We start from the raw sequence: 57,229 nt of genomic DNA, 5'->3' as shown, positions 1-57,229 counted from the left end.
TTGGAGCTGCAGCGGCAGTTATAAAAGTTTCGGGGCATGGCCCCGACCGAACGATCGCATTTACTGGTGATATCGGCCGCGAAAACTACCCTACTTTAACTGATCCTTCCCTGCTTCCACCCGTCGATTACCTGGTATGTGAATCTACATACGGCGGACGCAAGCATAACAAAACGCAGAATGTTGAACAAGTGCTGGTAGGAACCATTAACGAGTCCTGTGTTAAAAATCCGGGACGATTGATTATTCCGGCCTTCAGTATCGGTCGTACCCAGGCTTTGATCTATAGCTTAAACAAAATTTTCGACCAGGGTTTGCTGCCGCCGGTAAAGGTGTTTGTTGATAGTCCGCTGGCCAATTACGCGACCGAAGTGTATCGTAAATATCAAAGCCTGTTAAGCCAGGATTCACAAAAATTCTATCGTGAGAAAGGTGATGAGTTTGAGTTTGAGAATCTCACGTATGTACATAACCTGAAAGAGAGTAAAGAGATTTCGAACTACTTCGAGCCATGTATAATAATCTCCTCGGCCGGTATGCTGGAAGGCGGGCGCATTCAGGACCATTTGTACTATAACATTCAGAATTATTACTGTACTATTTTATTCATCGGCTATTGTGCCAAGGGAACGTTAGGCAATCGGCTGTTGCGCGGCGACCCGATCGTCAGGCTGCGAAACCGTGATCTTTCGGTGTATGCCACTATTAAACAAACCGATACATTAAGCGGACATGCCGATCATGACGATTTGATGCAATTCGTGTCCTCGCAGCAAGCTGGCAATCTTAAAAGGATATTCCTGGTGCATGGCGAAATGAACAGTTTGAAGTCCTTTTCAGATGCGCTGCAGGCCGAAGGCTTTAATACGACGATTGCAGAAAAGGGTGTGAGTTATGAATTATAGCGTATGATCCGGTCGACGGTATCTTTGGCGCTGCTTAAAGCGGCCTCTACTGTTCCTGTCGCCTGGCCTTTGTACAGGGCCTCACCGGAAAAGTAAATTTTCTCTTCTACCGGTTCGGATAGGACATCGATGTATCCGTCATTTCCCACCGTTGGGTAGCTGTAAGAGCCGAGTATGAACGGATCAGCTGTCCAGTTTGCGACTTTCCAGGCGATGAGACCGCTTTCAATCTCATTAACAGGAATCGAAAAGATCGCCGATAAGGATTGGATCGATTTGATTAGAATTTCTTTATCGGAGTCATCTTTTAACTTGTCGGCAGGTGGCCCGCCAAGCCAGCCGGTTAACACATTTGATCGCTCAGGAGCCTGTGTCCACCAGGTAGGAATAACTTCGGAAGAAAAGATAAAGCCAGCATCTTTTGCAATACCTCCTTGTACCGTTTCCCAAAATGGCTGTTTAAATTTAAGTAACACTTTGATAATTGCACCAAAACCCATCTGCTGGATTGCCTCCTGATGCAGTGAGGCAGTATCAGGAAATTTTATAGCGCCCGACTTAAGAACACCGATTGATACGGTAAGAATCGCTTTACCCGCCCAAAATTCCCCTGTTGAAGTAGCTACTCTAGCCCCATAATTTTCAGTTTTTATCCATACAACTTTTTGATTTAACAATAAGCGAACGCCATGCTTTTCCAGTTTTTCTTCCAGGAAACTCAATAATCTGATATATCCGCCATCAACACGATATTGCTCTTCCTCTTCGTGCAGCCATTCATTTTTCAGGGAAAGCATGCTGGCATCGCTAGTATCGGCCGTGTCAAAACCCGAAGCATATCGCTTTACTGATTGCCGGAGGTCATTGAATTGCTCAGCAGAAAACTCCTGTTCAAGAAAGTCGTTTACGGTTATGTCAAGGTCCAGGTTTTCAAGTTTCTCTTCGAACAAGTGCCAATCCTTAATAAAACCTCCACCTTTTTTCAGCAGCCCGTTTTCAGACGATACTCCTTTAAATACCATTTTTCGATAGCCAATTCCCGCTTCATTCAGTAGCGAAAGCGTAACCGGTAAATTGCCATGAACAAATTCTGCACCGAGTTCTACCGCGTCCTTAAAGTCTTGATCGATGTAAGTACGAATTCGCCCGCCGATTCGGTTCGAAGCTTCCAGTATGGTTACAGCGTAGCCTTTTTCGGCAAGCAAGGCAGCGGCATATAAACCGCTTACGCCTGCGCCAATAACAAGTACGGTATTATTCATAGGTTGTAATTGCCTAATGATTCAAGTTATAATATGGAATTTCTCAGCAGCTGACCACCGCATAGCAACCTTTAAATACCAACAGGGCTGATTTTGTTTGTGGAAGCACGGCACACTCATGATTTTACAACGTTCCCTTGTGATATCCGCCTAAAATGAATGTTGGAAACGTTCCGTTTCTGCTACTATTTCGGCAAGTCCGGCAATCCGATGTAATTCCTCGCACCATGCGTTAGCCATTCTTTCGCTGCGGGATTTTCCTGCTGTCGGGTTAAAACACAAGGCTTATACGGAAGGAACTTTTAACCAGAAGCATATCAGAACTTCGATAGACGCGGGCGAAGCGGATACCTGCGATGTGGCTAAGGCCTGCGCAATATGAACAAAGCGCGAGAGTGCAATTGATTGAAATACAGGTTGAGCTTTTCTGAAAACTTACATTAAATGCTAACTGGTACTAATCGCGGTGATCATGATAGTTTATAAAATCATCGGATCCTGCCGGTTATCCCAAAAGAAAAGAAGATAAACTGATGTATCAGTTATTTTATAAAACATTGATGTTTGTTTAGTAATTAAAGCCACACGAACATCATCATTAAAAATGCTCGCCTTAAACATTTGCGGTTGTTCAGCGATTAACTCAATAACTTTTCCGGTCTTAGCTAAAAACTTATCAGCAGCCCTTTTTCCGAATTTACCGTTGATAAAATCATAAACCAATCTTAATGTCTCCTGCGAACGAGGAGTATAAAAAACTTGATAACTCATTTAGAGTTCAACATATCGTCGATACCTTTATAGGAGGTTAAATAACCCTTTTCAGCTTCTTTTAGTGAGAAATTGACTCCTTCAATAACAACAGAAGGATACGCCTGTCTTTTTTGCTCAAAGGAAATCTTCATTGCATTCATAACGGCCTTCACTGCTTCAAGCTGTTCCTTATTTTCAGGGTAAACTATGATGGCATCCATTAAACAAATATAACGAATGGTTTATGATTTAACACTCTTGTACTTATACATTTGCACATGCTTTATCCCGAAATTCTTACCCATATCGCCCGATACGTTCAACTAACAACTGGGGAACAGCATTTACTTTGCGGTTCAATTGAGACGATAAAACTGAAGAAGAAAGAGTTCCTGCTTGAACCCGGCAAGCATTGTAAAGGCAGTTATTTCATAATCAAGGGCTGTACCCGGCAGTACTTCGTCAACAAAAAGCTTAATGAACAGATCATCCAGTTCGGTTTGGAAAATTGGTGGATCGCCGACCAGGATAGCCTGCTGAACAAACAACCATCCAGTTGCTATATCCAGGCTATTGAAGATTGTGAGCTGCTTTTGATCAATGAAAAAGATAAAGACACGCTCTTCAAGCAAATTCCCACTCTCGAAAGCTATTTCAGAATCATGATGCAGAAGTCGTACGTGGCGGCACAGCGCCGTATCGGCTTTATTTTTACCCAAAGCGATGAGGAACGTTACCGGCAGTTTACAAGCTTGTACCCGGATTTTGTTCAACGGGTTCCCCAGTACATGCTTGCCAGCTACCTGGGATTCACACCGCAATTTCTAAGCAGGCTTCGGGCGAAAAAAGCCTGATTTCTTAAACTCAGTTCATTTTTCCGGGCATTGTTTCTTCCGAGATTTGTTTCAGCAAATAACAAGTAGATATGAAAACAAGAATCAAATTGAACGAGGCGGAACCTGCAGCATACAACGCTATGCTTGCTTTAGAGAAATATATTGCCGGCACATCACTCACGGCGAAACATAAAGAGCTGATTAAAATCAGGGCTTCTCAGGTAAATGGCTGTGCGTACTGCCTTGATATGCACACGAAAGATGCAAGAAAACTCGGAGAAACTGAACAACGAATTTATACCTTAAGTGCATGGCGCGACACCTCTTTTTTCGACGAACAAGAGCAGGCTATTTTAGCGCTGACCGAATCCGTTACATTAATCAATAACCACGTTTCTGACGAGGTGTATGAACAAGCAGCTAAAGTATTTGATGAAAAGTATCTATCGCAAATATTGATGGCTATCATCGTTATCAACGGCTGGAACCGCATTGCCATCACCACGAAGCTCGAGCCAGAACTATCCTGATATAAAACAAGAAAGGCTGCCCGAAAGCAGCCTTTTAATATTAGTTTTTGAAATGATCGATAATCAGGTTCGCTAACTCAACCCCGATACGCTCCTGCGCCTCGTTAGTTGCCGCACCGATATGCGGTGTTAATGAGATACGCGGATGAGTCAGGATTTCTTGACGTGGAGTAGGCTCATTGTCGAATACATCCAGTCCGGCAAATGCTACTTTACCAGAGTTCAAAGCTTCGATTAATGCTAATTCATCAATTACGCCGCCGCGTGAACAGTTAACAACACCAACGCCTTTCTTCATCAGGTCAAATTCTTCCTTACCTAAAATCGGGTGATCAACAAAAGGAATATGTAAGCTGATAAAATCCGATTCAGTGATAAGTTCGTTTAAAGTAACCGACTTAACAGGGATATTTACCTTTGTGTTTCCGGCAAATTCAAGCTCAAGCTGGGCAGGAACCGGGTGTAAATCAAAAGCAAGAACATCCATTCCAAGTCCTAAAGCTACTCTTGCCGTCTCGCGACCAATGCGACCAAACCCAATAATACCTATTTTCTTACCGCGAAGTTCAATTCCCTTTGCGTAGGCTTTTTTCAAGTCATTGAATTTTGTAGCGCCTTCTACAGGCATCTTGCGGTTCGAATCATACAAAAAGCGAATACCTGAAAACAGATGTGCGAATACAAGCTCTCCTACAGATAAAGATGAAGAAGCCGGCGTGTTAACTACAGCCAGACCTTTAGAAATGGCGTAATCAACATCTATATTGTCCATACCAACACCGCCACGACCAATTAATTTGAGGTTGGGAACAGCATCAATCAGGTCTTTGCGGACCTTTGTCGCACTGCGGACAGTAATTGCATCGTATTCATTCAGGCGGTTTATCAGCTGATCTTGCGGTATATTGTCGGTGTCAACAGTAAATCCTGCTTGCTCCAACAAAAGTTTTCCTACTGGGTCTATCCCATCATTGGCTAAAATCTTTGCCATTTTATCTTTTATATGCCGGCGAGCGCCGGGGGAATTAAAAATCTGTTTATTATTTATGTTTTTCAGCAAAATCCTGCATCGCGTCAATCAGTGTGTGAACACTTGTAATCGGCAATGCATTATACATTGACGCTCTGAAACCACCTACACTTCTGTGGCCCTTAATACCAATGATGTCCCGATCTTCGGCAAACTTCAGGAATGGTTTTTCCAGTTCCGGATTTTCCATAACGAAGCAAACATTCATACGTGAGCGGTCCTCAACTTTGCAGGTTCCTTTAAATAAAGGGTTGCGGTCAATTTCCTCATACAATGCACGGGCTTTCGCGATGTTCTCTTTTTCTATATCCGCAACTCCACCTTTAGATTTTAACCAGCGAAGGTTAAGCATCGATACATAAATTGAAAACACGGGAGGCGTATTATACATAGAGCCGCCGTCAACCTGAACTTTGTAATCAAGCATTGAAGGCAATTTACGCCCAGATTTGTCAAGCAGTTCGTCTTTAACGATAACAAGCGTTGCTCCTGCAGGACCAATATTTTTTTGCGCACCGGCATAGATCAATCCAAAATCAGCTACATTAATCACACGGCTGAAAATATCGGATGACATGTCGCAAACCAATGGCACGGAAGTTTTCGGAAACTCATACATCTCAGTACCGTAAATCGTATTGTTTGAGGTGGTATGGAAGTAAGCAGAATCTGCCGGCACCTCAAAATCTTTTGGTATAAAAGTATAGTTTGCTTCTTTGGAAGACGCTACAACATTTACGTTACCAATAATTTTAGCTTCTTTTAGCGCCTTGCTAGCCCAAACGCCGGTATCAAGATAAGCAGCCGATTTACCATCAGGCAGCAGGTTCATAGGAACCATTGAAAACTGCAAACTAGCCCCCCCCTGAAGGAAAATAATAGAATACCCTTCAGGAACATTTAGCAGTTCCTTTACCAGGCGCACCGATTCATCAACAACAGATTCAAACTCAGGTGTACGGTGTGATATTTCAAGAATGGATAATCCGGTATCATTAAAGTTTAAAACAGCCTGTGATGCCTGTTTAAAAACTTCCTGCGGTAAGATACATGGCCCGGGGCCAAAATTGTGCTTCATAAAATGATCTAATTGGTACTGTCAAATTTAATAGAATAATATTGATCTTGTGATTAATTTTTAAAATTTGCAATAATTCTGAAACTTATCTGACGAGATGTTAAATAATTTGGCACTGCATATTGATTATTGTTCATATCGGCAATCCACAGATATGATACGGTATTTTTAATGTTTAACAGGTTCAACACTTCCAGGTAAATAGCAAGCGTATTGAAATTTCGTTTAAGAAAGGCAGGTGTTTTCCTGGATTCTTTGTCAATCAGGTCTTTTGAGAAGCCGATATCAACCCTTTTATAAGACGGAATTTCAAAATTATCGGTATAACGCGGCGTTTGAGGCGGTCCGACTGGTAAAGACGAGCCATACAGCATATTTAAATGCACTTTATACGTAGGATCACTCAGAAATTTATCCTGGAAAAAAACAGAAAAATTAAGTCGTTGATCCGTTGGCCTCTTTAAATAGCCAGGTTCGATCTTAACTGTATTACCGGAGCCGTCTTTAGTGTAATAATAATCTCCCTGGATATCTTCTGCCGTCTTCATTAAAGATAACCGGAAAGCCGACCGTAAACCGCTGACAAACTCACCATTGACCGCGAAATCAGCGCCCATCGCGTATCCTTTTGATTTCTGATCGGTAAGGTAATTGATAGTAAGATTATCAATTTTATAAGGAATCTGGTCGCGGAGAAGCTTGTAATATACTTCTGATGAAAAATTCAGAGTTTCACCAAGCGCATGAAACGAATGGTTAACGCCTCCAATGAAATGGACGGATTTTTGAGATTTTATACTCGTATTTAATGCTCCGGTTTTGTTTTTTAACTCCATATAAAATGGCGGCTGATTATAAATACCAATTGAAAATTTATAATTAACCGTTGGATGAGCTGCAGGAAAATAGGCAATACCCGCCCTCGGACTAAACAATGTTTCATTATTTACAGAATTATAATTCATCCGAAATCCTGCATTAATGTTAAGTTCCCTAGAAATTTTACCGGCCGTTTGCAGATAAAACATCAACCTGTTGGCTATTAACCTATTATTATAATTTACAGAATCGGCGACAGAATCAATCTCAGTTACGGTATGTTCATTGTTATAGAACCGGTTCCTTTCATATTTCAGACCACTTTCCCAAAGGAAATCTTTATGCTTTAGGTAAGACTTAACTTCTGAATTGATTATTCTCGTTCTCAACTTATTAAATCCCAATTGCGATTGATAACCATAAATAGTTACGGGCTTTATACTGTCGGGACCGTTGCTATAGTCGTTCGTACCATCGAAACTATAAGCGCCGTACAAATCGTACGTTTTATCTTCATTAATGATAAATGCCGATATAATCGATTTGAATGTAAGATTTTTTGATGGCTTCCATGTAAAGTTCATGGCTCCCATCCAGCTCTGAAATGTATCTTCCTCCTCACCTGCGTAATTCACAGCCAAATCCAAAATCTGGTTTTGGGCACCGAAAACTGTTTCCCGGTTTTGAGGCGCCAGTTTGAACCCGCTAAAATTATAAATACTCATAACCGACCCGGTAAATTTCGGCGACAGATCCGACTGTGCTAAAAGTTGAAAATCATAAAAATCAGGCTGATAACTGCCTTTGACCGGCTGATCATTCAAAATGCTCTTATTAGTCTTTGCACGAAATCCTGCGAGAATGAAACTGTTGTTAAAAAGGCCTTTATAAGATGCGGATAGGCCTAACAATCCAACAGAAGCAGTCATCGATGTGCAGTCAGGCTTGTTATAACGCACGTTTAACACCGAGCTCATTTTATCACCGTAACGGGATTCAAAACCTCCCGCCGAAAAACCGACAGAACCCGCAAGCTCGGCGTTTACCAGGCTTAAACCCTCCTGCTGTCCATTGCTGATCAGCGATGGTTTAAATAATTCCACATCGTTAATGTAAACGAGATTCTCATTGTAACTTCCACCACGAACCTGGTACTGGTAGCTAAGTTCGTTATTAACAGATACACCCGGCTGCGTTTTTAAAAAAGACTCAAAATTGCCTGAGGCCGCCGGATAGCTCTTAAGTTCAGTTAGATCTATACTTGCCGAGTTGAGGCGCCTGCCATTTTCATTGGTTACGGTGACCTCATCGAGCGATAAAACTTGCGCAGTTAATATGACGTCTTTAACGTTGTTTTCACCGGGTTGTAAAACAATAGTTTGCTGCTGATATCCCAATAAAGAGAATTGTAATATAACCTCACCGCTGTGGGCTTTTATTGTATAAAATCCGTTCAGGTCTGTTTTGGTAACAGTAGCGGCGACCCGGCATTTCACAATCACACCTTCAAGAGAGATGCCCTTCTCCGATTTTACAGTACCCTTTATTAACCGCGCATTTTGTGCAAAGCTGCCGGCACAACAAAAGATCAGGTATACCGCAAACAGCAATCTCATGAGCTATCAGGCACGCATAACTTCAGGCGAACTATTTTTAAGCTTCCTGATCATTTCACCTGGATTCTCTGAAGCAAACACAGCGTTACCAGCGACTAACACATTAGCGCCTGCCTGGATAAGTGAAGCGGTATTATTGATTCCGACTCCTCCGTCTACTTCAATGTACAGGGATGGATTCCGGTTTGCCGCAAGATTTTTCAGCTGACGAATTTTGTCGTAGGTGCGAGAAATAAATTTTTGACCGCCAAATCCAGGATTAACCGACATAATAAGGACTAAATCAAGATCCTGAATGATATCCTCCAAAACACTAACCGGTGTATGCGGATTTAACGCCACGCCGGCCTTACAGCCAAGTTCTTTGATCGCCGAGATCGTGCGATGAAGGTGCACACACGCTTCAAAATGCACGGTAATTCCGTCTGCTCCGGCCTTTTTAAAATTTTCGAGATACCTGTCGGGTTCAACAATCATCAGGTGAACATCCAACGGCTTTTTTGCATAACGTTTAATTGCTTCAACAACCGGGATCCCAAATGAAATATTAGGCACAAATTCGCCGTCCATAATATCTACATGGATCCAGTCGGCTTCACTTACATTGAGCATTTCAACATCACGGCCAAGATTCGCAAAATCAGCCGCTAAAACGGACGGAGCAATTAAATGATTCATCAATCAAAGATACTTAAGCGGTACAAATTAATGAAAAACAAAAAACCCCGGCGAAAAAATCACCGGGGTTTCAATATCGTAATGCTAAACTTATGCTTCAACAGCTTCGCCTTCAGAAGCTGCAGCAGTATCTGCTACGGGAGCTTCTTCAACTTTAGCTGCCTTTTTTGCAGGAGCTTTTTTTACAGGTTCCGCTACCTCAGCTTTAGGAGCTTTAGCTGCTTTCTTTTCTTCTTTAACCGGAGCTTCAACAGCTACTGCTACTGCAGGGCTTACAGAAACGTATGATTTGTTATCAGATTTCTTTTTGAAAACTACTGTTCCGTCGATCAATGCGAACAACGTATGGTCTTTTCCAATACCTACGTTCTTATCAGGATGATGCTGAGTTCCACGCTGACGAACGATGATGTTACCAGCGATTGCAGCCTGACCACCGAAAATTTTGATACCTAAGCGCTTGCTATGTGATTCACGACCGTTTTTGGAACTACCGGCCCCTTTTTTGTGTGCCATTTCTTATCTTTTTAATGCTAAGCTTCCAGCTTTCGCTTTCTGCTATACGCTTGTTATAAACTTATACCTGTTATCTCAATCTTCGTGAACTGCTGACGGTGACCGTTTTTCTTTTTGTAACCTTTACGGCGTTTCTTTTTGAAAACGATTACTTTATCACCTTTTAAATGAGACACGATCTTAGCTGAAACTTTAGCTCCTTTAAGTGCATCAGCACCTACTTTAAAATTGCTACCATCTGCAGCTAACAACACATTGTCAAATTCAATACTAGCGCCCTCATCTCCTTGTAAGCGATGTACAAAGATGTACTGGTCTTTTGCAACTTTGAATTGCTGTCCGGCTATATTTACTATTGCGTACATTGTTAGTTAATTATTTTTTAATGAGGCGCAAATATAGAAGTAATAATTCAAAAATGGAAGCGGGCACGTAAATTTTTAAAACTCAGCTACACTATTTTACAAGCCCACGGTCGGCAGCATCTGTTATCGTCTTCTGAACAAGTTTAATTAACTGCTCAGCAGCCTCACGTAATTTAGGTTTTTGATTATAGCTCACATCAAAAAGCATCGTTTTACTTTTCTCCTTGTATTTAAACTCCAGATAAAAGTGTGGCGCTTTCTTACTGGCCAAGGTATCATTACCTATAATCTGCTTCGGGAAATCCCAAAAGCCAAGCTCCACGGCCTTGTGGTGTAAATAAAGAAGATCATCCTTTGTCAGTTTAACATTGGTTTTTACCAGCGAATCACGTGTATTCACATACTGGTAATTGCCGGTTTTCGAGTCAAACTGATTGATCAAACTATCGCCTATTCCATATTTCAAAACAACGGACTCCATATCTTTAAAACGGTAAGGAGCATTTTTGATCATAATACCGTAGTAGTAGATACAGTAGACTAAAAATGGGATGATGATGCTGAGTGCCAGGAATATTTTTTTTCCTCTGTCGGACATGTATATTGTAATTTATTATTTAATTATTTTTCAAAAGTCCTTCAAAAATAGCAGAAAAGGACATTCTTAAACCCGGGCGAAGCGGATACCGGCCAGGAGGATAAGGCCTGTGTAGTATAAGCAAAGCACGGGATTGACTTTAAAATAGATGACGAAATCTGCTTTCCACGCTATTTTTTGCAATTATAGCTTAAACCTTTTATAATTATTAACTCGCCGCTCATTAATATCTAATATGAGATTTAAGTGATTTTTTTAAAAATGAACGCTTGAAATACTATCGGTAAACAGCCCCGTCTTCAACTACAAATCCTCGTTCGTACCTCACTGCGGGTTTTTCGTTACAACCGGGTTTATATTGAAAGTTTGTACAAGTACAACACGTGCTATTACTCTTTTAATTCCCCCTCCCACTTGCTCACTACCGCTGTAGCCATGGCATTACCGATTACATTGGTTGCCGAACGGCCCATATCAAGCAAAGGATCGATACCGATAATCAGCGCCAAGCCAGCTTCAGGGATATTGAAAGAAGCGATTGTTCCGGCAATTACTACCAGCGAAGCACGTGGCACGCCGGCAATCCCTTTACTGGTAAGCATCAGGATCAGCAACATGGAAATCTGCTGCTCAAAAGATAAATGAATGCTATAAGCCTGCGCGATAAACAAAGATGCAAAAGTCATGTACATCATCGATCCATCGAGGTTGAAGGAATAGCCAAGGGGTAATACAAAACTCACGATTTTGTCTTTACAGCCAAAGCGCTCCAGTTCAAGCATGGTGCGTGGATAAGCCGCTTCGCTGCTCGCCGTACTAAATGCAAGCAAAACTGCATCTTTTAAACCGTTGATCAGGTTAAGAGCGCGTTTACCGAGAATTATAAAGCCGATTAAAATCAGAACCAGCCATAAAACCAGTAATCCAAAATAGAATTCGCCGATAAAGATGGCGTACGTAGACAGTATACTCAGTCCCTGCTTTGCCACAATTGCAGTCATTGCGCCGAAAACTGCGAAAGGCGCGAAATTCATTACATAACCGGTAAGCTTCAAAATGACGTGTGCAACAGCATCCATAAATTTGATAACGATCTCCCCTTTTTCGCCAATAGCTGCTGTAGAAACCCCGAAAAACAAGGCGAAAACTACAATCTGGAGTATTTCATTATTAGCCATTGATTCAACAATACTCTTCGGAAATACATGTGCAATAAAATCCTTCAAGGAAAGTGCCGTTTTTTGAATTTCCGACCCCAGATGAGTGTCCGGAAGAGCTAAGTGCATAGTTTTACCGGGTTCAAACAAGTTAACCAGGATCATTCCCAGCACCAGCGACATCAGCGATGCGGAAATAAACCACAACATCGTTTTGCCGCCAATTCGGCCGACTGCTTTGATATCGCCAACCTTTGCAACTCCGACAACCAGTGTTGTAAATACTAACGGAGCGACGATCATCTTGATCAAGCGAAGAAATATATCACTCAGCAGTGTAAAATATTGCAGTTTTTCTTCCCTGATTGCCGTTGCTTCCTTACGGATTTTAGCCTGATCAGCTTTTTGTGTTTTTAATTCGCGGTATTGGGCAACGGTTGTATCCGGAAGGTTTACTATTTGTGTTTGAACGCTTTCAATTTTCGCGTCGGCGCTTGCTATCGTTTCATTGTAAGTATCCAGGTATCGGATATTATAAATATAGCCAAACAAAATTCCGGCTACCAGCGCGATGAATATAAAGAGTGTAAGTTTGTTTTTGTTCATTCAAAATACTTGAGCAGCTAAAACTACAACAATTTACTATTTTGGCGAAAAGTTGTTTTCCGGCCCTGAACAAAGAACGATTTACGATGCAGCACACTTTACAGGAGATAAAAAAAGAGTTAAAACATTTAAACGCTACCGATCTGGCAGAAATATGCCTCCGGATGTCGAAATATAAAAAGGAAAACAAGGAACTGATTAGCTATCTGTTATTTGACGCCTCTGATCCTATGCAGTTTGCAGAAACGGTTAAGAGCGAGCTGAAAGTAGAATTTGAAAATATCAATAAGCATTATTATTATAGCGTAAAGTCCCTTCGTAAAATTTTAAGATTGTTGAATCGCTACGCAAAATATACCGCTGATAAACAAGTTGAAACAGAACTCCTATTATGGTTTGCCGGCAACTTTTTAATTTATACCGACACACGCTCGAGCCATAAACCGCTCAGGCTAATCTTTACCAGGCAATTGGAAAAAATCAAAAAAGTGATAGCGAAGCTGCCTGAGGACTTACAATTTGACTATTCTCAAGAGTACGAACTTCTGCTAGACAATGCTCAAAACAACCTGAAGAGTTTTTATAAAAAAGATTTCATGTTGTAACATTTTTTTGGCATAATCATCTAACAGGCACATTAGCGTTAAATGGATCATAAAGAAGAATCTTTCAGGAAAATTTTCAGGGAAAACTCCCGAAAGATTTACCATTTATGCTATGGTTATACAGGAGATGAGGATTCGGCCAATGATTTAATGCAGGAAACTTTTTTGAAAGTTTGGCAAAACCTTGATAAGTTTCGCAACCAGGCCATGATCTCGACATGGATTTATCGCATCGCAGTAAATACCTGTCTTTCCTGGCTGCGGGTTGAAAAACGGCAGCAAAAGGATGAATTAACCGACAAGATCATCGAAAATAAAGCCGAAGAATATTCGGAGATGAATGAGAAGGTGGCACTGCTTTACAAATGCATTTCACAGCTCGAAGAAAATGAGCGTATCATAATCACTATGGTTTTAGATGAGCTTCCGTACCCAGAAATTGCCCAGATTTCCGGTATATCCGAAGGAAATTTGCGGGTTAAAATTCATCGTATAAAACAGAAACTGACTGAAATATACAACCGTTATGAAAGATTTTGATGCACTGAGAGATATATGGCACGGTCAGACGGCACTACCTAAACTGGGGCCGGAAGAGATATTGAAAAACATACGTTCAACCAAACAAAAGTTTTCCAACAAATTATTATTCCAGGTTTTCAGCATTTCAATAGCTATTGTCACCTTTATTTACCTGTTTTTAAAGGCTGATTTCAGATATGGCACTTCTCAAATCGCGATGTTAATCGCTATTTTATGCCTGTTTTACTACCTGTTTGTTCAGTTGCGCGACTACAGGAAGATAAACAATAGCGAGCAACTAGCGCAGCAGCCCGGCGAATACATTGAATATCTAAAGAACTACAAACATCAGCGCTATATTTTAAACACCAGGATTTATACGGTTTACATGTTTTTTATCGCTCTTGTTATTGGGCTTATTTATATCGAAGCATTTGTTTACATGCCTCTTTGGGAGGTAGTTCTGATTGTTGCCGGAACTATTGCCTGGTTCGCGATGTGTTATTTCGTCTTCATGAAAACTTATATACGGAAAGAGGAAAGCCGTATCAACTTCATGATCGAAAATTTGGAAAGACTGCAAAAACAGTTCAACGATACACCTGACACCGCAAATTAGTTCTTTTTATTGCCGTCCTGGTCACTTTCTATTTCGTGAATATCAAATTCATTTCCGCGGAGATCGTACTCGACAACCTTTTTACCCCCGCCAGGTTTGTTATCAGCGTCGCCTTCATTGTATAGCGGAAATTCACGGCGCAGCTTACCATCCTTTACATAAACCGAATCATGACCGCGATATAACTTCTTAGTTTTATCGGTGAGCTTTGGAAAGTTTATTTTTCTCGGGTCGCCACTGTTATTAAATTCATAAACATACATTTTAAGAGTTTGATCTTTTTCGGCCGACTGGATAAAGATCTCCGGACTGCCGTCACTATCCATATCCATATTCCAGGCATCAGTGATTTTTCCATCCAGTTCACTTTCTGTTGAACTGTACCTGGCATGAGTTGAATCGGATCTAAAGATCGTAAAGGCGCCAACACTGTCAGCTCCGCCGCGTCCCCAGCTTAGCACATCAAACGTTAAACCGGGAGCAACTTCAATTGCTTTTTGAAAACGAAACGGTTGCGGCAACTTTTCAACGATTTTCTCCTGTGGTTTTACAACAGAATTATCTGATGAATTACAGGCGACAAAACTTACGGACGCTAAAGCTAGCAACAGATGAAAATATTCCCTTTTCATTTATTTTGATAATACTTTGAAATGTGATATTTCAAATCTAAAAAAATAAATCAAAGCTGCTATTCAATCTTATTTGAAAACAATACCAACTTTCTTACCTGAAATATTTTCGAGTAAAGGCCTAAAAATTAAAGCGGCGTTTTCTTTCGTTTTGCCAAGAATATCCATATCGGCGGCATTTTGAAGAATTCTTTTTTCGGCGACCTTATAAATATCCTCCATCATTCCTTGCGTATCGCCGGGAAACCAGTCGCCTGAGATATCATAAACTTTAGATTTTTGATGATCAATTTTTGCATAGCAGATTTCAGGCTTTGGCAAATGGACTGTCACTGAGTCGTCGGATATTGAAATATCGCTTTTTGAGACTTTCGTCAGATCAATGCAGCCTGTAACTTCACCAACAGCGACAAACAATATTCGCTTGTCGGGCAGAATATGGCGTATCTCTTTTTTTTCAAGAACATCCTTCATGGAATATTTAACCAGTTCAAGCTTACCCATGCTGGTGATTTTTTCAACCATTACATCTTCATTAAGCTCTGTTTTTTTCGAAAAAAGCTGGCTCTTAAAATAGAAAAACACAAAAACCAGGAAAAGAACTGTTACAACTGTCGTGATCAGTATGATCGTTGTACGAATGCGCATTGAATTATTTGCCATCATTAAAGTTAATTAATAAGAGCTCCAATAACAGCTTTCATAAGATAACAGTTTGCTAACGTGCAATTAATACCAGCAGGATAGCTTTGTAAAAGTCAACAAATCGTGGATTCGCTACACTTCCCGATCGATATTCGAAATCCTGTGAAAAACGAAAAGGCGTCCAGATTGGACGCCTTTCCCTATTTACCAGCCTCGGTTTCAGTAGCCGGCTTTTTCTTGTCATGTGGCCTTTTCTTGCCAAATGATCCGTTTGTAATTTTTCCTTTTTTTGATTTGATATCGCCTTTTCCCATGATAGAATTATTTAGGAAATAACTCATCGACCATGGAATTGTTTCAGGAAATTACCGGATCGTGTTCCTTAGCCGCCAGGTAGCGTTCAGCTTCAAGCGCCGCCATACAGCCAGTGCCTGCCGCTGTAATTGCCTGGCGCCATAACTTATCCTGGGCATCGCCGCAAGCAAATACTCCTTCAATATTCGTTTGCGTACTATCCGGCTGTGTTATCAGGTAACCGGTGTCATCCATATCAAGCCAGCCCTTGAAAATATCAGTATTCGGGTGATGGCCTATAGCAACGAAAAATCCGGAAACGGGAATAGCCGATTCTTCGTTCGTTTTATTGTTTAAAACCTTCACTGCCGTTACGTTTAGTCCGTCGCCGACAATTTCCTTGGTTTCGGTATTATAGTGAATCTCAATGTTTGGAGTGTTTTTCACGCGGTTAATCATCGCTTTTGAGGCGCGGAATTCATCGCGGCGGACAAGCATATGAACCTTGTTGCAAAGCTTGGCAAGGTAAGTGGCTTCTTCAGCAGCTGTATCTCCTGCTCCTACAATGGCGACATCCTGACCTTTAAAGAAAAACCCGTCGCAAACGGCACAAGCGGAAACGCCAAAGCCATTATATTTTTGTTCACTTTCAAGGCCCAGCCATTTCGCCGTTGCACCTGTGGCAATGATCACCGAATCAGCGGTAACAGTTTTTATATCGTCGACTACAATTTTATGTGGTGCCTGCGAAAAATCCACAGAAGTTATGTATCCAAAACGGATATCGGTACCGAAACGCTCTGCCTGTTTCCGAAAATCCTCCATCATTTCCGGACCCATAACCCCTTTAGGATAGCCCGGGAAATTTTCAACATCCGTAGTTTGGGTCAACTGTCCGCCGGGAACAATGCCGGTGTACATAACTGGTTTCAGATCAGCGCGGGCAGCATAAATCGCTGCGGTATAACCGGCAGGCCCCGATCCTATAATTAAACATTGAACGTGTTCTGTTTCTTGTGACATGAAAATAAATTGAAAAGCAAAAGTAATGTTTAACCTTGTTCATCCAAATATGTGCCAGTCAGTTAAATGCAAGGAATGGTTGCCAATATGGCGGGGTGTGAGATATTTTGGGTCAAATTATTGGAGGTTGTTATAATAACAAATTCTTAATGAAAGCAATTGTTGGTCGGTATATATATGGCCATTTAATAAATTGACAAGTAGAAATGTTTTTCAAAAACGAACGCAAGCAGTCCTTGGCATTTGCAGTCCCGCTGTCTGTTACAAGTTTTTTGTGAACGGATTTGCTTTTTGAAAGCTTGCATACAAAAAAGCTTTCTACGACCATCGGGTTTATTTTTCAGGAACAGTGTTTCAATCAACGGAAGGGTAGCGACGTGGTTGCCCGTCACTGCGAGGCACGGATCAATTTTAGTAGTTTAAAGGATCAAATGTCCTCTGGCGCTGCATAGCAGATGGCATTACAATTTATTTTTTAATTCTTCTTCCGGTATGGTTCCCTCAAATACAATTGCAGAGTCCTTTCCATTATAAATCAAACTACCCCATCTATTTGCGAGATCGATTGTATCGATAGTTTGAAGCTTTCCGTTTTTGAGTTTAAAATACCAAAACCGTTTTAATGGTATTTTAATTTCTTTATAACCCTGCTTATTTAAATATTCTTGTGTTTGATTTCTATAATATTCATTGTCACTTACAATCTCGCTCCATTCGTCCTCCGGAGTTATTCTTTGAATACTATCGAGATATTTAGCTGATGGTAGAATCGGCAAAAATATTTTCTCATTTTGGAAAGTATCGGCGCTGGAGATTTTTTGATCTGGTATTAACTTCGCTTTTTGTTTAAAATTCGAACTACTTCCTTTTGCAGAATCTTGATTCCCCAAGTTACCATTGCAAGAGAACAACGCCATGGTCAAAAGCAAAAAATAATATTTTTTCATACTTAGCCCAAGATTGCAAACGGCATTCAATTACTAATTTCAAAAACTTTTAATAATTCGTATTTGTAACAGGGACATCTGAAATTCATGATTTTATCGTTACAACCGCGACGATTGATGTGTTCACTAGAATTAAAAATAGTCATTTTCAATAAGCTTGAATTAGCACATCGGTTGGAATATTCCATCGGTCATGCAGCAATCGGATCATATCAAGCGAAAGCTTCCTTTTGCGATTAAGAATCTCGCTGGCCCGGCTTTTAAGTCCGATGATATCTGCCAAATCAGATTGTTTGTAACCTGATTGCTCCATGCGGAATTTGATTGCTTCAACAGGATCTGGCAAGCCAATAGGAAAGTTTTTATTTTCGTATTGATCAACAAGAATTCCGAGCATTTCAAGTTCATCTCCTTCAACAGAACCTTTTCTGGCATCAAAAAGCAATTCAAGCCTTTCAAGTGCTTCTTCATAATCTTTCTCAGTTTTAATGAGTTTAATATTCATAGCTTAGATTTCGTTTGCATTAATTTTGTCGTATTCAGCGTGAGTTCCAATAAATCGTATCCAAAGCATTTGGTAGTCATAATTAATCTTGACAATTAATCTGTAACTATTTCCTTTTATATTAAATACAATCCTATTGTGTGCAAGGATGCTAACGCTCGGATAATCCAATTTTGACAGCTAGTTGAGATTAAATCTTTTTCATTAAAAATTCACCCAATCCTACTTTTAATATTAATTCAGTTTTAGTTAGTCTAAGAACTGTGAATTCATAATCTTCGTTCTCTGTATTTAACAATATGACTTTTGAATCTTTAGAAAGCACCCATGTTCCCTTCATATTTTGGCTAAGGATAAAAGCTCTAAATTCACCGTTACTTTTAAATTCAAAAGTCATTTTATTTATCACCTCTGACTTCAAACTCCTTTTACCCAAATTATCAATTCCTTTATTTAATGCTTTTTTAAAAATCCACTTTCCATTTAAAAGTTCAGATTTTGGAACGTTTACGATTATACCCGCTACAAAAAAGATAAATACTGTAATTACTTTAATCATATAATTTTTACTAATTGCGTATAGCTTCATCACAAACGAGACGCTTGACGAAGCTCGGAGCGGTAGATAACTGATTATTTCGTTTCACGCTTTATCCAATCAGTCATTATTCCCAAGGCCGCCGGGTAGAACGTTTGCTCGATCCTGGTATATTCCGCAATGGCCCCTGTTTCACATTTCTGGAATAAGTGATTTAAAGACGAAATTTTTACCGTTGTCACATCCTTGTTTCCAGCTTTCTTAAGCGCCTGTTCGATGGCGCTTAGATTTTGATCCGCGTCCACCTGCATATCCTTTTCACCATTCAACGCCAGTACCGGGCACTTCACATGAGCCAGCGCCAACGAAGGATCGTATCGCAGGAAATACAACATCCACGGACTGGTCGTTTGTGCTACAAGAGTGGCAACTGAGTTACTGTCTACATCTGGCATGCTCTGTTTTAAATAACTGGTTAACCCGGCTTTCAACTTTTGGTCATCCTTAGATGCAACGACCATATCGAACAATTTGGCGTTCATCTGAATCGATTTATCAATTGCATTTTGTGGAGTTCCGGCAGCTTTAGCAATTACTTCCTGCTGACGCAGCAATACCTTATCACCTCGCAATCCCGGACCCGCTAACAGTACGATAAATTTCACATCCCGGGATTTTGCAGCTACCATCGGTGCGATCAGGCCGCCCTCGCTGTGTCCTACCAGACCGATGTTATTCAGGTCTGCCTCCTTTCTCGTTTTTAAATAAGCTATTGCGCTTTCCGCATCAGCCGCAAAGTCGGCAGAGGTAGCCGCCTGGAAATTCCCAGTGGACTGCCCGACTCCCCTGTCATCATACCTCAAAACCCCTATACCATTTCGTGTGAGATAATCGGAAATAACAAGAAAAGGCTTATGCCCCATCAGCTCCTCGTTCCTGTTTTGCGGACCGCTTCCACTTATCAGGATCACGACCGGAAATTTCCCGTCTTTTTTCGGCAAAGACAGCGTCCCGGCCATTGTAATCTTACCCTTCTCACTTGGAAAGCTCACATCTTCGGTATAATACGGATAAGGCTTCACCGGTTCCTGCGGACGTAATAAAGCTTTTTTTTCTGTTTCAGTTTTTGTGAGGTTCAGCGGAAGCGTTAATCCCCCTTGCCGGAATATGCCTGTAAGTTTGTTCTCTTTCAATTCGGCTTCGTACTCTATTCCGGCGTTCTTTACCGCGATTTTCAATCTTGAATTTTCAAAAACCGTTGAAGTAGCAGGAATACCAGTTACTCCCTGGTCGGGACTATCCATAGTGGTGGCGTAACCGTTTTCAGCGGCTGAAATATTAAACACGACGGTCAGTTTTGTATTCTGCACTTCGAGAATGCCGCTCCAGCGACCGGAGATGTCTTGCGCTGATGCCGTAACCGATGCCAGGATGAACACGGAGAGAAAGGTGATGAAGGTTTTCATGGTCTAAAATTTTTTTAAGGTAAAAAATTTTATTGTTGTGAACAACCTATCGTGCGTTAAGAGATTGAATAGTTCGATTTGAGGAATATATCTTTCTGAATTAGTAATTATCAGGCTTTGTCTGTCAGCATTTACTTTGATATAAAAATCGATCCAGTTGATACTGCAAACCTGACAAAGCATAACTGATCTTGCTCGCGAAATTTAAATCACGAGCGGCACGCTCGCGCCAGCAAGGGTGCGTGATGAAGGCATCCGGAACCATTTCACAAACATCCGGACACTCGCCGATCACATCCCGATACCACCAGAGGCATTTGCAACCATTCCGTGAGCATCCGGATACTAACCGGGGGCATCTGGGACCATTCCGTAAGCATTTGGATTATACTGTTCGTGATGTTGAGTGACCCTTCGAAATACCCCCCACAGAACATACCTAAAACGCGCTGGACCGTGGTAAGTGGCAACGCCGACTACACCTGAAATCAGCACCGAACCTCCGCGTTAGGGATTGAAGTGGAAATCCTTTTCCGTCCGCAGGGCGGAAAAGATTGCAACGGAAAGCCCGGCCGCAGGCAACGCCCAAAAAACCGCACATCAGCCATAAAGCTTCAGCCATTGACTATTGACCATCAACTATAAACTATTAACCATGGACTACGAACTATACCTATCAACCTGCGCCATCCGGAAAAATGCCTAACTTCGGGCCAGAAAAAATATGACAGAGTTTAACCCGGAACTACGCACCGTTAACGTTACTCGCTACGTCACCCCCTTGCGTGAAGGCGGGTCGCTGCCGGCAATTGCCGAAGCAGACGACGGATTTTTATATGTACTGAAATTCCGCGGCGCCGGACAAGGGGTTAAATCCTTAATCGCTGAACTGATTGGTGGCGAAATAGCAAGATCACTGGGTTTCAAAATTCCTGAAATTGTATTCGCGAATCTCGACACGGCATTTGGACGCACCGAAGCCGACGAAGAGATCCAGGATTTACTTAAAGCAAGCGTTGGCCTGAACCTCGCCATGCATTTTTTATCCGGAGCTATCACATTCGACCCGGCTGTTACCATTCTGAACGAAAAGCTGGCCTCCCAGATCGTATGGCTCGACTGTTTACTGATGAACGTAGACAGAACCGCGCGGAATGCCAATATGCTGATCTGGCATAAAGAGTTATGGCTGATCGACCATGGGGCGTCTTTCTATTTCCACCACTCCTGGCAAAACTGGGAAGATTACGCTAAAAAGCCATTTGTCCAGGTAAAAGACCATGTTTTATTGCCGAACGCCAACAGGCTGAATGAAGTCGACCAGGAATACCGTACGGTACTGACGAGTGAAAAAATCTGGGCAATCGTATCATTGATTCCCGATGCGTGGCTTAACGAAGAAGTTTTCGATATTCCGGCCGATGAAGCAAGGAGAATTTACGCCAGTTTCCTGGAAACACGTTTAGCAAGTACCGATATTTTTATAAAAGAAGCACAACATGCAAGAGAAACACGTATTTGAGTACGCCGTTATCCGCGTTGTGCCGAGGGTTGAACGCGAAGAGTTTATAAACGCGGGAGTGATACTTTATTGCCGCCAGCAACGCTTTTTAAAGGCTATGATCCGGCTGAACGAAGGCCGTTATCATTGCTTTTCACCAGAAATCGGAGCAGAAGAAATTAAGAGGTATTTAAAAACTTTTGAGGACATCAGCGAAGGAAACAGGGACGGCGGGCCAATCGCCGAACTGGATATCGCCTCACGTTTTCGCTGGTTGACCGCAATGCGAAGCACCATGGTGCAATCGTCGCGCGTTCATCCCGGCCTTTGCTCCGATGCGGAAGCCGCGCTTAAAAAGCTTTTTGAGCAGTTAGTACTTTGATGCGGTCAGCGGAATTAATTGGTCCGCATTTTCGTCATCGGGCGATGGCTCAGGTCTTTTTGCGAGGGGCTTATACCCGTCTCTTACAAGACGGTATCCTATCACCGCAAATAATCCAAAAACCAGGTGAGCAGGCAAAAGCTGGCCGAAAAATCTTTTTTCGTCAATTGCCGGTGTGTTGGGATGCAGCTTTAAGGTCAGGTTCCATACTGTGACGCCAAATACGCCGCTCAAACCGCCTAAAATCAAGCCATTTATTAGGGTCGGCTTTAACTTTGTCTTCTCCCACAACTCGCTATAAATCAAGACAAACACTAAACCCACCAAGTAGTGAGCGCTCCAGCCGCTTAGCCTACAAGAAGCATTGTCCATGCCAGGAAACAGGCGTTTTATTAATTTGGCCAGTATTTCGGGCTCCCTGAAGTCCTTGCCTTTTTTTGCCGAAAGCAGGTAACTGTACATCGTCATTAAGGTGGTAGCAGTTATTGTGGACGATGCGACTTTTAATGTTTTCATAGTGTAGAGATAGGTTTATACTCAACCGAATTAGCCGGTTATAGTTTATTAAATCAACTTTTTTCTGCGCATTTGAATTGTGAAAGAAATCATACGGTGCGGATATATCTATTGTTGTTAGATTGACTAATTTTTGAGCCGATTTTTTAATACTTAATAGTTTAAGCCGCTTTTGGAAAGCAGGGTTCGGCAATATATTTTCGGATAGCCCCGTTATTCGCTATTACTCCTCCTCTGCCGCACGAGCTTCCGCTTCGGTGCGGGGTAACCGCTTCTACCGGGTTTAAAACCGTCGGGACATACTTTCATCGGGCAGAACATGGCGCCAAATCTATAGTAGAAACATTCAGTATAAACGCGATTGCAGCGGATACCGGCCAAGTGGTTAAGGCCTGCGCAGTATGAGTGAAAAGCGCGGCTGCTTACTGATCATGGCAGAAACCGTTCATTTCCAAATCATAATATTTCCCCGTTAACTTAACTGCAATATCTATGGTTCAAATAGCCATTTTTTTAAGGCAAACCGATTGACATATCGCCCTAGTTCAGATTTTTGAAAAGCAAGGTTCGGCAACTATATTTCCGGATAGCCCCGTTATTAGCTATTACTCCTACTCTGCCGCACGAGCTTCCGCTTCGGTGCGGGGTAACCGCTTATACCGGGTTTAAAACCGCCGGAACATACTTTCATCGGACAGAACACGGTGCCAAATTTTGCAGGGAATATTTAATATAAACGCGATTTCAGCGGATACCGGCCAAGTGGTTAAGGCCTGCGCAGTATGAGCAAAAAGCGCGGCTGCTTACTGATCATGGCAGAAACCGTTCGTTTCCAAAATCCTGACACGCTAAAATACCGGCAGAACCTTCATGATCCATTAATAATAATCAAAAACACTATCTATTCATTTGATAACTCACCCTGAAACACAACAATCGATAGGAAGTTATTGTAAATAAACGCCATGAAAGCATTAACAGTAATTATAGAAACACCAAAAGGCAGCACACAAAAATTCGATTACGAACCTGATTTAAAGTGCTTTAAGCTGAAGAAAATATTGCCGGCCGGCCTGGCATTCCCGTTTGATTTCGGCTTTATCACCAATACTAAAGGCGAGGACGGCGATCCGCTGGACGTAATCGTCATCTCCGAAATAAAAACGTTTACCGGATGCTGCATGGACTGCAGGATTATAGGCTCTATCAAAGCTCTTCAAACCGAACGCGACGGCCAGAGTATGCGGAACGACCGGTTTCTAGCAATACCGGAGGTTTCAACGCTCTTCGTAAATGTTAAGGACATTGACGATCTCCCCCATGGAATTATCGATGAACTTGAGCGTTTTTTCGAAAATTATAACGAACAGGCAGGCAAAAAATTCGAGGTGTTGGAACGGCTAAGCAGTGAAGACGCTTACAAATTGATAAACCTCTGAAACTGACAGAACCCCTGGCTTACTGTTCCTGTTGCAAGAGTCGTTTGCCAAACGCAGGAAAATATTTTTAATAAATAAAACGCTTAAAAGTTACGATGAAAACGATTTTACTTTTTAATAAACATCCTCAAAAATAGCTTGTTAACCAATAACATCTAACTACTATTTCATGGGATTTGTGAGACCGAGGATTTTTACCTGGCATATTCATGGCAGCTATCTCTATTATTTATCAAAAGGAAATTATGACATTTATATTCCAGTAAAAGAAGAAAAAAGCGAGGGCTATTACGGCCGTGGCGAAACCTTTCCGTTTGGCGATAACGTACATGAAGTGCCGGTTGAAAAGATTAACGACCTGGACTTCGACTGTATCCTTTTCCAATCCAAAAAAAATTACCTCCACGACCAGCACGAAATTTTAAGCGAGGAAAAACGGCAGCTTCCGAAAATTTACCTGGAACATGATCCGCCATGGCAGCACCCTACCGATGCCAGACACGTTGTAGATGACCCCGAAGTTTTGATTGTTCATGTAACGCACTTTAACAGTTTGATGTGGGACAACAATAATTCGCCCTTTAAGGTGATTGAGCACGGCGTTACAGAACCGCAAGCGAAATATACAGGCGAGCTGGAAAAAGGTATCGTGGTAATCAACAATCTGCCAACCAGGGGGCGGCTGCTTGGCCTCGATATCTTCCTCGAAGTCAGGAAGCATATTCCGCTTGATCTTGTCGGTATGGGAACCGAAGATTTAGGACTTGGTGAGGTACTGCATCCGCAATTGCCGGATTTTATTAGCAAATACCGATTTTTCTTTAACCCGATTCGCTATACCAGTCACGGACTGGCCGTATGCGAAGCCTTGATGCTTGGCATACCTGTTATTGGTATGGCAACTACCGAGATGCCTATGGTGATCAGCAACGATATCAACGGATATGTTCATACCGACATTCAGAAGTTGGTACAAAAAATGAAAGAGCTGCTTCAATCGCGGCAAATGGCAACCGAATTGGGTGCCGGCGGAAGAAAAACCGCCCTGGAACGTTTCAATATTCAACGTTTCGCAAACGACTGGGAAGAAACCATTAAACACGTTATAGCCACCTTCAGGCCTATGCTTTTCTCAAATTGATTCATCGGAATAATAACTATGACACCTATCAACTATGAAAAACAGAATAGCATTTATAAGCGAGCATGCTTCGCCCCTGGCCGCGCTTGGCGGCGTCGATAGCGGCGGACAAAATGTATATGTGGCGGAACTGGCCAGACAGCTAAGTTATATTGGATACCAGATTGACATTTTCACGCGCAGAGATGACAAAATTTTGCCGGACTTAGTACAGTGGGAACCCGGAATCCGAGTAATTCATGTTTATGCAGGTCCAGCCGAAATCATCCCCAAAGAACAGCTATTTGATTACATGCCGGAGTTTACCGGGAATATGCTGAAGTTCATAACCGATCAAAATATAAGGTATGAATTAATTCATGCAAATTTCTGGATGTCCGGTATCGTAGCCTGTGAACTAAAGGCGATCCTGAATATTCCGTTTGTAATTACATTTCATGCCCTGGGCCACGTACGAAGAATTCATCAGAAGGAAGCCGATAAATTTCCTGAGTCGCGTATGTTTTTTGAAGAAGAGGCAGTAAAAAAAGCCGACCGAGTGATTGCCGAGTGTCCGCAGGACCTGGAAGACCTGGTACAGTTATATCATGCCGATCCAGCTAAAGTCAACGTTATACCTTGCGGATTTAGCGATAAGGAATTTTATCCTGTTAATAAAACCCAGGCAAGAAAAATCGCCGGACTGCCCGCCAACGACCGTATCCTATTACAATTAGGAAGAATGGTTCCGCGAAAAGGCGTTGACAACGTAATAAAAGCGCTGGGCGAATTGAAGCGAAAATCGGTTGAAGCCAAGCTTGTAATCGTTGGCGGTGAAACAGGCAGTTCCAATCCTGAATTATGTCCTGAACTGGTTCGGTTAATGGACATAGCAAGGGAACACGACGTGGCAGATTTAGTAATTTTTGCGGGGCGCAAGAACAGGGATATGCTGAAATATTATTATTCGGCAGCCGACATTTTCATTACAACACCCTGGTATGAACCGTTTGGCATCACGCCGCTGGAAGCAATGGCTTGTGGAACGCCCGTTATTGGCGCCGATGTTGGCGGCATTAAATACAGCGTTGCCGATAATCTGACTGGCTTTTTAGTTCCGGCAAACGATCCGAAAGCGCTGGCTGAAAAGGCGGCTGTACTGCTCACCAACCAGGAACTTTTGCAAACAATGAAAAAGAATGCTATTGAACGTGTAAACAATGAATTTACCTGGAGCAAGGTTGGCAAAATGATCGATCATGTTTATAAAGAAATTCAAACATCGGTTAGGCAAACAGTTAATATCAAAGAGAACGCCGATCTGTCAAATTTGCTGAGATCTGCTTAATGATGAATAAAGCCATATTCCTGGATAAGGACGGGACGCTGATTCCTGATATCCCTTACAACGTTAATCCGGAGCTGATCCGGCTTGAAAAAAACGTTGTGGACGGGCTTCGTAAGCTTGAAAGTGAAGGTTATTTATTAGTGATCATCAGCAATCAAGCCGGCGTGGCTAAAGGATATTTTCCAGAAAAAGCATTATTACAGGTTGAGACGCGTCTCAACAGCCTCCTGAAATCAGAGGACATTAAACTGAGCGGCTTTTATTATTGTCCTCATTATCCTGGTGGCGGCTCGACAAAATACCAGTCAAGTTGTGACTGCCGAAAACCGAAACCAGGTTTACTGTTTCGCGCTGCACATGAATTAAACATTGATTTAAGTCGTTCATGGATGATCGGCGACATTTTAAACGATGTTGAGGCAGGCCACCTTGCGGGATGCCGGTCGATCCTGATTGACAACGGCAATGAAACAGAATGGATAATGACGGTCGACCGAGTGCCTGATCACAAGGTATCCTCAGTCAATGAAGCGGCTGAAAAAATCCTCAATACTTTCGAAATACCAAAATATGAACAGCGGCTGGAGCAGTTGTAAGGAAATTCTTATCATTCGGGCTGATAATATGGGTGACCTGATCATGTCATCACCTGCAATCCGTGCGGTTAAAGAAACATCTCAGAGCAGAATAACCGTACTTACCTCATCAATGGCGGCCGGAATCGCCAAACAGATTCCTGAAATAGATGATGTTCTCGTTTACAGCCTGCCCTGGGTCCAGGCCAAGGAATCCGCCAGGCCGGAGAGTTTTTTTGAACTCGTTCAAACGTTGAAAAGCCGAAAATTTGACGGCGCCATAGTTTTTTCCGTTTATAGCCAAAACTCCCAACCGGCGGCCATGCTTGCGTACCTTGCCGAAATTCCGCTTCGCCTGGGCTATTCCAGGGAAAACCCTTATGAGCTGCTCACTCACTGGGTACCCGATCCGGAACCGTTTTCCGTTATCAAACACCAGGTCCGCAGAGACCTTGATCTGGTTGCACAAATTGGAGCGTTCACCGGCAATGAATCGTTTGTTCTCGAACACTACGACGAAAAAGCATGGAAACTAACAAGTCTCAAATTAAGAAAGATGGGTGTTGACACAATCAAACCCTTAATCGTTTTACATGCCGGGGTAAGTGAACGAAAGCGGGAATATCCTTTTGCTTCATGGGTCAAATTTTCTAAATCTATTCTGGCAACCACAGACTGCCAATTGCTTTTTACAGGTATCGGGTCGGAAAAAACTTTAACGGACAAACTTGCATTTGCAGCCGGCGAAAACTCATTCTCTGTAGCAGGTGCCCTGACCCTAGAAGAATTTACAGAACTAATCAGGCACTCCGCCCTCGTTGTCTCGGTAAATACAGCGACGGTCCATATTGCAGCCGCTGTTAAAACTCCGGTGATGGTTCTTTATGCGCTAACAAATCCACAACACAGCCCATGGAAGGCCTTTGGAAAACTGTTTCCTTTCCCTGTTCCGCAGGAGATTCAAAGTAAGAATCGCATCGTCCAATATGTCAATGAGAGATATTTCGGTGATTTTTCGCGGATCGTTGAGCCGGAAGAATTAGTGGAAGCCACCCTTAAAATTCTTAATAATGAATTGGAGGAAATTCCTGAATTAATTATGATTCAGGAAACCACTGCCTGACTTTGGAGAAAATTTTCCAGGGTATTGCTTATTATACCGAAATCTTGATTGCGGGTCCAGTCAAACACCTTATGGACTTCCCTGTTAAGCGGCGCCCATCTTTCCGGTTCTCCATCCATGCTGATCACAATACTTGGAGTGGAAAAAGCTGCCGCCATATGCGACACCCCGGTACAATTTGAAATAAGTAAAGCGGCATTTTTTATTAAAACGCCGACAGCGCCTAAACTGGTTTTGCCGGCCGCAATAACGGGATCGTACGTCATCAGTTCCGCTACTTTCAATACGATATGCATTTCATCCTTCGTTCCGGTAATAACAGGAACATATCCCTTTGCCGCACACTGATCAGCGAGACTTGCAAAAAATTCTACCGGCCATTGCCGCCACGCTCCGCGTGAACCCGGATGCACACAGACATATTTTTGCGGTTCGAGGGAAAAATCCAGCGTTTTATAATCAGATTCGTCCTGAGCAGTTAACGGAAACTCCAGCTCCGTTCCCAGCAACTGTATTCCGAGGTGCTCCATCAAAAGAAGATGCCGCTCGATTTCTGAACCATAACCAGGATATTCGATAAACAGTTCTTTATCCGGCCAATAATCATTTTGTGTACTGAAACCGGCTGTGTAACGAGCGTTGAACAATTCAATCATCGGATTCACCAGCGAACCGTTGCCCTGCATCTGTAAAGCGAGATCGAAGCGTTGAGCCTGTACTTCTGCTAAAAACCCGGTGAACTGAATGGGATCCAATGGTTGCTCAGGCAGCCCCGGATATCCAGGAAAGTGAATAAAGCGGTCAAAATAATCAGGAAATCTGTTCAACAAGGATTCCATCCAGCGCAAACCTGTTATAGTGATCTCAGCATCTGGATATGAATTTCTCAAAGCCCTGAGGGCCGGTATGGAACATAGCAAGTCACCAAGTTGTAATGCCCTGAATACAATAATTTTCTTTATTGACCCTGACGGAAGTTTCATATTCAAATAAATAACACCCGATACTTTACTGCTCCATAAAACTGCCAGTATACCGAAACGAATGGTATAACGGCCGACGTAACCGCCATTTCAGCGATATGGACCAGCGAATGATTTGCTCTGCGCTGCCTCCGGATAAAAAACTCTAGAACAAGCAATAGCCATATAGAAAACGATAATCCAGCTAATGGCTCAACTTTGAAGAATAAGCAGACCAGGAAGCAAAAAAAGGTTAGAACCATTAAATAGTAATTCAACGGCACTTTATTTCCAATCCTATTTTTATAGAGCTTAGGATATTTTTTGTAGAGAAGCGCGTTGAACATACCTTTCTTTTGCTCTTTAATGCTGACGCCCCATTTTGCGGTTCTTACCGGATGAACCACTTCTGCTTCCGGTATCTTTTTAATGGTAATATTATTGGCAAGCAGCTTAAAATGCAGATCGCTGTCTTCCCGCCATGCCATAAAAAAACGTTCGTCAAATCCCCCGGTTTTTATAAGTGCTGCTTTGGTACATATACAATTTGCGGTGATAAATTCGGCCGTTTCCAGGTTAGCCGTGTTCAACTCATAATCGCTCGGATTCTCAGATAAGGGAACGGTCAGCTTTCCTGAACAGGCTATTTCTTCGTTTCCGTTCCAGCAATGAAGTATCGTTTGCAGCCAGGTTGATTTTGGCAAACAATCATCATCAGTAAAAGCAATCAATTTAGCTTTCGCACTAAGCCAGCCCATATTACGCGCCGCCGCCGGCCCCTTTTTATCCGGAAGATAAATGTATGTGAGATTTGCAAAACCAGCTTCTTTCCATGTCCTGACGACTTCCTTCGTTTGGCTATCGAAGCCATCGCCAACAATGACCAGCTCATACAACTGATGATCCAGCGTTTGGATAAACAGGGATTCGATGCACCGTTTCAGTAATTCGGGGCGTTTGTAAGTAGGTATAACAACTGAGACAAGAACTTCCATCACTTTTCGATTAAAAAAGATCCTATCACCAAAGCGTCAAATGCCGATGTCCAGAAACACTCGATCGCGTCTCTCGGCGAACAAACAATAGGTTTACCAAGCGTATTAAACGACGTATTTACTAAAATCGGGACGCCCGTTTTTTCCTTAAATGCTTTTAGTAAACTGTAATATTCGGGATGTTGTTCACGGTTAATTGTTTGGATCCGGGCTGTTCCATCCGTGTGCGTTACAGCTGGAATGAGTTGTTTTTTGTCTTTTTTAACATCATAAACAAACAGCATAAAAGGCGAATACTCAGCCCCATCGAACCATTCATGTGCATCTTCCTGCAGAACTACTGGGGCTACCGGCCTGAAGTCTTCACGGTCTTTCACGTCATTTAAGCGAGCCTGCATTTTTGGGCTTATCGGCGAAGCTAAAATTGACCGGCTGCCAAGCGAGCGCGGACCAAATTCCATTCTTCCCTGGTACCAGCCGATAATTTTATCTTCTGCAAGGATATCCGCTGTTTCATTGGCAATATCATTTAATTTTCGATAAGGAACCTTCGCCCATTTAATGAAGCGCTCAATTGCCTCATCGTCGTAATCAGGTCCCAGATAGACATCGTTCATCACGTAATCCTTTTGCTGGCTTGCGCGCACTTGAACATCAATCCATTGCGCCGCACCGAGAGCTGTACCGGAATCGCCGGCCGCGGGTTGAACCCATATATTTTTGAAAGGGCCTTTATCACGAATGCGGGCATTCATTACACAATTTAAAGCAACGCCTCCAGCCATGCATAAATTATCACTTTTCGTTTCGTTGTGTAACCAATTGACGATTTCAAGCGCTGTTTCTTCTAAAACCATTTGTAAAGAGTGCGCTATATTAAAGTGATGAGCCGTAAATTCTTCATGACGCAAGCGCATCGGCCCAAAGCGATTTTCGAGATTTTCACCGCAAATGGTATACTGGCCTTTTTGCCCGAGCCTGATCATATCCCTGAATTCGTTTACAAATTCCGGCTTACCATAAGATGCAAGAGCCATCACTTTATATTCATCAGATGAATGCAGGAAGCCGAGATGAGTTGTAATTTGCTCGTATAAAAGGCCGAGCGAATGAGGCATATTTACCTGCCCTATCCGGTTCATGTTATTTCCGGCGCCAATGTTGTATGTAGTGGTTGCCAGCTCTCCTCTCCCGTCAAGAGTTAAAATAGCCGCATCCTGAAATGGCGAAGGCAGAAAACAACTCGCGGCATGAGAAATATGATGCTCCACAAAATGCCAGGTAAAATCATCCACACTGGTTCCTCTGAAACGTTTTTGCAAATGATGAGGATACCCGTCTACAAGCTGCGCAGGCGCATTTACGATTGAAGACAGAAAGAGCGGATCCCAGGGCGACAGCCATTTACCATGTGGCTCAGCTCCCAGGGCAAGCGGTATTTCGATAGCACTCTTGTCGCTGTATTCACCGCCAAGTAATAAATATGGATCAAACGAATACGCTACGTGGTCAACTTCGCTCAAATTTATGCCTGCAACACCGAGGCAATAGTCTATAGCATGAAAAGGTAATTCCCAGGTAGCAAACGGAACCGGCCGTTTTCCATGTTTAATATGTGTAAAACGTTCGTCTTCGGCCGCAGCAAGTAAAACTCCGTCACGAAACAGGCAAGCCGCCGAATCGTGGAAGGCGGCATTAATTCCTAATACGTACATATGGCAGCCAGATAGATGTTAGTTTCTAACTTTTAAACAAGAAAAAGGTTTGCCTTGCGATGAACGATTCTTTTCTTTTTTACAATTTCTTTAAAACGCAAAACTTCGTCTTCAATTTTTATGTTACCACTGTATCTACCAGAAAACAAATGAATTACAAATTACTTTCTAAAGCGATTGTACTAATCGCCCCGCTTCTTTATGCGGAAAAAATCGTTGCGCAAAAAGGTCTGCCGCCGGGAAAAGATGTTTCAGCATCTGTCAATACTTCTTTTCCGGAACACATTGATTTTAGCGAATCGCTTTTAAAAAATCTTAAAGTGCCACAGGGATTTAAGGTTGCGATAGCTGCTACCTCCTTAGGCAAACCAAGGATGATGGCCATATCTGATGACGGAACTTTGTATGTTACCCGTCGGGATGCCGGTGATATCCTTATGCTGAAAGACCTGGATAATGATGGACGTTACGAAACATTAAAAACTGCATGGGGTAATTTCGCTGACGTACACGGTATCGCGATACATGACGGAATGCTTTATGGCTGTTCGAGTACGCATTTAAAAAGGGCTAAAATAAATCCCGATGGATCGCTGACAGACACGGTGACCTTGCTTAAAGATTTGCCAGAGGGTGCTCAGCATAACAACCGCGTAATTGCATTTGGCGCCGATGGCAAATTGTATATGACAGTTGGCAGCAGCTGTAATGATTGCGGTGAAACAAATCCGGAACATGCTACCATGTTGGTAATGAATGCTAATGGTAGCGACCGGCGGATTTTCGCCCGCGGGCTTCGAAATACAATCGGCTTTGACTGGCAACCTCAAACCAAGCAGATATGGGGTTGTGATAACGGCACAGACTGGCGCGGCGACGAAATACCGCCAGAAGAACTGAACCAGATAAGTGAGGGAAAGAATTATGGCTGGCCGCAGGTATTTGGCAAACAACAACCTGACTACACCAGAGAAGAACCCCCGGGACAATCTCTGGCAGAGTTCGCCAAAACAACGGAGCCCTCAGTAATGGAATTTCCTGCGCACTCGGCGCCGATTGACTTTAGATTTATGACAGCAGCTAAAACCTTTCCGAAAGACTACCAGGATGATGCCTTGGTTTGCTGGCACGGCTCATGGAACCGTAAGAATCCGGAAGGCTATAAAGTGCAGCGGATAATTTTTGAAAACGGCCGCCCGACGAAAGTCGAAGACTTTTTCTCAGGCTTTTTAAGCGCTGACGGCAAGTCAAGGTTTGGAAGGCCGGCAGGTTTGGTGTTCGCCAAGAACGGTACTTTATTCATCTCTGATGACGAAAATGGAGTCATTTACAGTGTAACTCATCCTTGATTTATGAAAAAGATTAGTTTAACCGGGGCATTGATGCTCGTCATATTATCGTTATCTGTGGCTCAATCCAGGCGGATAAATTTCCAGGCTCCACAGCTTTACCCTGAAGGAATTACTTACGATCAACAAAAAAAGCTATTTTATGTAGGCTCGGTGCGTACAGGGGCAATTGGAAGTGTCGACGAACAAGGTAATTATAAAGAGATTTATAAAAGCAATGACTTGATTTCAAGCTTCGGTATGAAAGTGGTGCCTGCAACAACCCGGTTGTGGATTTGCTTAAGCGATCAGAATCCACTTTACAGTATTTATTCAAGTCCTTCAACCTTAAAAAAAATGGCCCGTGTAATTGCGATTGATTTAAAAACCAATAAAAAAGTAGCCGACGTCGACCTGGCTTCACTTTATAACGGGCCGCATTTTCTTAATGATTTAACCTATGACACGAAGGGAAATCTATATATAACCGACAGCTTTTCGCCGGTAATTTATAAAATCGATCAAAGTGGTAAAGCCAGTATTTTCGCTCAAAATGAATTGTTCAGATCCGCGGCAACCGGATTAAATGGAATTGTGTTTCATCCATCCGGTTTTTTATTAGCTGTTAACAATGGTGATGGCACTATTTTAAAGATAGCAGTCAATAATCCTTCAGATGTTCAAAAAGTAGCGGTCGACAGGCTTTTCTCCGGCGGCGACGGTTTAATTATCGACAAGCAAAACCGCCTTTTAATAGCTCAAAACAAAGGAATAAATAAAGTCTCATGCCTAGAGAGTATCGATAATTGGAAATCCGCTAAGGTTATCGCAGCAACTGATGCTTATGCAAGATTTCAGTTCCCGTCTACAATCGCGCTACAAAACGATAAAATATGGGTTTTAAACGCAAAGTTGGACGAACTAAAGGCAAAAAACAATCCGCCTCCGTCCAAAACTTTTTTCATTCAGCAAGTTGAGCTTAAAGCAGCGAAATAAAATTTATTTTTCAATACCTTTTTGCAAATCAATGCGTTATCTTATAATAAATTAACAATTTACACTATGAAAAATCTACTTAAAAAACCGTTACTTAAAGGTGCTGTGATTCTTGGTTTGGTCGTCGGGTGTGCACCACTAATCAAAGCGAGTTCCTCATTCAATTACTCAGGCAAGTCAACCGAGCTGCAGGATACAACAAAGAAAAAGCACAAAGCAAAAAGCGATTCAACCAAGTGGGATAAAAAAAGCAAGTCTAAATCAGATACAACGAAGAAAGATTCAATGTAGTCTGGCAACTTAAATCTTGAAAAAGCGGAAATCAGTAATGGCTTCCGCTTTTTGTTTTGTCGATTTATTGAATTACGGTTCGTTGAGCGCCTTTGAAATTTATAATAACCACTTTTTTCACATTGTCGCCAACGTTGAGTATTCTGCTGGATTGCGAGAAGTAAGTTGATCCATAATAAAATTCAACACGCCTCTTTAAGCCATTTTTATATTCCACTTCAGCATAAAAATCATCAGGCAATAAACGAATTGTTTTATCAGCTGAGTTTTTAGTATTCGTGCTTTTATAAACTTTTAATTTATCCTGGTTTTGCGAAGCGAGTAACAGATTTTCATTTTTAGCCGTGCGGACCATTGCCAGGCCTTTTCCATCACCATTTACATAGAAGCCGCTTTTAGGCAGCGGAACAGCTGAAAACTTTCCCTTTCCATCGCCTTTTAACATTAGTCCCGAAAATGCATCGTGCCTTCCGCTCACCGGTTCCATGCCGTAGTCGTTGCCAACCATAAGAATATCCAGAAGCCCGTCATTATCAGTATCCAGACTTAGCATACCGTAAATGGGCGCCGCCTGCGCCTGCAATGGCAGTGGTGAAATAACAAACTTTCCGTTACCCTTATTTTCGATATAACTGGTTTGCATGTCATTCGCTTTAAGCTTAATGGCATCTTTCTGGTTTTCTTCTTTCCAGAGATCATTCATCGTTGCTTTTCCGTATGATTTGAACGAAGGAAACTGCTTCCGGAACGAAATTACCTGCGCCACCGCATCGTCACGGGTGCTCATCGGAAATGGCTGCATACTTTCGTCTTCCGCTCTCAGGTAACAAAACACCATGGCATCCGTGGAGCCGTTTTGATCAATATCCTTGGCAAGGATTGTCATCGGCTGATTGTCGGTAGCTTTATAATCCGAATTAAGTCCGAGATTACCGGCAACGTAGTCAATATCACCATCGTTATCAAAATCGCCGGAAACAAGGCTGTTCCACCAACCTAAATGCCCGGGGATGCCGCTCTGCTGCGTTACATTTGTAAAGCCTGATCCTGTATTTTTGTAAAAACTAACCGGCATCCATTCGCCGGCTATAATAAGATCCGGCTTTCCATCGCGATCAAAATCAGACCACAAAGCATCAGTTATCATACCGGCATGCTTCAATTCGGGACAAAGCTGGTCGGTAACATCAGTAAATTTACCCTGGTCGTTTCTAAATAGGAAGCTTTCAGGGGCAAGCGGATATTCGCCCGAAACAACTCTTCCGCCCACAAACAGGTCAAGATCACCATCAGAGTCAAAATCTGCCGCTCTCACACAAGATCCGTTGGAATATTCAATTGGCAGGGCGTTAAAGCTTTTAGAGAAAAAACCTTTTCCATTGTTGATATATAAACGGTCCTGTGACGCTGTATGGCCCTTTTCAAATTCATAACTTCCGCTGACTGCATATAAGTCAAGATCCCCATCGCCATCGGCATCAAAAAGAAGAACGCCGTTATCTTCCTCTTCCTTGAGCGGCTCATTCAGAATACGATTGCTCTTTGTAAATTTGCCGCCAGCATCCTGCATAAAGAATATACCAGGTTTACCTGCTGAACCGCCGATATAGAAATCATCAAACCCGTTGTTATCTATATCACCAACAGCGATACCCGGCCCGTACTGACTCAGTTTATGAGGCAATGTTTGCTGTATATTGTAGTCGATCACATCCGTTTCTTCATGTGTATATTGAATTCCCGATATGCCGGAAGCATCTGCAAACAAAGGCTTTTGCGATTTTTCTTTCCAGTAGATATCAAAAACATCTTTAGCATTTTTATGAAATATTGTTAGCGGCTTATCGGCTTGAATGCCTGTTATTAGCTGACTTTTCCCGTCAGCCCATTGAATTCGCAAAGAATCAATTTGCTTCGTGCCGCCTAATCCAAAGTGAGCTCGCTGGTCGTCGGTCGACAAGTAACCGCGGCAAGGCTGATGCTCATAAAACTGCTGTTTATCACCGTCGTAATATATACGGACTTTAGCTCCGTAGCCTTGCGTGTTCAAACCTTCACCTTTGAATGACACGGTAAGAAAATGATCTCCAGGTTTAATTTTGCTTAGCTGATTTTCGTAGACAAAAGACTCATCGTTAATATTATTTATCACCACATCCAGGTCGCCGTCGTTATCCAGGTCGGCGTAAGCAGCACCATTTGAAAATGCAGGTTTATCGAAGCCCCATGCTTGCGTTTGATTTTGAAAGTTATAGCCGTTCGCGGTATTTTTGAAAGCATAATTAGCGATTTTGACCACCGGAAGTGAATCAACCATTTTTAAGGAAAGATCGGCCTTTCCACCACCCTGGCCGCTATTGTATTCAATATAATCAAGGTTAGTAACGTCGCGCGGAAGGCCGTTTGTAATGATCAGGTCCCGCAAACCGTCGTTATCAAAATCAGCGACAAGCGGAGTCCAGCTCCAGTCGGTTTCATAAACGCCGGCCATATAACCTATGTCATTAAATACAGGATGTTTGTCTGGCGTCATGCCTGAGTTTAGCTGTAAAACGTTGCGCACATATTGGTGCTCATAGCCGAATCTTTTCGCGTTGAAATAATTAAAATATTCGTCGCCGCCTATCATTTCCTTCTTCCTCAAATTCTTTTCAGGAAGCATTTCCAAAGACATGATATCAGGCAAGCCGTCGTTGTTAACATCGACTACGTCGGTTCCCATTGCACTCCAGCCGGCATGCTTCAAATATTCTGAAAGCCGGTTGGTAAATGTTCCATCCTGGTTATTGATATAAAGAAGATCGTTTGCTACAAAGTCATTACTTACATAAACGTCGGGCCAGCCATCCATGTTAAAGTCAGAAATTGTTGCTGAGTGCCCCCAGCCTTCTATTTGTATTCCAGCTTTTTTTGAAACGTTGGTAAAAGTTCCGTTTCCATTATTCTGATATAAACGATCGGTATTAAGGGCCGATCCGTCAGTTACCTTTGGCCTAAATTTTATAGGTGTTTTAGGGTCATTCAATTCATTCGTAACGAGATACATATCCAGATCTCCGTCCAGATCATAGTCAAAAAATTCAGCCTGTGTGCTGTAACCCGTATCTGCAAGCCCATAGCTTTGAGCGGATTCCTTAAAGGCTGGCACCCCTTCTTTATTAACGCCCTGGTTAATATACAGAAGATTGGTTCGTCTTTTTACATCTTTACGAAACGATGTACACACATAAATATCCAGTAATCCATCAGCATTTATATCGACCACTGAAACACCGGTACACCATCTGCCCTCACCGCCAACACCGGCGGCATCTGTAACATCGTCAAATTTCAGCGAACCCTTGTTAAGATATAGTTTATTTGAAACCATATTGCCGGCGAAATACATGTCGGGCAAACCATCATTATTGAAATCGCCGATACCAACGCCGCCGCCATTGTAAAGATTTGCCTGGTTTAAGATGTTTGTTGTATCGCTCTCTGTTATAGTATTAGTAAATGTGACGCCCGTTTCTGATGATGGCAGCAATCTAAAAAGTGTATTTGCCTTTTTACCTGAGCATCCGCAGATCAACGCGAGCAGAAAAAAGCACGCGAAATTAATTCGGTTATAGATTTGATTCATTACGGTTAGTTAGGTTTTGTCAGTATGTTCTCTAATATCTTAAAACCGGGGCGAACTTTAAGATCAATTTTCAAACCTGAAATATCACTGGTATTTGTGACAAATAAAAGAGATTTCTTTAATTTTGAGGGTAAGCCTCGAAATCAAAACCACTTAATGAAATTTTCGCCCTTCTTTTTGCTTGTCATCTTATGTCTGAATTGCTGCAAAACAAACGATTGGAAAAAAGAGTCAAGCAATCCTGAATTTTTGCACAGATCGGTTAAGTTGATGACTGATGTGATGGTACACGACATTTACTCCCCTCCTGTTGCCAGCCGTACTTACGCTTATATCAACATTGCCGGCTATGAAGCAGCAATCCACGACAATCCGGCATATCGTTCTCTTGCGGGCCAGGCACATGGCTTAACGGCTTTTCCACAGCCCGATAAAAACAAGAAATATGCTTTTCAGCTGGCCGCAGTCAACGCAATTTTAACGGTAGGCAAGACGATGGTTTTGTCTGAAGGACGGGTTGACCAATTTAAAGAGCAAATTTTAAATGAGTTTAAAGAAACCGGAATGCCTGATGAGGTATTTAACAATTCACTGGAGTTTGGAAACCAGGTAGCTCAGCATGTAATTAAATGGTCAAAATCAGACAATTATAAGCAAACCCGCTCGCTGCCAAAATACACGGTGAAAGATGATTCAGCGAGTTGGAAGCCGACGCCGCCGGGATATATGCGAGCTGTGGAGCCTCACTGGAACAAAATCCGCACGTTCATTATTGACTCGGCTCAACAATTTAAGCCTACGCCGCCGTTTCCTTTTTCAATGGATAAAAGCAGCCCATTTTACCATGAAGTTTTAGACGTGTACCATGTAGTGGCACAAGCAACGTCCCTGCAAACCGAAATAGCCAATTTCTGGGATTGTAACCCGTTTAAGCTAAATATCAACGGACATGTGATGTACGCTTCGAAAAAAATCTCTCCCGGCGGTCATTGGATTAATATTACCCGACTGGCCTGCAAGCGGCAAAATGCGGATTTTGTGCGTTCCGCAGAGGCTTACGCCAGGTTGTCGATAACTTTGGCCGATGCATTCATCGGCTGCTGGCATGAAAAGTACCGCAGTAAGGCCATCAGACCTGAAACCGTAATTAATCAGTACATCGATCAAAAATGGGCACCGCTTCTTCAAACACCGCCATTTCCCGAATACACAAGTGGCCACAGTGTTATTTCGGCTGCATCGGCGGTTGTTTTAGCAAAATTATTCGGTAATAATTTTGCTTTTACTGATTCAACAGAAACCGAATTTAAACTGCCGCCGAGGAAATTTAAATCCTTTGATCATGCCGCGCAGGAAGCTGCTATCAGTCGCTTTTACGGCGGCATACACTATATGTCGTCGATCAGGAACGGATTATCTGAAGGCAATGAAATCGGACTTTATATTTCGCAACGCTTAAATACCAGAAGTCGAAATACGGACATCGCGGTATTAAAATAAAAAACCCGGCAAATCAGATTTGCCGGGAACACTAACTAACTAAATCAACCTTACAAAATATAAAACATAACTTGTTTCCTGGATGATGCTGAAGGCACTTCAACGTCCCTGGCGTACTCATCCTTAAGCAATTCTCTTAAATCTTCCTCGATCTTCCGGCTGATCGTCGTAGTTGGCGTATCTGTAGGCTTATTTTCGAATGGATCCTGGAGATGAATGGCCATCTTTTCAATCAAAAAGAAGGACGATGAAATGGCCACAACCAGCGGAACTTGAAATACACCAAAAGATTCGATCAGCCCGAAAGGTAAAAGCATCACAAAAAGTATAACTAAAAAGTGAATATAAACGCTGTATGTCGCAGGGAACACCGTATTTTTTATCCGCTCACAACCGCCCATTGCATTCGAGAAACGTGTAAGCGTTTCATCCATAGCTACCTGCTGATATTCATTGATCCAGTTCATGCGAAGCAGCAGACGCAGGTCATTAGCATGCTGTTCCATCAATGCCAGCGGTACATTTTTTAATTTCTTAAGCGCTGAATTCTCTTCTTCTGAAATGTAGTTTTTTAAACTTTGATGAGCATTTTGCCCGCGCAATTGCTGACTAAGGCTATAGCACCAGGCGATTTGTCTTTTAATCAAGCGCTCTTTCATTGCGTGCTTATTCTCTTCATCATAAGAGTTATCGATAAACGACAAGACCTGCCGGGCGAATGAACGCGAATCATTCACAATCGCTCCCCAAAGGGTTCTTGCTTCCCACCAACGGTCGTACGCCTGGTTTGACCGGAAGGCAAGCAATAACGATATGATAGTTCCCAAAATCGCCGGAACCGCAATAGGAATCGAAACGCCGGGAAATCCATAGTAGGTATGAGCGGCATAAACGGCAATCGAATAAATAGTGAGGACGGCGATTTCCTTCCTGATCTTACCGAAAACGTAGCTTACCGGTATATTATCTTTAAGTAGCATAACAATTTTTTAGGGGTTAGTCATTACACCAATTCTTCTAGCTGCGAATGTTCAGCAACCGGTGTTTTGTAATTACGGACATTGACAACCCTATACCCGCAACGGCCAAGAAGCGCGGCAGGATCGATGCTCATCTTGTGTACAAGCTGGTAAGATTGATCGGGCTTGATAATTTCATCGACCTCGTGTGTTTCCAGAAAATCTTTAAAAACAGCGACTGTACTTCCGTAAAAAAATTCAATTTCTATTGAAACGATATTTTCAGTAAATGTCCTTTTTAAAACCGCGCACGTGTTATAAAAATCTTCAGATATATTTTTGTATTCGGCGGATCTCCTGGAAAGCATCAACAGATCCTGCATTGAATCGGTTACTTTCATAACGTGTACCAAAACCAGTTTGAGCTTTTTCGATGGATTGCACGCCACAATGGATGGGATACAATCAAGAGATTTAAGTGTAAAATCTGTTGGAATTAAAATCGTTTTCATGGCATTAATTATTTAGCTGATTAAATTGTTTATACACAATTGTAGCTAGCAGTAATTAACGGCACCTAAGAAACTTATTAGAATTTGATTAGAATTTACGCTTCGGCAACTGGCAGCAGAACCTGTATTTCGGTTCCTGCATTTTCCTCGGAGCGGATGGCGATCGTGCCTTTGTGAAGTCGAATAATATTAAGGGTAAGCGGTAAGCCTACGCCGTGCCCTTGAAATTCATGCGTATTCGAAGCCCGGAAAAAAGGATCGAAAATATATTGCTGTTCGTTTAACGGAATACCAATTCCATCATCCGTCACCGAGATGATGATTTTCTTATGCTCAACGTATAGCTTAATCGAAACAAGTTTATTTTGCGAGTATTTACATGCATTATTAATGATGTTTGTAATCGCCAGGCGCAGCAAATTATTATTACCGTTCACATGAAGCATGTTCTCATTTTCCGGCAGATCATTAAAATCAACCTGTATCTTACTGTCAATATTTATTTTTCTTACCGCCTCAACGGACAGCCAGAGCAGTTCGTCAATCCTGATCTTTTGCCAGTTTTGCTTTTTCCCGTCAAACCCTGATTGAGCCAAGAGCAGCAGGCTATTTAGTATCTGCGTCAGTTTGTCCGTTTCGCTATGGATAAGATTCAGCGTCTCTTTTGTGGTGACTGTTAAATCATCTTTAGACAACGCAAATTCGAGCTCACTGTTAATTATCGTCAGTGGCGTTCTCAATTCATGCGATGCATTGCTGACGAAGTTATTCTGCGTTGCGAAGGCCGTTTCGAGCCTGTTAAGCATATTGTTAAACGTATGCGTTAATTCCGCTATTTCGTCCTTCCCTGCAGGCTCATCTAAACGAAGGTGTAAATTATTTGAGGTGATGATCTTTACCTGATCCGTTAGTTTTCGGACCGGATTAAACGTGTATGAAGAAAACATCTTCCCTACAAAAAACGCGATGATCAGCGAGCCAAGGAACCCAATAAAAAGTATACGTTGTAATTCCTGGATTTCACTTAAACCATAAGGATTTAGTGCCGATACAACCACCAGGTATTTTTGATTGGCTTTTGAAAATATCTTGCCAGCGAAAAATTGGTTGTTGGTTCTGTATTGCGCCGTGCCCAGCTTCGTCACTTCGAAAAAAAATTCATTGGGCAGCGTAGTATTTTTGAAACTTCCGGAAGAATCCGCTTTTATAAGCTGCTCTTTTTCCGAATCAAGTTTCTCCAGGTACCTGTTTCGTACTTCTGAGTAAGCGGTACTTTTTTCGCCGGGAAAAAGCCTGATCTGAGCTGTTAGGTTTACCCTGGTTTCAAGCCGTTTAAAAAAGTCCGCGTAATTGAATTGATACTCAAAATATAAGATGAACGCATTCAGCAAAATGAGTATCCCGGTTGACAGAGTGAGAAACAGCAGGCTTATTTTGGTTTGAATCTTCATGCATCACTTTCTTTCATGATATATCCCATTCCAAAAACCGTGTGGATGAGTTTATTCGGATTTTCCTTATCAATCTTCTTCCTTAGATAGTTTACGTAAACGTCCACCACATTTGTTCCCAGGTTAAAATCGATGTCCCAAACGTTTTCTAAAATTTGTATACGAGATAATACTTTCCGCTGATTTTTTACAAAATACTCCAGCAGGCGATATTCTGTAGGCGTTAAATTGAGTGAAGCGCCTTTTATCGTTACCAACTTAGCTTCGGTATCAATTTCGAGATCGGCGATTTTGCTGATGTTAGCCGGCATTGGCATTTTCCCATTTTGCCGCCTCATTAAGGTACGGATGCGTGCCGCAAGTTCAATCATTTTGAACGGCTTCACCATATAATCGTCGGCCCCGCTGTCAAGTCCGGTTACGATATTTTCGGTTGAATCAAGAGCGGTGAGCATAAGGATAGGAACTGATTGCTTTTTCTCCCTGATCAGCTGACAAATCTGGATGCCGTCCATTAACGGAAGCATCAAATCCAGAATGATAAGTTCAAACGGATAATCCGTTGCCATTTGCAGGCCCGTAAGTCCGTTTGATGCAATACTTGTTTCAAAACCAATGTCTTCAAGCCCGCGCTTTATTGCGGATGCTACATTAGGTTCATCTTCAATTATTAATATCATCTACTGGCTTTTAAAAAATGAGCATAATCAGCGGCTAAAACCCACTGATTATGCTCATGGCAATATATTGATTATTTGGAATCTGATACTGCTTTCGGAAGTTCTTTTCGCGGAAGCTTATCGGCACGCTGCGCGGTGTTATAAGCAAACGCGGCTACAATCGTAGCTGCCTGTTTTAAATCATCTTCAATCAGGCGATCATAAGTATCCTGGTTGCTATGGTGAGTACGAGTGCCATAGTCAATTCCGTCCTGGATGAATTGGAAGCCCGGTACACCAACGGCGTCAAATGACAAGTGATCGGTACCTCCTGTGTTATTAATCGTCAATGTTTTAGCACCCAGGTCATTGAATGGTTGCAGCCAGCTTTGGAATATTGGTTTTACCTGCGGATTTCCCTGCATATAAACTCCCCGGATTTTGCCAGTTCCGTTATCCAGGTTATAATAAGCTGAAATAGTTTGCTGTTCAGGTTTCAGAACCATTGTTTTCGCATCGCCCAAATGTTCAGTAACATATCCTTTTGATCCGAACAATCCCTGTTCTTCCGAGCTCCACAAAGCGATGCGGATTGTTCTTTTCGGTTTCAGGCCCACCGCCTTAATAATCCGAATTGCCTCCATCATCACAGCGCTTCCTGCGGCATTGTCGGTAGCTCCTGTTGCAGCATGCCATGAATCAAAGTGAGCGCCAATCATCACTACTTCATTTTTTAACTTTTTATCTGTTCCCGGAATTTCACCAATAACGTTGTAACCATTAAGATCCTGATCATAAAAACTTGTTTTGGTATCAACCTCCATTTGAACTTTGATTCCGCCCTTCACTAAACGAAGTAAGCGCAGATAGTCTTCACCAGACATTTCGAGTTCCGGTGCAACCGGCTTGGCGTCTTCTGCATACGAAGCTCCGTTAGATGTAAAAAACGTGCCATCGTTACCACGGGCAAGAGTTAAAATACATCCTACCTTTTCGTCTGTTAAAAATGCGCTGATTTGCTGGCGCATTGTGCGCATTTTCATCATTTCACGAAATTGCGGACTGTCGGCAAAATTCCTTCGCTGTCCTGCCTGCTGAGGTGCCGCATTTTCCATTTTTACCAGGTCAGAATCTGCAAGGCGCCTGGCATCAGCATTAAAGTTGGTTGCAGTTGTTAAGGTTTTCGAGTCAAAAATGACAATCTTTCCGGCCAGTTTGCCCTTATATTGATCGAGTTGCGCAACGCTGTCGGCAATTAACAGGACAACCTCCGATTTAACGGGACCGTTGGTTCCGGGTGTCCATGCTTTCGGGGAAGCAATCAATGCATGGTAATATGGCGCCGTCATAGCGGCATAGTATTTATCAACCTGCCAGCCTTTACCAAACTTTCCCCAGGGCTCAAGCTTAACATTTTGTAAGCCGAGCGCTTTAAGTTGGCCTGCCGCCCATTCCTGCGCGTTTTTTAAACCAGGCGATCCGGATAAACGCGGTCCCGATACGTCAGTAAGATAAAACGCTGTTTGCATAACCTTTGAATTCTTTAAACCCTCGTCACGGATTTTTTGAATTGCAGCGGCATCAAACGATTCGGTTTGGGCAAACCCAGCGCTCAAGTAAACGCCGAGCATCGTTGTAAGCAGTAAATTTCTTTTCATTGTATTGTTTTTAGTTTAGTCTAATTACAAACCTATCAAATAGCAGACTTACTATCATGTGATTGTACTAACAAATTTGTTACAGGCAAATAATTACGGATGATAATCTTTATTTATTTTGGTAAAATGAAAATCGTACTTTCAATTATAACCCTTTCCATGCTGATTGCTTCCGGATTTGCTCAAACTATCGAAAAACAAGATCCGGTTATAAAACAAATGGTCGATGAAGTTTCATCCCAAAATATAGAGAAGACTATCCGTAAGCTCGTAAGCTTTCAAACGAGGCATACTCTTAGTGATACCACAAGTACAAAAACCGGCATCGGAGCGGCGAGAAACTGGATAAAATCTGAATTTGAGAATTACTCAAAAGCTTCTGGCGGAAGACTGAAAGTTGAGTTTGACACATTTACGCAGACCGCGGGCGGGCGGGTTCCGAACCCGACCATCATGAAAAATGTAGTGGCGACCTTACCCGGAACCGATCCAAATGACAACCGTATTTTTATAATCTCCGGCCATTATGATTCAAGAGCTACTGACGTGATGGATGCGAAATCGTTTGCTCCCGGCGCTAATGACGACGCATCCGGAACGGCAACATCCATGGAACTGGCGCGGGTAATGAGTAAACAACGGTTCAACGCAACTCTGGTATTCGTCGCGATGGTCGGCGAAGAACAAGGATTGAATGGTGCGACCAATCTTGCTAAAAAAGCAAAAGACCTTGGTTGGAACGTAGCCGGCATGATCACTAATGATATTGTTGGCAATACCTATGGTATGGAAACCGATTTAAAAGATAATCGCAGCGTGCGGGTTTTCAGTGAAGGTGTTCCGGCTGGCGAAACGCAACAGCAGGCTGGCTTACGCATGAGTACAGGGTTAGAAAATGACGAACCTGCACGGCAATTTGCCCGGTATATGAAAGAGATAGGCGAACGTTATGTGGATCAGCTTGAGGTTAAGCTTATATACCGTCGCGACAGGTATCTGAGAGGAGGCGATCACACACCATTTTCACAGCAAGGGTTCGCCGCAATCCGGGTTACCGAGATGAATGAAAACTTTGAACGTCAGCACCAGAATGTCCGCAACGAAAACGGAATTGATTATGGTGATACACCCGATTTTGTAGATTACAATTATGTTCAAAAAGTTGCCCGAATGAATCTTTCGACGCTCGCTAATCTGGCTTTAGCGCCGTTAGAACCGGTAAATCCCGGCGTTGTCACTTCCGGACTGACCAATAAAACCAGTTTGAAATGGGAAACCCCCAAAGGCGAAAAACCAGCCGGATATTATGTAGTGATGAGGGAAACGACCAGTCCTGTTTGGGAACGGAAACTATACACCAGCGACACAAAGGCCAATCTTAACTACTCAAAGGATAATTACTTTTTCGGAATTCAATCGGTAGACGCTGAAGGACATGAAAGTATTGTTGTAATTCCCAAGCCGGTTAAATAGCAATGGCTTGTAAGCCAAAAATATCTTTTAGAGCTCGTTTAGCCGCATAATAACCACACATTCCATGGACTCCACCTCCGGGAGGAGTTGATGAGGAACAAATATAAAATTTCCTTGAAGACGTTCTGTACGGAGAAAAGCGCAAGGCCGGACGGCTAAATAGCTGGGTAATATCAAATGCTCCGCCGTTAATGTCACCACCGATATAATTAGGATTGTACTGCTCCAGTTGCAGTGTATTCATGGTGCTTTTAGCCAGAATCACTTCTTTAAAGCCAGGCGCGAACCGTTCAACCTGGTTTTCAATTTGAGCAGTCATATCAATAGTTGAACCAAATGGAACGTGACAATAGGCCCATGCTGTGTGCTTTGAAACCGGTGCTCTCGAGCAATCAAAAACACTTGGCTGTGTGAATAAAACGAACGGCTTTGCGGGATATATTCCTTTTGAAACCTGTTCTTCAGATAAGGAGATTTCCTCAAAACTGTTTCCTAAATGTATAGTTCCGGCACTTTTGCAGGCCGGTGCAGTAAATGGCGCCGGTTCCGACAGTGCCCAGTCAATTTTAAAAACCCCGCTCCCGGATTGGTACCGGTTTAACTGCCATTTGTAAAACGCCGAAAGATCTTCGCCAGCGATATTCAATATCTGCCGGGGCGTCAGATCAAATAAAACAACCTTCGTTGGAGGAATATCAGCCAGGCTTTTTATTTCAATGCCGGTCTCGATCTTCCCGCCTAATGCTATGAAATGACCGGCAAGTGCGTCAGCTATCGATTGCGATCCACCTTTTGCAATTGGCCAGCCACCTTTATGCCCTGCTGCCAGCAGCACCATAGCAGCTGCGGAAGTTGTCAATTTTTGAAATGGTTGTATCGAATGAGCAGCCATTCCCGCCCATAAGCCCCGGGCCTTTTGGGTTGTAAATTTCCCGGAAACATCTTGGGCAGATCTTAAAGCCGTCAATCCAAACCGTAACAGTTCAATTGGATGACCTGGCATTTTGAGTGGTGAGAGAATATCCTTTATCAATTCATCCCAATTTCCCACAGTCGGACTCATAAGATTCAGATACGCATCACGATCATGCCCCAACGAATCAGCGGTATCAATTAAAGATCGCTCTAATGTAACAGCTTTACCGTCATCAAAAGGGTGAGCGGCAGAAATTGTTGGTTGAATAAACTCTAATCCGTAATCAGACAAAGGCAATTTCTTAAAAAAAGGCGATGCGATTGCTAAAGGATGTACAGCTGAACAAACGTCATGCTTAAAGCCTGGCAAGGTCAGTTCTGCGGTTCTGAGCCCTCCGCCAACCTTTTCATTTCGTTCGATTACCAACACCGATATCCCGGCTAGTTGCAGCGTGATAGCTGCTGCAAGCCCGTTTGGGCCAGCACCGATAACAACTGCGTCAACATTTTTCGATGTCATATATGTTTATCGAACCTCAATTATCATCTTAAATACATAAAATATCTAAGCATCCCAAACGCCATTGAATAAAAAGCAATTTTTGTATTTTTGTAAAGTTACTTTATTAAATAGCTTTAGTAAATGAATGAGAATAACGCTTACCAAACCGCCGCACTTCTTAGAGCTGCAATCACCCGGTTAATCAGGCAATTACGAAAACAGGATACTAACTCGACTTTCTCCCACTCTGAAATGATGACGATGGGCCTGCTTGACCAATACGGGACTTTGTTGCCTTCGGAACTTGCGGAAATGGAAAAAGTAACAGCACAGGCTATTTCGCAGCAGCTAAACCGTCTTTGCGAGCTGGGATGTATAACGAAAATCACGCCGGAGGAAGATAAACGTAAAAGTAAGATTGCACTTACGGATGCGGGGCGCGGTCACCTATCTGAAATATGGCATAGCCGGGTAGAATGGCTTACCGCATCGATACAAAACAAATTAACAGAAGAGGAATTCGCCGTTTTAGAAGCAGCGGTTCCATTAATTGAAAAAATATCAGCATCTAATTAAGTTAAATGTCATCAATATTCAGAGCATTAAATTCACGTAATTACAGACTACATTTTACCGGTCAATCGATTTCTCTGATCGGTACATGGATGCAGCGGGTAGCAGTTAGCTGGCTGGTGTATCGTTTAACAAACTCAGCTTATCTGCTTGGGCTTGTTACCTTCCTTGGATTGATTCCTTCACTAGTTCTGGCGCCTTATATCGGCAGTTTTGTCGACAGGAATAACCGGTATAAAATTGTGCTTTTCATGCAGATTGGTATGATGATCCAGGCCGGATTTATGGCTTTGCTCGTCTGGTTCCAGTGGTACAATATTTTCTGGATCGGATTTCTGAGCATGACCCAGGGAGTTTTAGCGGCTTTTGAAACCAATGCCCGGCAATCAATGATGGTCGATCTGGTTGAAAAAAAAGAAGACCTTTCAAATGCCCTGGCACTAAACTCATCAGCATTTAACGCTGCCCGATTGATTGGCCCGGCCTTAGCTGGAATTGTTTTAAGTACGATCGGAGAAGACGCCTGCTTTATTATCAATTTTCTGAGCTTCGTCGCTGTGATTTTCTGCTTGGTTACCATGAAAATCAACACAACGCCCTTAACTAAAAGCACCGAAAATATTTGGGTTGAGCTGAAAAACGGCTATTCTTATTTACGATCGGCTCCGGATTTGTCTTCACTTATCCTGACACTTGCTATTTCAAGCTTGCTGGTTATTCCATTCACTACCCTACTACCCGTTTTAGCTAAAGACATTTTCCATGGAAACGCTGTAACATTCAGCTGGTTCGAAAGCGCCGGCGGCTTGGGCGCCATGATCGGTGCTATTTATATGGCGTCGCTAAAAGATCATAAGTATCTCACTAAAATAACCGTTGCCGCTTCGAGTTTACTTGGATTGGGGCTTATCTTTTTAGCATATTCCCCTGCTTTAGTTTTCTCGCTGATCTGCGTCACGCTTGCCACAATGGGTATGATGATGCAGACTGCTTCAATTAATACCTACATACAAACACATACGCTGCCGAATATGCGCGGCCGGGCAATCAGTTACTATCTAATGGCCTATCAGGGCATCTTACCTATCGGCAGTTTGCTAACGGGTATCATGGCCGAAAAACTTGGAACCCGGGACGTTATTCTGATGGAAGGAATTGCCGGCATTTTATTGATCAGCTGTTTTGCTTTATACAAAAACTACTATCATTGGAAGCGCTTGTTCATCGTCCGGATTTACCGGCATAACTAGCGTATACCATCCCTAGTAACTCATTTCGTCGAGTTTTACCTTGCCCTTAAAGGTCCAGAAAACGAAAGAAGTATACGCTACCACCAGCGGTACGCCAATTGCGGCAACGATGAGCATAATCATTAATGACTTTTCCGATGATGATCCATTGTGTACTGTTATATTATAGGCTGGATTGACCGTTGATATTACCATATTAGGATAAAGTTCGACCGCTACGATAATTAACAACAAACTCACCGTTACACAAGACGAAATAAAAGCGTAAATGAATTTATGCCTGGCAATTTGTCTGGTGATATTGGCAATGCTGAATACCATGCCCACCGGTATGAGAAACATCCAGTTGTGATGGCGAATGGTATTTGTAAGATGCGGAATATATAAAATGGTATAAAAGCTCAAAAGCAAGATGCAGATCGAGAAAAAGATGGTTGTGTTTCTTACCAGGATCGTCAATTTAGTATAAAGTCTGTCCTCTGTTTTCATTACCAGATAAATGGCGCCGTGCATCATGAATAGCGCCAAAGTTGTAACACCGACCATTAAGGCGTAAGGATTAAGAAAATAGATCAGATCGCCGGTAAAATTGCCATCCTTGTCAATCGGAATACCTAGGAGGATGTTTCCGAGAACAACGCCAAGTAAAAAAGCAATTGTTGCGCTGGAGATACAGTAGGATATGTCCCACATCCGGCGCCACCAAGCCATCGGTTCCTTACTTCTGAACTCGATAGAAATCGCCCGGAAAATTAAAACCGTAAGGAACAACATAAAAGGCACATAAAATGCTGAAAAAACGGCTGCATAAACCGGCGGAAATCCAGCGAACAAAGCTCCTCCTCCTATCACCAGCCAAACTTCATTTCCATCCCAAACCGGGCCGATGGCGTTCAAAGCTATCCTGCGGCTCGACTCTTTGTTAAAGAATAAATGTAAAGCGCCCGCTCCCAGATCAAAACCGTCAAGTATCGCGTACCCCGTAAAAACCGCACCCAGGATCATAAACCACCAGGTAGCGTAATCGATGCCTAAAAATGTTGCCATATTAAAGTGTTCCAATTTCTTCTGCCATTATTTTATGCTGAGGACTGTGATCTATATCGCCTTTTCCATACGGACCATACTTGATCTTTTTATTAAGCAGGTAGATAAACAAGGCAAATAGCAACGCATAAACCAGGGTAAACAAAATCAATGAGAATATTACCTGGTTTGCCGTTACAGCTTTACTAAGGGCATCACTGGTCCGCAGCAGTCCATACACCACCCATGGTTGGCGGCCCGTTTCGGCGGCATACCAACCGACCTGGTTGGCAAGTTGCGGCAGAAATACCGAAAAGGTAAATAAAATCATCAGCCACCGTTTATTGAATAAAGCGTTCTTCCACCATAGCCAGCAGGAAAATAACGTAAGCACGATCAAAAAGCTTCCGATCGCGATCATTATGTGATAACTCTGAAACACGAAATTCGGCGCCTGTGGTCTGTCAGCCGGAGCAAAACTTTTTAGTCCGCGCACCGGGGCATTAAAATCACCATGCGTTAAAAACGAAAGTCCTTTTGGAATTTTAAGGCCGACGGTTTTTTCATTCTTTTTATCTACATAGCCAAACAGGTACATGTCTGCTGGGGCGGATTTTTCAAAATGCCCTTCCAGCGCAGCAAGTTTAGCAGGCTGATATTCAGACACAATCTCTGCAGAGCGGTGGCCAAAAAACAATTGAGAAACGGACGAGATGGTTGCTATAACCAAGGCGATCTTAAATGCTGATTTCGCGAACTGCAAATACTTATTTTTAACGATGTACCAGGCGCTGATACTTAACACAAGAAAGGATCCCGACAAAAACGACCCGATCCATACATGCCATACCCTCGTTACCGACGAAGGGTTAAACACCATTGCCCAAAAATCCGTTATCTCTGCCCGGGCCTGCAAACCGGAACCTACAATATGGTATCCGGCCGGCGTTTGCTGCCAGGAATTTGCTACTACAATCCATATTGCAGAAAACATCGAACCAAGCGTTACCATAACCGTGGCGAAAAAGTGCACCCGTGGACTAACCTTATTCCAGCCAAAAAGCAGCACACCTAAAAATCCCGATTCAAGCGCAAAAGCGAAAATTCCCTCTGCGGCCAGCGCCGAGCCAAACACATCACCGACATATTTAGAATAAGTTGCCCAATTGGTTCCAAATTCAAATTCCATAACGATTCCGGTTGCTACGCCGATGCCAAAGATCAGCGCGAAGATCTTCGTGTAAAACCGGGTCATGTCTTCATACATTTTATTGCCGGTTTTGAGATAAAGACCTTCCATTGCCACCATAACAAGACCAAGGCCAATACTTAAAGGAGGATAGATGTAATGAAACGAAATGGTAAATGCGAATTGAATTCGAGCCAGGATTTCGACGTTCATGCTGCGGATTTTTGTTACTCGTAAAAATAAGTGCTTTGTAACAAATAAGTGAAAGTTGGAAATTTGATTGGTAGTTTAGAGTGAAACTAAATTAATTTTTTATTGGCTCCACAGCCGTAATTCGCTATTAACTCAATTACTAACGATATGAAAAGTATTTATAACCCTGCAGACAATGCGGATATGATCAATAGAATACAGAATTTAACAATTGATTCACAAGCTTTATGGGGGAAAATGAACGTCAGCCAAATGCTTGCCCATTGCCAGCAGCCGGTCAAAGTATCCTTCGGCGAACTAAACTTAAAAGGCGGATTGCTGGGATTTTTATTTGGAAAAATGGCTAAAAAGAAATTAATGAGTGATCAGCCTCTTTCTAAAGGCTTGCCAACTGTAAAGCAGTTCGTAATTAAACATACACCCGATTTTGAAACAGAGAAGCAGGAACTTATTAAGCAAGTAAGCCGTTATTCAAACGGCCAGGATCAAATAACAAAATTGCCTCATCCTTTTTTCGGTAAGCTGACCTTAGAAGAATGGGACAAACTTCAGTGGAAACATTTAGACCATCATTTACGGCAATTTGGGAGTTAAGATATGACGGCAACTCGTTAAGTATGACGCTAATCGACAAATAGTAGTAAATTTAAATAATGAAGTATCAGATCATACAGCCGCCTGTAGAACTTGCCTCCATTATCAGGTATTTTTGGGTTTTAGAAGGATCTGTTGATAAAGGACAGCGGTATGTTCACCGTACATTAGCCGACTGCTGTCCTGAAATGGTATTTCATTACAAAGGTTTATTCGATGACCTGATCGAAAACGGCAAGTCTGGAAAAACATTTGCCGCTTGCCTGGCGGGGCAGTCAGATCGATATAACCGGTTTAGTATTGACCAGGATTTTGGAATTTTCGGCGTTTATCTTTATCCATTCGCCGTTCCATTGATTTTCAATATTCCGGCCGATGAGCTGAATAACGAGATGGTGGACATTCAAACCATTATCGGCGCCGAAGGTAGCGAACTTGTCGAAAAGTTGATGTTCTCCAAAAACAACTCTGGGCGGATTGATATCCTGGTTGAGTTTTTCAAAAAAAGGTTGCAAAACAACAAGCAGCAACCTGCAGAAATATTTTCCGCGATCAGTGAAATTATACATTCCAGGAGCAGACAAACTGTTAAAGAACTAGCAGACGATTACTGCCTTTCGCAACGCCAGTTTGAGCGAAAATTCAAGCAATTTTCAGGATTCAGTCCCAAAACCTTTTCCAGGATAAGCAGGTTTCAGCAAGCACTCGGAACCTACTCGAAACCCTTTTCTTCCCTAACAGAAATTGCATATGACTGCGGTTATTATGATCAGTCGCACTTTATCCACGATTTCAAAAAGTTTTCGGGTCATAATCCTAATCATTATTTCAACCGCATAGTCGAAGCAAATAAGTGGAAACAATAATGTCGTTTATTTCCAATTTCGCTGTTACTAACTGCTGTAATTTCGAATCATGTTAAACAATTAAAAATTTAAGATTATGGAAATTCCAACAGGACATCAGGCTGTTATGCCGTATTTAATGTTAGCTGATTCGGCAAAATTTATTGATTTCACTCAAAAAGTTTTTGGAGCCGAAGTAACATTTAAGAGAATGAGAGAAGACGAAAAAACAATCATGCACTCTGAAATAAATGTTAACGGAAGCACGATCATGTTTTGTGATGCCACAGATAAATTCCGCGAGCAAACCTGCAACTTCTTTGTATATGTTGAAAGCGCGGATAATAGCTACGAAAAAGCTCTCCAGTGTGAAGGCAAAAGCGTCATGGAACTTTCCGACCAGGATTACGGAAGAACATGCGGCGTTATCGACCCATCTGGAAATACCTGGTGGATCACTTCAGTAAGCGACAAGTAGATTTGCTAAGTAGCGACAGAATCAGGTTCAACAAGAATATGTTTTATCGAAGGATATTCTGTTTGGATAAGTTCCCTGATTCGGGTGATTGAGGTAGTTATTTGCGTGGTGGTAAGTTCTTTTTCAAATATGATATTCAGAGCAAGAATAATCTCTTCGGGCGATTGATACATTGAACGGTGGTGAAGTACGGATTTAACGGACTCATCACCTTCGATAATTTTTATGATCTGTTGAAGTGCCTCTTCATCTATAGCTTCTCCCATCAATAAGCTTCTGCTTTCACGAAGCAAAATGATAGAGATAAATGTTAAAATACATCCGATAACCATCGAAGCTAAAGCATCAAAAACAGGATTATTATAGTGATGGCCAAGAAATACTCCCAGGAAAGCAGTGATTAACCCCAGCAGATCAGCTGCATCTTCAAATAAAACAACAAATGTAGACGGGTCTTTACTGCTTTTTACAGCTTGCCAAAACGGAGTCTTTCCGCGCTGCCGCCTGAATTCCTTCCTTGCCGTAAGAAAAGAAATGCCGTCGAATAAAAACGCGATTCCCAAAACTATGTAGTTCCATTTCGGATCTTGAATCTCGGTCGGATGAATCAGATGGGTTACCCCTTCATAAAAAGAGATGCCGCCTCCTACACCAAAAATTAAAACCGAAACAACAAAGGCCCAAAAATAAAGCTCTTTTCCATAGCCGAACGGCCTTTGCTTATCGGCAGGTTTTTTACTTTTCTCAATGCCAAGCAGCAACAAAACCTCATTCGCTGTATCAACCAGCGAGTGAATACCTTCAGAAACCATCGCCGAACTTCCGGTTATACCAGCGGCAAAGAATTTTGTAATTGCTATCAGCAAATTGGCAACTAAAGCGCTGTATAAAGGGATTTTTGAAGCCGGCATAGATGAAGTATGACAAATCATGCGGTTGAGTTGTTTGGCCGGATAAAATATTCATGTAAATTCCAGTTATCAACGTTGTCGCGTCCATCAAACCTCAGGTAAGAGAGATTCTGAAACTATTATTCTAAGCACGTATATTTGGTAATAAAATACGTGCAATGACTACCAAGCTTACATTAACCGTGAACCTGTTATAATTCTTTAGATCGGCCAGGTGGTCAGCTATTCAAATTAACCTGTTTATTTTTCCAGCGGCACTTCTCCACATACAATTCTCAACAAACTTCCGCGCATCCAAAAATTTTCATACTTTTGTATCCCGTACAAAAACAATTTATCTGGCTCTTTTCAGCCAGGCAAATTCGAGTTAAATCCTTCAGAAATCATGACTAAATACATTTTTGTTACGGGCGGCGTTACTTCGTCGTTAGGGAAAGGTATTATTTCCGCATCTCTTGCAAAACTTCTCCAGTCGCGTGGCTACCGCGTAACAATCCAGAAATTTGACCCTTACATTAACATTGACCCGGGGACGCTTAATCCATACGAACACGGCGAATGCTATGTCACAGAAGACGGCGCAGAAACCGACCTCGATCTGGGACATTACGAGCGTTTCTTAAATGTTCCGACATCAAAGGCCAATAATATCACCACGGGTCGTATTTATCAGAATGTAATAAGCAAGGAACGTGAAGGTGCCTACCTCGGTAAAACCGTGCAGGTTGTTCCGCATATTACAGATGAAATTAAGCGCAATATGCGTTTACTGGGTGACAGCGGTGAATACGACATCGTGATCACAGAGCTTGGCGGCACAGTTGGGGATATTGAGTCGTTGCCGTTTATCGAAGCTGTTCGCCAGTTTCGCTGGGAGGCCGGTTCAAGCAACTCACTGGTTATTCACCTGACACTTATTCCTTATCTGGCTGCTGCCGGCGAGTTAAAAACCAAACCAACGCAGCACTCCGTTAAAATGCTTTTGGAATACGGTATACAGCCAGATATCCTGGTTTGCCGTGCAGAGCATCATATCAACCTGGAACTCCGCAAAAAAATCGCATTATTTTGTAACGTAAACATCAACGCGGTAGTAGAATCTATTGACGCTCCGTCAATTTACGATGTGCCCTTACTAATGCTGAAGGAGCAGCTCGACAAGACCGTTCTTACCAAACTAAAACTTCCGTTAAAAAGTGACCCTGTACTTGATAACTGGAAGGATTTCCTGGGAAGGCTAAAAAATCCAACAGCGGAAATCAACATCGGTATTATCGGAAAATATGTTGAATTGCCTGATGCTTACAAATCGATCAATGAAGCTTTTGTGCATGCGGGAGCTAAAAATGAATGCAAGGTCAGATTAAAGCATATTCATTCTGAAGGCTTAACGCCGGAAAATGCCGCGGAAAAATTAGCGGGTATGCATGGCGTATTAGTCGCTCCAGGTTTCGGCAGCCGCGGGATTGAAGGTAAAATTGAAGCGATCAGGTATGTTCGTGAAAATAACATTCCGTTTTTTGGGATCTGCCTTGGCATGCAATGCGCGGTTATCGAATACGCTCGTAATGTCATCGGCTGGAAAGATGCTCACAGCACCGAAATGGATGATCATACCAAACACCCGGTAATTTCCATGATGGAAGAACAAAAGAAAATCAAAAATAAAGGTGGAACCATGCGCCTCGGCGCTTATGCCTGCGATCTAAAAAAAGGAAGTAAAGCCGCCTCTATTTACGGCAAAGCACATATTTCCGAACGTCACCGCCACCGTTACGAGTTTAATAGTAAATACCTGAAAGAATTTGAAGATGCCGGTTTAATTGCCTCTGGAATTAATCCTGAAAACAACCTCGTTGAAATCGTAGAACTGAAAAATCATCCATTTTTTATTGGCGGGCAATTTCACCCGGAATTAAAATCAACAGTTGCTAATCCTCACCCACTTTTTGTTAACTTTGTCGCCGCTTCGCTGGCTCATGCCAAAAGAAGTAAGTGATATAAAATATAATGGATAAAAATACATTTACGGGTCTTTTCTTGATCCTTGTTATTATTGT

At 42.4% G+C, this 57,229-nt stretch carries 59 protein-coding genes (2 of these 59 cut by a window edge); 25 read left to right on the top strand and 34 right to left on the bottom strand.

The features are described from left to right. Nucleotides 1–905 carry the 3' portion of an MBL fold metallo-hydrolase gene (locus tag GS399_RS15745; protein WP_160845598.1) on the top strand. The gene continues 481 nt to the left of window position 1, outside the view, so only the last 905 of its 1,386 coding nucleotides appear in the window; its start codon lies off the left edge, out of view; its stop codon occupies nt 903–905. Here GS399_RS15745 and GS399_RS15740 read toward each other — a convergent pair. From GS399_RS15740 to GS399_RS15730, 3 genes are all read right to left on the bottom strand, one after another. Further along, a complete protein-coding gene (locus GS399_RS15740) occupies nt 893–2,167 on the bottom strand; it encodes a flavin monoamine oxidase family protein (protein ID WP_160845597.1) in 1,275 nt (424 codons plus the stop codon). The genes GS399_RS15745 and GS399_RS15740 overlap by 13 nt on opposite strands. Nucleotides 2,168–2,647: 480 nt before the next feature. Further along, entirely contained in the window at nt 2,648–2,938 is a 291-nt protein-coding gene (locus GS399_RS15735; RefSeq protein ID WP_160845596.1) for a type II toxin-antitoxin system RelE/ParE family toxin, read from the bottom strand. After that, nucleotides 2,935–3,141: a DUF2683 family protein gene (locus GS399_RS15730; RefSeq protein ID WP_160845595.1), complete on the bottom strand. Its 207-nt coding sequence runs from the start codon at nt 3,139–3,141 to the stop codon at nt 2,935–2,937. Before GS399_RS15730 ends, GS399_RS15735 begins: the two co-directional genes overlap by 4 nt. A 57-nt stretch (nt 3,142–3,198) precedes the next feature. Here GS399_RS15730 and GS399_RS15725 point away from each other — a divergent pair, with 57 nt between their 5' ends. After that, complete coding sequence (locus GS399_RS15725; RefSeq protein WP_160845594.1) at nt 3,199–3,774, top strand: Crp/Fnr family transcriptional regulator; 576 nt, start codon at nt 3,199–3,201, stop codon at nt 3,772–3,774. 71 nt (nt 3,775–3,845) lie between these two features. Then, entirely contained in the window at nt 3,846–4,286 is a 441-nt protein-coding gene (locus tag GS399_RS15720; RefSeq protein ID WP_160845593.1) for a carboxymuconolactone decarboxylase family protein, read from the top strand. A 40-nt stretch (nt 4,287–4,326) separates the two neighbouring features. Here GS399_RS15720 and GS399_RS15715 read toward each other — a convergent pair whose 3' ends face one another. The 8 genes from GS399_RS15715 to GS399_RS15680 all read right to left on the bottom strand — a co-directional run bounded on the left by GS399_RS15715 (nt 4,327) and on the right by GS399_RS15680 (nt 12,749). After that, nucleotides 4,327–5,277 carry a D-2-hydroxyacid dehydrogenase gene (locus tag GS399_RS15715; protein ID WP_160845592.1) on the bottom strand — a complete coding sequence of 317 codons (951 nt, stop codon included), beginning with the start codon at nt 5,275–5,277 and terminating at the stop codon, nt 4,327–4,329. Nucleotides 5,278–5,326: 49 nt separating this feature from the next. Continuing rightward, a complete protein-coding gene (serC, locus tag GS399_RS15710; RefSeq protein ID WP_160845591.1) occupies nt 5,327–6,394 on the bottom strand; it encodes a 3-phosphoserine/phosphohydroxythreonine transaminase in 1,068 nt (355 codons plus the stop codon). A 53-nt stretch (nt 6,395–6,447) separates the two neighbouring features. Then, nucleotides 6,448–8,829, bottom strand: a complete 2,382-nt coding sequence (locus GS399_RS15705) for a TonB-dependent receptor (RefSeq protein ID WP_160845590.1) — start codon at nt 8,827–8,829, stop codon at nt 6,448–6,450. Between the two features lie 6 nt (nt 8,830–8,835). Beyond that, nucleotides 8,836–9,507: a ribulose-phosphate 3-epimerase gene (gene rpe / locus GS399_RS15700; protein WP_160845589.1), complete on the bottom strand. Its 672-nt coding sequence runs from the start codon at nt 9,505–9,507 to the stop codon at nt 8,836–8,838. Between the two features lie 90 nt (nt 9,508–9,597). After that, nucleotides 9,598–10,023, bottom strand: coding sequence for a 50S ribosomal protein L27 (rpmA, locus tag GS399_RS15695; RefSeq protein ID WP_160845588.1), 426 nt, complete (start codon nt 10,021–10,023; stop codon nt 9,598–9,600). A 53-nt stretch (nt 10,024–10,076) separates the two neighbouring features. Next, nucleotides 10,077–10,388, bottom strand: a complete 312-nt coding sequence (gene rplU, locus GS399_RS15690) for a 50S ribosomal protein L21 (protein WP_160845587.1) — start codon at nt 10,386–10,388, stop codon at nt 10,077–10,079. Nucleotides 10,389–10,479: 91 nt separating this feature from the next. Further along, on the bottom strand, nt 10,480–10,986 hold the full coding sequence (locus GS399_RS15685; RefSeq protein ID WP_160845586.1) for a hypothetical protein: 507 nt from the start codon (nt 10,984–10,986) through the stop codon (nt 10,480–10,482). 389 nt (nt 10,987–11,375) lie between these two features. After that, complete coding sequence (locus GS399_RS15680; protein ID WP_160845585.1) at nt 11,376–12,749, bottom strand: dicarboxylate/amino acid:cation symporter; 1,374 nt, start codon at nt 12,747–12,749, stop codon at nt 11,376–11,378. A gap of 86 nt (nt 12,750–12,835) precedes the next feature. Between GS399_RS15680 and GS399_RS15675 the strand changes: the two genes are divergently transcribed. Genes GS399_RS15675 through GS399_RS15665 form a run of 3 tightly spaced genes read left to right on the top strand, consistent with a single transcriptional unit; the run spans nt 12,836 to nt 14,495 of the window. Beyond that, nucleotides 12,836–13,354 (top strand): hypothetical protein, encoded by a 519-nt coding sequence (locus tag GS399_RS15675; protein ID WP_160845584.1) that lies wholly within the window; start codon nt 12,836–12,838, stop codon nt 13,352–13,354. Between the two features lie 42 nt (nt 13,355–13,396). Further along, the gene (locus GS399_RS15670) at nt 13,397–13,894 is read left to right on the top strand and encodes an RNA polymerase sigma factor (RefSeq protein WP_160845583.1); all 498 of its coding nucleotides are present in this window, start codon (nt 13,397–13,399) and stop codon (nt 13,892–13,894) included. Continuing rightward, entirely contained in the window at nt 13,881–14,495 is a 615-nt protein-coding gene (locus tag GS399_RS15665) for a hypothetical protein (protein WP_160845582.1), read from the top strand. The genes GS399_RS15670 and GS399_RS15665 overlap by 14 nt, the downstream gene beginning before the upstream one ends. Here the strand turns inward: GS399_RS15665 and GS399_RS15660 are convergent. The 9 genes from GS399_RS15660 to GS399_RS15620 form a co-directional block, all read right to left on the bottom strand. Continuing rightward, nucleotides 14,492–15,127 (bottom strand): hypothetical protein, encoded by a 636-nt coding sequence (locus GS399_RS15660; protein WP_160845581.1) that lies wholly within the window; start codon nt 15,125–15,127, stop codon nt 14,492–14,494. The two genes, GS399_RS15665 and GS399_RS15660, sit on opposite strands and share 4 nt — an antisense overlap. 69 nt (nt 15,128–15,196) lie before the next feature. Beyond that, the gene (locus GS399_RS15655) at nt 15,197–15,793 is read right to left on the bottom strand and encodes a DUF4230 domain-containing protein (RefSeq protein ID WP_237487966.1); all 597 of its coding nucleotides are present in this window, start codon (nt 15,791–15,793) and stop codon (nt 15,197–15,199) included. A 179-nt stretch (nt 15,794–15,972) separates the two neighbouring features. Further along, on the bottom strand, nt 15,973–16,113 hold the full coding sequence (locus tag GS399_RS15650; RefSeq protein WP_237487965.1) for a 30S ribosomal protein THX: 141 nt from the start codon (nt 16,111–16,113) through the stop codon (nt 15,973–15,975). Between the two features lie 16 nt (nt 16,114–16,129). Continuing rightward, nucleotides 16,130–17,089, bottom strand: coding sequence for a thioredoxin-disulfide reductase (gene trxB, locus GS399_RS15645; RefSeq protein WP_160845580.1), 960 nt, complete (start codon nt 17,087–17,089; stop codon nt 16,130–16,132). Between the two features lie 461 nt (nt 17,090–17,550). Next, nucleotides 17,551–18,036: a hypothetical protein gene (locus tag GS399_RS15640; protein ID WP_160845579.1), complete on the bottom strand. Its 486-nt coding sequence runs from the start codon at nt 18,034–18,036 to the stop codon at nt 17,551–17,553. Between the two features lie 148 nt (nt 18,037–18,184). Next, a complete protein-coding gene (locus GS399_RS15635; protein WP_160845578.1) occupies nt 18,185–18,541 on the bottom strand; it encodes a helix-turn-helix domain-containing protein in 357 nt (118 codons plus the stop codon). Nucleotides 18,542–18,544: 3 nt separating this feature from the next. Continuing rightward, nucleotides 18,545–18,712 carry a type II toxin-antitoxin system HigB family toxin gene (locus GS399_RS15630; RefSeq protein ID WP_237487964.1) on the bottom strand — a complete coding sequence of 56 codons (168 nt, stop codon included), beginning with the start codon at nt 18,710–18,712 and terminating at the stop codon, nt 18,545–18,547. 19 nt (nt 18,713–18,731) lie between these two features. Further along, nucleotides 18,732–19,100: a lipocalin family protein gene (locus GS399_RS15625; protein WP_160845577.1), complete on the bottom strand. Its 369-nt coding sequence runs from the start codon at nt 19,098–19,100 to the stop codon at nt 18,732–18,734. 74 nt (nt 19,101–19,174) lie between these two features. Then, complete coding sequence (locus tag GS399_RS15620) at nt 19,175–20,545, bottom strand: alpha/beta hydrolase family protein (protein ID WP_160845576.1); 1,371 nt, start codon at nt 20,543–20,545, stop codon at nt 19,175–19,177. Nucleotides 20,546–21,269: 724 nt separating this feature from the next. Here GS399_RS15620 and GS399_RS15615 point away from each other — a divergent pair. Both GS399_RS15615 and GS399_RS15610 read left to right on the top strand, forming a co-directional pair. After that, a complete protein-coding gene (locus tag GS399_RS15615; RefSeq protein WP_160845575.1) occupies nt 21,270–22,067 on the top strand; it encodes a HipA family kinase in 798 nt (265 codons plus the stop codon). Continuing rightward, the gene (locus GS399_RS15610) at nt 22,045–22,428 is read left to right on the top strand and encodes a DUF3037 domain-containing protein (protein WP_160845574.1); all 384 of its coding nucleotides are present in this window, start codon (nt 22,045–22,047) and stop codon (nt 22,426–22,428) included. Before GS399_RS15615 ends, GS399_RS15610 begins: the two co-directional genes overlap by 23 nt. On the opposite strand, the gene GS399_RS15605 is transcribed toward GS399_RS15610, so the two are convergent. Continuing rightward, on the bottom strand, nt 22,417–22,944 hold the full coding sequence (locus tag GS399_RS15605; RefSeq protein WP_160845573.1) for a DUF2938 domain-containing protein: 528 nt from the start codon (nt 22,942–22,944) through the stop codon (nt 22,417–22,419). The two genes, GS399_RS15610 and GS399_RS15605, sit on opposite strands and share 12 nt — an antisense overlap. A 965-nt stretch (nt 22,945–23,909) precedes the next feature. Between GS399_RS15605 and GS399_RS15600 the strand changes: the two genes are divergently transcribed. From GS399_RS15600 to GS399_RS15580, 5 genes are all read left to right on the top strand, one after another. Continuing rightward, entirely contained in the window at nt 23,910–24,383 is a 474-nt protein-coding gene (locus tag GS399_RS15600) for an inorganic diphosphatase (RefSeq protein WP_160845572.1), read from the top strand. Nucleotides 24,384–24,552: 169 nt separating this feature from the next. Continuing rightward, entirely contained in the window at nt 24,553–25,524 is a 972-nt protein-coding gene (locus GS399_RS15595) for a glycosyltransferase (RefSeq protein ID WP_202409479.1), read from the top strand. A gap of 34 nt (nt 25,525–25,558) precedes the next feature. Next, entirely contained in the window at nt 25,559–26,851 is a 1,293-nt protein-coding gene (locus GS399_RS15590) for a glycosyltransferase family 4 protein (protein WP_160845571.1), read from the top strand. Next, nucleotides 26,851–27,447 (top strand): D-glycero-alpha-D-manno-heptose-1,7-bisphosphate 7-phosphatase, encoded by a 597-nt coding sequence (locus GS399_RS15585; RefSeq protein WP_160845570.1) that lies wholly within the window; start codon nt 26,851–26,853, stop codon nt 27,445–27,447. Before GS399_RS15590 ends, GS399_RS15585 begins: the two co-directional genes overlap by 1 nt. Next, entirely contained in the window at nt 27,377–28,549 is a 1,173-nt protein-coding gene (locus tag GS399_RS15580; RefSeq protein ID WP_237487963.1) for a glycosyltransferase family 9 protein, read from the top strand. The genes GS399_RS15585 and GS399_RS15580 overlap by 71 nt, the downstream gene beginning before the upstream one ends. Here GS399_RS15580 and GS399_RS15575 read toward each other — a convergent pair. Genes GS399_RS15575 through GS399_RS15565 form a run of 3 tightly spaced genes read right to left on the bottom strand, consistent with a single transcriptional unit; the run spans nt 28,531 to nt 32,221 of the window. Next, nucleotides 28,531–29,532, bottom strand: coding sequence for a glycosyltransferase family 9 protein (locus GS399_RS15575; protein ID WP_160845568.1), 1,002 nt, complete (start codon nt 29,530–29,532; stop codon nt 28,531–28,533). The two genes, GS399_RS15580 and GS399_RS15575, sit on opposite strands and share 19 nt — an antisense overlap. Before the next feature lie 2 nt (nt 29,533–29,534). Continuing rightward, nucleotides 29,535–30,506, bottom strand: coding sequence for a glycosyltransferase family 2 protein (locus GS399_RS15570; RefSeq protein ID WP_160845567.1), 972 nt, complete (start codon nt 30,504–30,506; stop codon nt 29,535–29,537). After that, entirely contained in the window at nt 30,506–32,221 is a 1,716-nt protein-coding gene (locus GS399_RS15565) for a carbamoyltransferase family protein (protein ID WP_160845566.1), read from the bottom strand. Before GS399_RS15565 ends, GS399_RS15570 begins: the two co-directional genes overlap by 1 nt. A 149-nt stretch (nt 32,222–32,370) precedes the next feature. Here GS399_RS15565 and GS399_RS15560 point away from each other — a divergent pair, with 149 nt between their 5' ends. From GS399_RS15560 to GS399_RS15550, 3 genes are all read left to right on the top strand, one after another. After that, entirely contained in the window at nt 32,371–33,570 is a 1,200-nt protein-coding gene (locus GS399_RS15560; protein ID WP_160845565.1) for a PQQ-dependent sugar dehydrogenase, read from the top strand. A 3-nt stretch (nt 33,571–33,573) separates the two neighbouring features. Then, nucleotides 33,574–34,545: an SMP-30/gluconolactonase/LRE family protein gene (locus tag GS399_RS15555; RefSeq protein ID WP_160845564.1), complete on the top strand. Its 972-nt coding sequence runs from the start codon at nt 33,574–33,576 to the stop codon at nt 34,543–34,545. A 66-nt stretch (nt 34,546–34,611) separates the two neighbouring features. Beyond that, nucleotides 34,612–34,836 (top strand): hypothetical protein, encoded by a 225-nt coding sequence (locus GS399_RS15550; protein WP_160845563.1) that lies wholly within the window; start codon nt 34,612–34,614, stop codon nt 34,834–34,836. A 64-nt stretch (nt 34,837–34,900) separates the two neighbouring features. On the opposite strand, the gene GS399_RS15545 is transcribed toward GS399_RS15550, so the two are convergent. After that, complete coding sequence (locus GS399_RS15545) at nt 34,901–38,461, bottom strand: VCBS repeat-containing protein (RefSeq protein WP_160845562.1); 3,561 nt, start codon at nt 38,459–38,461, stop codon at nt 34,901–34,903. Nucleotides 38,462–38,617: 156 nt separating this feature from the next. Here GS399_RS15545 and GS399_RS15540 point away from each other — a divergent pair, with 156 nt between their 5' ends. Further along, the gene (locus GS399_RS15540; RefSeq protein ID WP_160845561.1) at nt 38,618–39,961 is read left to right on the top strand and encodes a vanadium-dependent haloperoxidase; all 1,344 of its coding nucleotides are present in this window, start codon (nt 38,618–38,620) and stop codon (nt 39,959–39,961) included. A gap of 50 nt (nt 39,962–40,011) precedes the next feature. Here the strand turns inward: GS399_RS15540 and GS399_RS15535 are convergent, their stop codons facing one another. From GS399_RS15535 to GS399_RS15515, 5 genes are all read right to left on the bottom strand, one after another. Beyond that, entirely contained in the window at nt 40,012–40,941 is a 930-nt protein-coding gene (locus GS399_RS15535) for a bestrophin family protein (RefSeq protein WP_160845560.1), read from the bottom strand. A 23-nt stretch (nt 40,942–40,964) separates the two neighbouring features. Continuing rightward, on the bottom strand, nt 40,965–41,432 hold the full coding sequence (locus tag GS399_RS15530) for a hypothetical protein (RefSeq protein ID WP_160845559.1): 468 nt from the start codon (nt 41,430–41,432) through the stop codon (nt 40,965–40,967). A gap of 95 nt (nt 41,433–41,527) precedes the next feature. Continuing rightward, nucleotides 41,528–42,883, bottom strand: coding sequence for a HAMP domain-containing sensor histidine kinase (locus tag GS399_RS15525; RefSeq protein ID WP_160845558.1), 1,356 nt, complete (start codon nt 42,881–42,883; stop codon nt 41,528–41,530). Then, the gene (locus GS399_RS15520) at nt 42,880–43,563 is read right to left on the bottom strand and encodes a response regulator transcription factor (protein WP_160845557.1); all 684 of its coding nucleotides are present in this window, start codon (nt 43,561–43,563) and stop codon (nt 42,880–42,882) included. The genes GS399_RS15525 and GS399_RS15520 overlap by 4 nt, the downstream gene beginning before the upstream one ends. Nucleotides 43,564–43,634: 71 nt before the next feature. Next, the gene (locus tag GS399_RS15515) at nt 43,635–45,200 is read right to left on the bottom strand and encodes a M28 family metallopeptidase (RefSeq protein WP_160845556.1); all 1,566 of its coding nucleotides are present in this window, start codon (nt 45,198–45,200) and stop codon (nt 43,635–43,637) included. Between the two features lie 126 nt (nt 45,201–45,326). Between GS399_RS15515 and GS399_RS15510 the strand changes: the two genes are divergently transcribed. Next, complete coding sequence (locus GS399_RS15510; RefSeq protein ID WP_160845555.1) at nt 45,327–46,673, top strand: M28 family peptidase; 1,347 nt, start codon at nt 45,327–45,329, stop codon at nt 46,671–46,673. Here the strand turns inward: GS399_RS15510 and GS399_RS15505 are convergent. After that, entirely contained in the window at nt 46,666–48,108 is a 1,443-nt protein-coding gene (locus tag GS399_RS15505; RefSeq protein ID WP_160845554.1) for a phytoene desaturase family protein, read from the bottom strand. The two genes, GS399_RS15510 and GS399_RS15505, sit on opposite strands and share 8 nt — an antisense overlap. 123 nt (nt 48,109–48,231) lie before the next feature. Here GS399_RS15505 and GS399_RS15500 point away from each other — a divergent pair, with 123 nt between their 5' ends. Then, nucleotides 48,232–48,666: a MarR family winged helix-turn-helix transcriptional regulator gene (locus GS399_RS15500; protein ID WP_160845553.1), complete on the top strand. Its 435-nt coding sequence runs from the start codon at nt 48,232–48,234 to the stop codon at nt 48,664–48,666. Nucleotides 48,667–48,671: 5 nt separating this feature from the next. Continuing rightward, complete coding sequence (locus GS399_RS15495) at nt 48,672–49,913, top strand: MFS transporter (protein WP_160845552.1); 1,242 nt, start codon at nt 48,672–48,674, stop codon at nt 49,911–49,913. A gap of 12 nt (nt 49,914–49,925) precedes the next feature. Here the strand turns inward: GS399_RS15495 and cydB are convergent, their stop codons facing one another. Then, on the bottom strand, nt 49,926–50,960 hold the full coding sequence (gene cydB / locus GS399_RS15490) for a cytochrome d ubiquinol oxidase subunit II (protein ID WP_160845551.1): 1,035 nt from the start codon (nt 50,958–50,960) through the stop codon (nt 49,926–49,928). 1 nt (nt 50,961) lies between these two features. Beyond that, nucleotides 50,962–52,341, bottom strand: coding sequence for a cytochrome ubiquinol oxidase subunit I (locus tag GS399_RS15485; protein ID WP_160845550.1), 1,380 nt, complete (start codon nt 52,339–52,341; stop codon nt 50,962–50,964). A gap of 147 nt (nt 52,342–52,488) precedes the next feature. Between GS399_RS15485 and GS399_RS15480 the strand changes: the two genes are divergently transcribed. The 3 genes from GS399_RS15480 to GS399_RS15470 all read left to right on the top strand — a co-directional run bounded on the left by GS399_RS15480 (nt 52,489) and on the right by GS399_RS15470 (nt 54,258). Then, complete coding sequence (locus GS399_RS15480) at nt 52,489–52,935, top strand: DUF1569 domain-containing protein (protein WP_160845549.1); 447 nt, start codon at nt 52,489–52,491, stop codon at nt 52,933–52,935. A 59-nt stretch (nt 52,936–52,994) separates the two neighbouring features. Next, nucleotides 52,995–53,801 (top strand): helix-turn-helix domain-containing protein, encoded by an 807-nt coding sequence (locus tag GS399_RS15475; protein WP_160845548.1) that lies wholly within the window; start codon nt 52,995–52,997, stop codon nt 53,799–53,801. A gap of 76 nt (nt 53,802–53,877) precedes the next feature. Beyond that, complete coding sequence (locus GS399_RS15470) at nt 53,878–54,258, top strand: VOC family protein (protein ID WP_160845547.1); 381 nt, start codon at nt 53,878–53,880, stop codon at nt 54,256–54,258. A gap of 5 nt (nt 54,259–54,263) precedes the next feature. On the opposite strand, the gene GS399_RS15465 is transcribed toward GS399_RS15470, so the two are convergent. After that, nucleotides 54,264–55,190 carry a cation diffusion facilitator family transporter gene (locus GS399_RS15465; RefSeq protein ID WP_237487962.1) on the bottom strand — a complete coding sequence of 309 codons (927 nt, stop codon included), beginning with the start codon at nt 55,188–55,190 and terminating at the stop codon, nt 54,264–54,266. A gap of 364 nt (nt 55,191–55,554) precedes the next feature. Here GS399_RS15465 and pyrG point away from each other — a divergent pair, with 364 nt between their 5' ends. Further along, nucleotides 55,555–57,168, top strand: a complete 1,614-nt coding sequence (gene pyrG / locus GS399_RS15460; protein WP_160845546.1) for a CTP synthase — start codon at nt 55,555–55,557, stop codon at nt 57,166–57,168. An 11-nt stretch (nt 57,169–57,179) separates the two neighbouring features. Beyond that, on the top strand, nt 57,180–57,229 hold the 5' end (the start) of the coding sequence (gene yidC, locus GS399_RS15455; RefSeq protein ID WP_160845545.1) for a membrane protein insertase YidC. The gene runs 1,798 nt beyond the window's last position; only the first 50 of its 1,848 coding nucleotides appear in the window; the start codon lies at nt 57,180–57,182; the stop codon falls past the right edge of the window.

This window comes from Hufsiella arboris (assembly GCF_009834875.1).
Lineage (GTDB): Bacteria > Bacteroidota > Bacteroidia > Sphingobacteriales > Sphingobacteriaceae > Hufsiella_A > Hufsiella_A arboris.
The sequence above is the reverse complement of the archived record's forward strand: the minus strand, read 5'-3'. Positions and strand labels throughout refer to the sequence as shown.

Bases quoted from the DNA above. Each gene is read 5' to 3' on its own strand.
- GS399_RS15740 (WP_160845597.1), bottom strand. From the start codon at position 2,167: ATGAATAATACCGTACTTGTTATTGGCGCAGGCGTAAGCGGTTTATAT.
- GS399_RS15735 (WP_160845596.1), bottom strand. From the start codon at position 2,938: ATGAGTTATCAAGTTTTTTATACTCCTCGTTCGCAGGAGACATTAAGA.
- GS399_RS15730 (WP_160845595.1), bottom strand. From the start codon at position 3,141: ATGGATGCCATCATAGTTTACCCTGAAAATAAGGAACAGCTTGAAGCA.
- GS399_RS15725 (WP_160845594.1), top strand. From the start codon at position 3,199: ATGCTTTATCCCGAAATTCTTACCCATATCGCCCGATACGTTCAACTA.
- GS399_RS15720 (WP_160845593.1), top strand. From the start codon at position 3,846: ATGAAAACAAGAATCAAATTGAACGAGGCGGAACCTGCAGCATACAAC.
- GS399_RS15715 (WP_160845592.1), bottom strand. From the start codon at position 5,277: ATGGCAAAGATTTTAGCCAATGATGGGATAGACCCAGTAGGAAAACTT.
- serC (WP_160845591.1), bottom strand. From the start codon at position 6,394: ATGAAGCACAATTTTGGCCCCGGGCCATGTATCTTACCGCAGGAAGTT.
- GS399_RS15705 (WP_160845590.1), bottom strand. From the start codon at position 8,829: ATGAGATTGCTGTTTGCGGTATACCTGATCTTTTGTTGTGCCGGCAGC.
- rpe (WP_160845589.1), bottom strand. From the start codon at position 9,507: ATGAATCATTTAATTGCTCCGTCCGTTTTAGCGGCTGATTTTGCGAAT.
- rpmA (WP_160845588.1), bottom strand. From the start codon at position 10,023: ATGGCACACAAAAAAGGGGCCGGTAGTTCCAAAAACGGTCGTGAATCA.
- rplU (WP_160845587.1), bottom strand. From the start codon at position 10,388: ATGTACGCAATAGTAAATATAGCCGGACAGCAATTCAAAGTTGCAAAA.
- GS399_RS15685 (WP_160845586.1), bottom strand. From the start codon at position 10,986: ATGTCCGACAGAGGAAAAAAAATATTCCTGGCACTCAGCATCATCATC.
- GS399_RS15680 (WP_160845585.1), bottom strand. From the start codon at position 12,749: ATGAACAAAAACAAACTTACACTCTTTATATTCATCGCGCTGGTAGCC.
- GS399_RS15675 (WP_160845584.1), top strand. From the start codon at position 12,836: ATGCAGCACACTTTACAGGAGATAAAAAAAGAGTTAAAACATTTAAAC.
- GS399_RS15670 (WP_160845583.1), top strand. From the start codon at position 13,397: ATGGATCATAAAGAAGAATCTTTCAGGAAAATTTTCAGGGAAAACTCC.
- GS399_RS15665 (WP_160845582.1), top strand. From the start codon at position 13,881: ATGAAAGATTTTGATGCACTGAGAGATATATGGCACGGTCAGACGGCA.
- GS399_RS15660 (WP_160845581.1), bottom strand. From the start codon at position 15,127: ATGAAAAGGGAATATTTTCATCTGTTGCTAGCTTTAGCGTCCGTAAGT.
- GS399_RS15655 (WP_237487966.1), bottom strand. From the start codon at position 15,793: ATGATGGCAAATAATTCAATGCGCATTCGTACAACGATCATACTGATC.
- GS399_RS15650 (WP_237487965.1), bottom strand. From the start codon at position 16,113: ATGAGTTATTTCCTAAATAATTCTATCATGGGAAAAGGCGATATCAAA.
- trxB (WP_160845580.1), bottom strand. From the start codon at position 17,089: ATGTCACAAGAAACAGAACACGTTCAATGTTTAATTATAGGATCGGGG.
- GS399_RS15640 (WP_160845579.1), bottom strand. From the start codon at position 18,036: ATGAAAAAATATTATTTTTTGCTTTTGACCATGGCGTTGTTCTCTTGC.
- GS399_RS15635 (WP_160845578.1), bottom strand. From the start codon at position 18,541: ATGAATATTAAACTCATTAAAACTGAGAAAGATTATGAAGAAGCACTT.
- GS399_RS15625 (WP_160845577.1), bottom strand. From the start codon at position 19,100: ATGATTAAAGTAATTACAGTATTTATCTTTTTTGTAGCGGGTATAATC.
- GS399_RS15620 (WP_160845576.1), bottom strand. From the start codon at position 20,545: ATGAAAACCTTCATCACCTTTCTCTCCGTGTTCATCCTGGCATCGGTT.
- GS399_RS15615 (WP_160845575.1), top strand. From the start codon at position 21,270: ATGACAGAGTTTAACCCGGAACTACGCACCGTTAACGTTACTCGCTAC.
- GS399_RS15610 (WP_160845574.1), top strand. From the start codon at position 22,045: ATGCAAGAGAAACACGTATTTGAGTACGCCGTTATCCGCGTTGTGCCG.
- GS399_RS15605 (WP_160845573.1), bottom strand. From the start codon at position 22,944: ATGAAAACATTAAAAGTCGCATCGTCCACAATAACTGCTACCACCTTA.
- GS399_RS15600 (WP_160845572.1), top strand. From the start codon at position 23,910: ATGAAAGCATTAACAGTAATTATAGAAACACCAAAAGGCAGCACACAA.
- GS399_RS15595 (WP_202409479.1), top strand. From the start codon at position 24,553: ATGGGATTTGTGAGACCGAGGATTTTTACCTGGCATATTCATGGCAGC.
- GS399_RS15590 (WP_160845571.1), top strand. From the start codon at position 25,559: ATGAAAAACAGAATAGCATTTATAAGCGAGCATGCTTCGCCCCTGGCC.
- GS399_RS15585 (WP_160845570.1), top strand. From the start codon at position 26,851: ATGATGAATAAAGCCATATTCCTGGATAAGGACGGGACGCTGATTCCT.
- GS399_RS15580 (WP_237487963.1), top strand. From the start codon at position 27,377: ATGAAGCGGCTGAAAAAATCCTCAATACTTTCGAAATACCAAAATATG.
- GS399_RS15575 (WP_160845568.1), bottom strand. From the start codon at position 29,532: ATGAAACTTCCGTCAGGGTCAATAAAGAAAATTATTGTATTCAGGGCA.
- GS399_RS15570 (WP_160845567.1), bottom strand. From the start codon at position 30,506: ATGGAAGTTCTTGTCTCAGTTGTTATACCTACTTACAAACGCCCCGAA.
- GS399_RS15565 (WP_160845566.1), bottom strand. From the start codon at position 32,221: ATGTACGTATTAGGAATTAATGCCGCCTTCCACGATTCGGCGGCTTGC.
- GS399_RS15560 (WP_160845565.1), top strand. From the start codon at position 32,371: ATGAATTACAAATTACTTTCTAAAGCGATTGTACTAATCGCCCCGCTT.
- GS399_RS15555 (WP_160845564.1), top strand. From the start codon at position 33,574: ATGAAAAAGATTAGTTTAACCGGGGCATTGATGCTCGTCATATTATCG.
- GS399_RS15550 (WP_160845563.1), top strand. From the start codon at position 34,612: ATGAAAAATCTACTTAAAAAACCGTTACTTAAAGGTGCTGTGATTCTT.
- GS399_RS15545 (WP_160845562.1), bottom strand. From the start codon at position 38,461: ATGAATCAAATCTATAACCGAATTAATTTCGCGTGCTTTTTTCTGCTC.
- GS399_RS15540 (WP_160845561.1), top strand. From the start codon at position 38,618: ATGAAATTTTCGCCCTTCTTTTTGCTTGTCATCTTATGTCTGAATTGC.
- GS399_RS15535 (WP_160845560.1), bottom strand. From the start codon at position 40,941: ATGCTACTTAAAGATAATATACCGGTAAGCTACGTTTTCGGTAAGATC.
- GS399_RS15530 (WP_160845559.1), bottom strand. From the start codon at position 41,432: ATGAAAACGATTTTAATTCCAACAGATTTTACACTTAAATCTCTTGAT.
- GS399_RS15525 (WP_160845558.1), bottom strand. From the start codon at position 42,883: ATGAAGATTCAAACCAAAATAAGCCTGCTGTTTCTCACTCTGTCAACC.
- GS399_RS15520 (WP_160845557.1), bottom strand. From the start codon at position 43,563: ATGATATTAATAATTGAAGATGAACCTAATGTAGCATCCGCAATAAAG.
- GS399_RS15515 (WP_160845556.1), bottom strand. From the start codon at position 45,200: ATGAAAAGAAATTTACTGCTTACAACGATGCTCGGCGTTTACTTGAGC.
- GS399_RS15510 (WP_160845555.1), top strand. From the start codon at position 45,327: ATGAAAATCGTACTTTCAATTATAACCCTTTCCATGCTGATTGCTTCC.
- GS399_RS15505 (WP_160845554.1), bottom strand. From the start codon at position 48,108: ATGACATCGAAAAATGTTGACGCAGTTGTTATCGGTGCTGGCCCAAAC.
- GS399_RS15500 (WP_160845553.1), top strand. From the start codon at position 48,232: ATGAATGAGAATAACGCTTACCAAACCGCCGCACTTCTTAGAGCTGCA.
- GS399_RS15495 (WP_160845552.1), top strand. From the start codon at position 48,672: ATGTCATCAATATTCAGAGCATTAAATTCACGTAATTACAGACTACAT.
- cydB (WP_160845551.1), bottom strand. From the start codon at position 50,960: ATGGCAACATTTTTAGGCATCGATTACGCTACCTGGTGGTTTATGATC.
- GS399_RS15485 (WP_160845550.1), bottom strand. From the start codon at position 52,341: ATGAACGTCGAAATCCTGGCTCGAATTCAATTCGCATTTACCATTTCG.
- GS399_RS15480 (WP_160845549.1), top strand. From the start codon at position 52,489: ATGAAAAGTATTTATAACCCTGCAGACAATGCGGATATGATCAATAGA.
- GS399_RS15475 (WP_160845548.1), top strand. From the start codon at position 52,995: ATGAAGTATCAGATCATACAGCCGCCTGTAGAACTTGCCTCCATTATC.
- GS399_RS15470 (WP_160845547.1), top strand. From the start codon at position 53,878: ATGGAAATTCCAACAGGACATCAGGCTGTTATGCCGTATTTAATGTTA.
- GS399_RS15465 (WP_237487962.1), bottom strand. From the start codon at position 55,190: ATGATTTGTCATACTTCATCTATGCCGGCTTCAAAAATCCCTTTATAC.
- pyrG (WP_160845546.1), top strand. From the start codon at position 55,555: ATGACTAAATACATTTTTGTTACGGGCGGCGTTACTTCGTCGTTAGGG.